50 protein-coding genes and 1 pseudogene are annotated in these 53,928 nt (G+C 59.7%); 25 read left to right on the forward strand and 26 right to left on the reverse strand.

Features of this window, described 5'->3' with window-relative positions; genetic code table 11:
* Positions 1-640: 640 nt before the first annotated feature.
* The gene (locus AC1DRJ_RS05310) at positions 641-1,387 is read right to left on the reverse strand and encodes a dihydrofolate reductase family protein (RefSeq protein WP_477801170.1); all 747 of its coding nucleotides are present in this window, start codon (positions 1,385-1,387) and stop codon (positions 641-643) included.
* Between AC1DRJ_RS05310 and AC1DRJ_RS05315 the strand changes: the two genes are divergently transcribed.
* The 3 genes from AC1DRJ_RS05315 (at position 1,340) to AC1DRJ_RS05325 (ending at position 3,139) form a co-directional block, all read left to right on the forward strand.
* Positions 1,340-2,584 carry a phage tail sheath subtilisin-like domain-containing protein gene (locus AC1DRJ_RS05315; RefSeq protein ID WP_477801171.1) on the forward strand — a complete coding sequence of 415 codons (1,245 nt, stop codon included), beginning with the start codon at positions 1,340-1,342 and terminating at the stop codon, positions 2,582-2,584. The genes AC1DRJ_RS05310 and AC1DRJ_RS05315 overlap by 48 nt on opposite strands.
* A gap of 104 nt (positions 2,585-2,688) precedes the next feature.
* The gene (gene relB / locus AC1DRJ_RS05320) at positions 2,689-2,880 is read left to right on the forward strand and encodes a type II toxin-antitoxin system RelB family antitoxin (protein WP_452625678.1); all 192 of its coding nucleotides are present in this window, start codon (positions 2,689-2,691) and stop codon (positions 2,878-2,880) included.
* Entirely contained in the window at positions 2,870-3,139 is a 270-nt protein-coding gene (locus tag AC1DRJ_RS05325) for a type II toxin-antitoxin system RelE/ParE family toxin (protein ID WP_083376335.1), read from the forward strand. Before relB ends, AC1DRJ_RS05325 begins: the two co-directional genes overlap by 11 nt.
* 439 nt (positions 3,140-3,578) lie before the next feature.
* Here AC1DRJ_RS05325 and AC1DRJ_RS05330 read toward each other — a convergent pair whose 3' ends face one another.
* The 5 genes from AC1DRJ_RS05330 to AC1DRJ_RS05350 all read right to left on the reverse strand — a co-directional run bounded on the left by AC1DRJ_RS05330 (position 3,579) and on the right by AC1DRJ_RS05350 (position 9,546).
* Positions 3,579-4,025 (reverse strand): NUDIX hydrolase, encoded by a 447-nt coding sequence (locus AC1DRJ_RS05330; protein WP_477801172.1) that lies wholly within the window; start codon positions 4,023-4,025, stop codon positions 3,579-3,581.
* Between the two features lie 114 nt (positions 4,026-4,139).
* A complete protein-coding gene (locus AC1DRJ_RS05335) occupies positions 4,140-4,688 on the reverse strand; it encodes a cupin domain-containing protein (RefSeq protein ID WP_046027697.1) in 549 nt (182 codons plus the stop codon).
* 436 nt (positions 4,689-5,124) lie between these two features.
* Entirely contained in the window at positions 5,125-6,408 is a 1,284-nt protein-coding gene (locus AC1DRJ_RS05340; protein ID WP_477801214.1) for an NAD(P)/FAD-dependent oxidoreductase, read from the reverse strand.
* Positions 6,409-6,477: 69 nt separating this feature from the next.
* Positions 6,478-7,968, reverse strand: coding sequence for an aldehyde dehydrogenase (locus AC1DRJ_RS05345; RefSeq protein WP_477801173.1), 1,491 nt, complete (start codon positions 7,966-7,968; stop codon positions 6,478-6,480).
* A gap of 201 nt (positions 7,969-8,169) precedes the next feature.
* Positions 8,170-9,546: a glutamine synthetase family protein gene (locus AC1DRJ_RS05350; protein ID WP_477801174.1), complete on the reverse strand. Its 1,377-nt coding sequence runs from the start codon at positions 9,544-9,546 to the stop codon at positions 8,170-8,172.
* Between the two features lie 284 nt (positions 9,547-9,830).
* On the opposite strand from AC1DRJ_RS05350, the gene AC1DRJ_RS05355 reads away from it, so the two are divergent.
* From AC1DRJ_RS05355 to AC1DRJ_RS05375, 5 genes are all read left to right on the forward strand, one after another.
* Positions 9,831-10,592 (forward strand): gamma-glutamyl-gamma-aminobutyrate hydrolase family protein, encoded by a 762-nt coding sequence (locus AC1DRJ_RS05355; protein ID WP_477801175.1) that lies wholly within the window; start codon positions 9,831-9,833, stop codon positions 10,590-10,592.
* 338 nt (positions 10,593-10,930) lie between these two features.
* Entirely contained in the window at positions 10,931-12,073 is a 1,143-nt protein-coding gene (gene potA / locus AC1DRJ_RS05360) for a polyamine ABC transporter ATP-binding protein (RefSeq protein ID WP_477801176.1), read from the forward strand.
* 29 nt (positions 12,074-12,102) lie between these two features.
* On the forward strand, positions 12,103-12,984 hold the full coding sequence (locus AC1DRJ_RS05365) for an ABC transporter permease subunit (RefSeq protein WP_477801215.1): 882 nt from the start codon (positions 12,103-12,105) through the stop codon (positions 12,982-12,984).
* Entirely contained in the window at positions 12,981-13,865 is an 885-nt protein-coding gene (locus AC1DRJ_RS05370) for an ABC transporter permease subunit (protein WP_477801177.1), read from the forward strand. The genes AC1DRJ_RS05365 and AC1DRJ_RS05370 overlap by 4 nt, the downstream gene beginning before the upstream one ends.
* A gap of 241 nt (positions 13,866-14,106) precedes the next feature.
* Entirely contained in the window at positions 14,107-15,204 is a 1,098-nt protein-coding gene (locus AC1DRJ_RS05375; RefSeq protein WP_477801178.1) for a polyamine ABC transporter substrate-binding protein, read from the forward strand.
* 98 nt (positions 15,205-15,302) lie between these two features.
* On the opposite strand, the pseudogene thpR reads toward AC1DRJ_RS05375, so the two are convergent.
* Positions 15,303-15,794: pseudogene (gene thpR / locus AC1DRJ_RS05380) on the reverse strand (RNA 2',3'-cyclic phosphodiesterase); the annotation flags it as partial.
* 61 nt (positions 15,795-15,855) lie between these two features.
* On the opposite strand from thpR, the gene AC1DRJ_RS05385 reads away from it, so the two are divergent.
* Complete coding sequence (locus AC1DRJ_RS05385; protein WP_477801179.1) at positions 15,856-16,050, forward strand: hypothetical protein; 195 nt, start codon at positions 15,856-15,858, stop codon at positions 16,048-16,050.
* Between the two features lie 14 nt (positions 16,051-16,064).
* On the opposite strand, the gene AC1DRJ_RS05390 is transcribed toward AC1DRJ_RS05385, so the two are convergent.
* Positions 16,065-16,418 (reverse strand): DUF1428 domain-containing protein, encoded by a 354-nt coding sequence (locus AC1DRJ_RS05390; protein WP_477801180.1) that lies wholly within the window; start codon positions 16,416-16,418, stop codon positions 16,065-16,067.
* Positions 16,419-16,420: 2 nt separating this feature from the next.
* The gene (locus AC1DRJ_RS05395; RefSeq protein WP_477801181.1) at positions 16,421-17,509 is read right to left on the reverse strand and encodes a hypothetical protein; all 1,089 of its coding nucleotides are present in this window, start codon (positions 17,507-17,509) and stop codon (positions 16,421-16,423) included.
* 382 nt (positions 17,510-17,891) lie between these two features.
* Here AC1DRJ_RS05395 and AC1DRJ_RS05400 point away from each other — a divergent pair, with 382 nt between their 5' ends.
* A complete protein-coding gene (locus AC1DRJ_RS05400; RefSeq protein WP_477801182.1) occupies positions 17,892-18,161 on the forward strand; it encodes a hypothetical protein in 270 nt (89 codons plus the stop codon).
* On the opposite strand, the gene AC1DRJ_RS05405 is transcribed toward AC1DRJ_RS05400, so the two are convergent.
* Positions 18,158-18,796 (reverse strand): Vgb family protein, encoded by a 639-nt coding sequence (locus AC1DRJ_RS05405; RefSeq protein ID WP_477801183.1) that lies wholly within the window; start codon positions 18,794-18,796, stop codon positions 18,158-18,160. The two genes, AC1DRJ_RS05400 and AC1DRJ_RS05405, sit on opposite strands and share 4 nt — an antisense overlap.
* A 36-nt stretch (positions 18,797-18,832) precedes the next feature.
* Entirely contained in the window at positions 18,833-20,044 is a 1,212-nt protein-coding gene (locus AC1DRJ_RS05410) for a helix-turn-helix domain-containing protein (protein WP_477801184.1), read from the reverse strand.
* Between the two features lie 171 nt (positions 20,045-20,215).
* On the opposite strand from AC1DRJ_RS05410, the gene AC1DRJ_RS05415 reads away from it, so the two are divergent.
* Entirely contained in the window at positions 20,216-20,647 is a 432-nt protein-coding gene (locus AC1DRJ_RS05415) for a nuclear transport factor 2 family protein (protein WP_477801185.1), read from the forward strand.
* An 82-nt stretch (positions 20,648-20,729) separates the two neighbouring features.
* Here the strand turns inward: AC1DRJ_RS05415 and AC1DRJ_RS05420 are convergent, their stop codons facing one another.
* The gene (locus AC1DRJ_RS05420) at positions 20,730-21,932 is read right to left on the reverse strand and encodes an NAD(P)/FAD-dependent oxidoreductase (protein ID WP_477801186.1); all 1,203 of its coding nucleotides are present in this window, start codon (positions 21,930-21,932) and stop codon (positions 20,730-20,732) included.
* A 246-nt stretch (positions 21,933-22,178) separates the two neighbouring features.
* On the opposite strand from AC1DRJ_RS05420, the gene AC1DRJ_RS05425 reads away from it, so the two are divergent.
* From AC1DRJ_RS05425 to AC1DRJ_RS05435, 3 genes are all read left to right on the forward strand, one after another.
* Positions 22,179-22,748 carry an RrF2 family transcriptional regulator gene (locus AC1DRJ_RS05425; protein ID WP_477801187.1) on the forward strand — a complete coding sequence of 190 codons (570 nt, stop codon included), beginning with the start codon at positions 22,179-22,181 and terminating at the stop codon, positions 22,746-22,748.
* Positions 22,749-22,797: 49 nt separating this feature from the next.
* Complete coding sequence (locus tag AC1DRJ_RS05430) at positions 22,798-23,199, forward strand: hypothetical protein (RefSeq protein WP_477801188.1); 402 nt, start codon at positions 22,798-22,800, stop codon at positions 23,197-23,199.
* A gap of 235 nt (positions 23,200-23,434) precedes the next feature.
* Positions 23,435-23,710 (forward strand): DUF3303 domain-containing protein, encoded by a 276-nt coding sequence (locus AC1DRJ_RS05435; RefSeq protein WP_477801189.1) that lies wholly within the window; start codon positions 23,435-23,437, stop codon positions 23,708-23,710.
* A 47-nt stretch (positions 23,711-23,757) separates the two neighbouring features.
* Here the strand turns inward: AC1DRJ_RS05435 and AC1DRJ_RS05440 are convergent, their stop codons facing one another.
* From AC1DRJ_RS05440 to AC1DRJ_RS05460, 5 genes are all read right to left on the reverse strand, one after another.
* Entirely contained in the window at positions 23,758-26,187 is a 2,430-nt protein-coding gene (locus tag AC1DRJ_RS05440; RefSeq protein WP_477801190.1) for an efflux RND transporter permease subunit, read from the reverse strand.
* Positions 26,188-26,214: 27 nt separating this feature from the next.
* Positions 26,215-27,288, reverse strand: a complete 1,074-nt coding sequence (locus tag AC1DRJ_RS05445; RefSeq protein ID WP_477801191.1) for a WD40/YVTN/BNR-like repeat-containing protein — start codon at positions 27,286-27,288, stop codon at positions 26,215-26,217.
* Between the two features lie 103 nt (positions 27,289-27,391).
* Entirely contained in the window at positions 27,392-28,756 is a 1,365-nt protein-coding gene (locus AC1DRJ_RS05450) for a DUF1329 domain-containing protein (protein ID WP_477801192.1), read from the reverse strand.
* A 32-nt stretch (positions 28,757-28,788) separates the two neighbouring features.
* Positions 28,789-30,618 (reverse strand): DUF1302 domain-containing protein, encoded by a 1,830-nt coding sequence (locus tag AC1DRJ_RS05455; RefSeq protein ID WP_477801193.1) that lies wholly within the window; start codon positions 30,616-30,618, stop codon positions 28,789-28,791.
* A 370-nt stretch (positions 30,619-30,988) separates the two neighbouring features.
* A complete protein-coding gene (locus AC1DRJ_RS05460) occupies positions 30,989-32,038 on the reverse strand; it encodes an AraC family transcriptional regulator (RefSeq protein ID WP_477801194.1) in 1,050 nt (349 codons plus the stop codon).
* Positions 32,039-32,250: 212 nt separating this feature from the next.
* Here AC1DRJ_RS05460 and AC1DRJ_RS05465 point away from each other — a divergent pair, with 212 nt between their 5' ends.
* Genes AC1DRJ_RS05465 through AC1DRJ_RS05475 form a run of 3 tightly spaced genes read left to right on the forward strand, consistent with a single transcriptional unit; the run spans position 32,251 to position 35,398 of the window.
* Positions 32,251-33,912, forward strand: a complete 1,662-nt coding sequence (locus AC1DRJ_RS05465) for a GMC family oxidoreductase (RefSeq protein ID WP_477801195.1) — start codon at positions 32,251-32,253, stop codon at positions 33,910-33,912.
* Positions 33,881-34,237, forward strand: coding sequence for a hypothetical protein (locus AC1DRJ_RS05470; RefSeq protein WP_477801196.1), 357 nt, complete (start codon positions 33,881-33,883; stop codon positions 34,235-34,237). Before AC1DRJ_RS05465 ends, AC1DRJ_RS05470 begins: the two co-directional genes overlap by 32 nt.
* Before the next feature lie 39 nt (positions 34,238-34,276).
* Positions 34,277-35,398 carry a CaiB/BaiF CoA transferase family protein gene (locus AC1DRJ_RS05475; RefSeq protein WP_477801197.1) on the forward strand — a complete coding sequence of 374 codons (1,122 nt, stop codon included), beginning with the start codon at positions 34,277-34,279 and terminating at the stop codon, positions 35,396-35,398.
* Between the two features lie 318 nt (positions 35,399-35,716).
* On the opposite strand, the gene AC1DRJ_RS05480 is transcribed toward AC1DRJ_RS05475, so the two are convergent.
* The 5 genes from AC1DRJ_RS05480 to AC1DRJ_RS05500 all read right to left on the reverse strand — a co-directional run bounded on the left by AC1DRJ_RS05480 (position 35,717) and on the right by AC1DRJ_RS05500 (position 42,461).
* On the reverse strand, positions 35,717-36,076 hold the full coding sequence (locus tag AC1DRJ_RS05480; protein ID WP_477801198.1) for a DUF6124 family protein: 360 nt from the start codon (positions 36,074-36,076) through the stop codon (positions 35,717-35,719).
* 406 nt (positions 36,077-36,482) lie between these two features.
* Positions 36,483-37,037, reverse strand: coding sequence for a DUF2889 domain-containing protein (locus tag AC1DRJ_RS05485; RefSeq protein ID WP_477801199.1), 555 nt, complete (start codon positions 37,035-37,037; stop codon positions 36,483-36,485).
* On the reverse strand, positions 37,038-38,810 hold the full coding sequence (locus AC1DRJ_RS05490) for an arylsulfatase (RefSeq protein ID WP_477801200.1): 1,773 nt from the start codon (positions 38,808-38,810) through the stop codon (positions 37,038-37,040). It abuts the gene before it with no gap.
* Positions 38,811-38,944: 134 nt separating this feature from the next.
* Positions 38,945-40,399: a coniferyl aldehyde dehydrogenase gene (locus AC1DRJ_RS05495; RefSeq protein ID WP_477801201.1), complete on the reverse strand. Its 1,455-nt coding sequence runs from the start codon at positions 40,397-40,399 to the stop codon at positions 38,945-38,947.
* A 10-nt stretch (positions 40,400-40,409) separates the two neighbouring features.
* On the reverse strand, positions 40,410-42,461 hold the full coding sequence (locus AC1DRJ_RS05500) for an alkyl/aryl-sulfatase (RefSeq protein WP_477801202.1): 2,052 nt from the start codon (positions 42,459-42,461) through the stop codon (positions 40,410-40,412).
* Positions 42,462-42,841: 380 nt separating this feature from the next.
* On the opposite strand from AC1DRJ_RS05500, the gene AC1DRJ_RS05505 reads away from it, so the two are divergent.
* The 5 genes from AC1DRJ_RS05505 to AC1DRJ_RS05525 all read left to right on the forward strand — a co-directional run bounded on the left by AC1DRJ_RS05505 (position 42,842) and on the right by AC1DRJ_RS05525 (position 48,551).
* Positions 42,842-43,627, forward strand: coding sequence for an enoyl-CoA hydratase/isomerase family protein (locus tag AC1DRJ_RS05505; RefSeq protein ID WP_477801203.1), 786 nt, complete (start codon positions 42,842-42,844; stop codon positions 43,625-43,627).
* Between the two features lie 33 nt (positions 43,628-43,660).
* Complete coding sequence (locus tag AC1DRJ_RS05510) at positions 43,661-44,908, forward strand: thiolase family protein (protein WP_477801204.1); 1,248 nt, start codon at positions 43,661-43,663, stop codon at positions 44,906-44,908.
* Between the two features lie 11 nt (positions 44,909-44,919).
* The gene (locus AC1DRJ_RS05515) at positions 44,920-46,077 is read left to right on the forward strand and encodes an acyl-CoA dehydrogenase family protein (protein WP_477801205.1); all 1,158 of its coding nucleotides are present in this window, start codon (positions 44,920-44,922) and stop codon (positions 46,075-46,077) included.
* Positions 46,078-46,149: 72 nt separating this feature from the next.
* Positions 46,150-46,926, forward strand: a complete 777-nt coding sequence (locus tag AC1DRJ_RS05520; RefSeq protein ID WP_477801206.1) for an SDR family NAD(P)-dependent oxidoreductase — start codon at positions 46,150-46,152, stop codon at positions 46,924-46,926.
* Between the two features lie 38 nt (positions 46,927-46,964).
* On the forward strand, positions 46,965-48,551 hold the full coding sequence (locus AC1DRJ_RS05525) for a class I adenylate-forming enzyme family protein (protein WP_477801207.1): 1,587 nt from the start codon (positions 46,965-46,967) through the stop codon (positions 48,549-48,551).
* Positions 48,552-48,614: 63 nt separating this feature from the next.
* Here the strand turns inward: AC1DRJ_RS05525 and AC1DRJ_RS05530 are convergent, their stop codons facing one another.
* From AC1DRJ_RS05530 to AC1DRJ_RS05540, 3 genes are all read right to left on the reverse strand, one after another.
* A complete protein-coding gene (locus tag AC1DRJ_RS05530) occupies positions 48,615-48,974 on the reverse strand; it encodes a DUF6124 family protein (RefSeq protein WP_477801208.1) in 360 nt (119 codons plus the stop codon).
* A gap of 448 nt (positions 48,975-49,422) precedes the next feature.
* On the reverse strand, positions 49,423-50,205 hold the full coding sequence (locus AC1DRJ_RS05535; protein WP_477801209.1) for a hypothetical protein: 783 nt from the start codon (positions 50,203-50,205) through the stop codon (positions 49,423-49,425).
* 16 nt (positions 50,206-50,221) lie between these two features.
* Complete coding sequence (locus tag AC1DRJ_RS05540; RefSeq protein WP_477801210.1) at positions 50,222-51,040, reverse strand: DUF2092 domain-containing protein; 819 nt, start codon at positions 51,038-51,040, stop codon at positions 50,222-50,224.
* 355 nt (positions 51,041-51,395) lie between these two features.
* Between AC1DRJ_RS05540 and AC1DRJ_RS05545 the strand changes: the two genes are divergently transcribed.
* The 3 genes from AC1DRJ_RS05545 (at position 51,396) to AC1DRJ_RS05555 (ending at position 53,036) form a co-directional block, all read left to right on the forward strand.
* Positions 51,396-52,073 carry a DUF3313 domain-containing protein gene (locus tag AC1DRJ_RS05545; protein WP_477801211.1) on the forward strand — a complete coding sequence of 226 codons (678 nt, stop codon included), beginning with the start codon at positions 51,396-51,398 and terminating at the stop codon, positions 52,071-52,073.
* Positions 52,074-52,136: 63 nt separating this feature from the next.
* Complete coding sequence (locus AC1DRJ_RS05550; RefSeq protein ID WP_477801212.1) at positions 52,137-52,550, forward strand: hypothetical protein; 414 nt, start codon at positions 52,137-52,139, stop codon at positions 52,548-52,550.
* Between the two features lie 27 nt (positions 52,551-52,577).
* On the forward strand, positions 52,578-53,036 hold the full coding sequence (locus AC1DRJ_RS05555; protein WP_477801213.1) for a glycine zipper 2TM domain-containing protein: 459 nt from the start codon (positions 52,578-52,580) through the stop codon (positions 53,034-53,036).
* 31 nt (positions 53,037-53,067) lie between these two features.
* Here the strand turns inward: AC1DRJ_RS05555 and AC1DRJ_RS05560 are convergent, their stop codons facing one another.
* Positions 53,068-53,871 carry a transporter gene (locus tag AC1DRJ_RS05560; protein WP_477801216.1) on the reverse strand — a complete coding sequence of 268 codons (804 nt, stop codon included), beginning with the start codon at positions 53,869-53,871 and terminating at the stop codon, positions 53,068-53,070.
* Positions 53,872-53,928: the final 57 nt, after the last annotated feature.

Here is a 53,928-nt window from a genome sequence, read left to right on the forward strand (position 1 = left end):
CTTTTATAAGGAGTCTACGACCCCCACCACCCCAACACTTGCGGAACTAAAATTTGGACAATAATAAAACCACAGATCGAAAGAAAACGATTTGAATAAACCAAATAGGCTAACTGAATTTAATAACATCTCAGTGATAAAAAGATAAATAAAGGTGACCGATCTTATTATTTAAATAAATTTATCATTTTTTTTCTTCTCAAAAAATGCCCATATCTCACGACACAGGCATCTTTTTCAACCGACCCACTAATAGCCGCACTGGCTCAACCAAAAAACTAACTTCCGCCACTACTACTGCTACTACCCTGCGGCCCACTCGCCTTGGTGCCAGCCGCTGCCGGGCCGTTATCGGTCGTCCCGCCGTCTGCGCCTTTGGGAAGCGAAGCCGCATCAGGATCAGCATTAGTGGGTTTTGGTGCGGGATCTCGAGTCTCGGTCTTACTATCGGTAGAGGTCCCAGCCGGTGTTGTGTCCGCTGCGACGGCGTACAGCGAACTGCCCGACAGAATCGCTGCGAGCGTCAGGACCACAATTTTTGGATTCATCATTTTGATTCTTCCTGAGTGTTGGGATAACACAACATTGGAAGAATGGCGGATGAAATCGTGCAACGAGGCGGACGAGCGGTGATGGCGTTTCAGCTGTCAGGGTGCCCTTGGCGTCGGAGTACAACATGGGTGGCTTTCTGCGACGCAACGAACTGAACGCATTCGTATCCCAGAGCGCGCACGTCAACCCCCTCGAACAGTCGCTCTCCCCTGCCTAGCAGGATCGGCGAGATAGCGATGTGCAGCTCATCGATGAGGCCTGCACGAAGATATTGCCGGATAGTGTCAGGTCCGCCGCCAATGCGCACATCCATGCCGTTGGCTGCGTCGCGCGCCCGGTCAAGCGCCTCGTGAATACCGCCCGTGACGAAGTAGAACGTCGTTGCGCCTTCCATCTGGATGGGCGGGCGCGCGTGATGAGTCAAGATGAACGTTGGAACGTGATAGGGCGGGCTGTCGCCCCACCAGCCTTTCCAGTTCATGTCAGGCCAGGAACCGCGAATCGGTCCGAACATGTTTCTTCCGAGAATCCAGGCGCCAACATTTTTGAAGCCCCGCGCAGCGAAGTCGTCATCGACCCCCGTTGTGCCACCGTCGGCGCCAAACAGGGTCCGTTGAAACGTGCGTGTCGGGATTAACCACTGGTGCAAATCTGTCCCGCCCACGCCGAGCGGATTATTCAGGTCCTGGTCCGGACCCGCTCCGTATCCGTCAAGAGAAATGGTCCACACAAAGCCGGCCAACAAATCCGCTGTCGCCTCACAAAAACCAGACAAGGAATAAACCCCATGCCCGCCAACTACCTGCACGGCATCGAAACCACCGAAGTTGAACACGGCCCGCGCCCCATTCGGGTCGTCAAATCGGCCGTCATCGCCCTGGTCGGCACCGCACCCATTGGCCCCGTCAATGAGCTAACCCTGTGCCTGAACGACACCCACGCCGCCCAATTCGGCACGCACCAACACGGCTTCAGCATCCCCGAAGCATTGCAGGGCATCTACGATTTCGGCGCCGGCACCGTGCTGGTCGTCAACGTACTCGACCCGGCCGTTCACAGCGCCACCGTCACCGACCAACCCCAGCAATTCGCCGACAACGGCCTGTTGCAGCTGGCACACGGCGCGCTGCAAACACTGCTCATCAAGTCCGACGACGGCAAGACCACCCACCGGCAAGGCACCGACTACGACGCCAATTTACTCACCGGCCACGTCCGGCGCCTGACCACCGGCAGCATCGCCGCCAACGCCCAAATCAAGGTCGACTACACCTACGCCGACCCCAGCCAAGTCACCCAGGCCGACATCATCGGCGGCATCACCCTCGCGGGAAGGCGTACAGGGTTAAAGGCCTTTCAAGACAGCTACAACCAGTTGGGCTTCTTCCCCAAAATATTCATCGCCCCAGGCTTCAGCACCCTGAAGGCCGTCACCGCCGACCTGACCATCGCCGCCGGCCAAGTCGGCGGCGTCGCCTACGTCGATGCCCCCATCGGCGCCACCGTGCAACAAGTGCTGGCCGGGCGCGGCCCGGCCGGCGCCATTAACTTCAACACCAGCAGCGACCGGGTCCGCCTGTGCTACCCGCACGTCAAAGTCTACGACGCCGCCATGGGCGAGCGCCTGCAACCGCTCTCAATCCGCGCCGCCGGCCTGCGCGCCAAAGTCGACAACGACCACGGCTACTGGTGGAGCAGTTCCAACCAACCACTAGTGGGCGTCCTCGGCCTGGAACGGCCACTCACTGCACGCATCGACGACACCAACAGCGAGGTCAACCTGCTCAACGAAAACGGCATCACCACCGTCTTCAGTTCATACGGCACCGGCCTGCGCCTATGGGGCAACCGCACCGCGGCCTGGCCCAGCGTCACCCACATGCGCAACTTCGAAAACGTGCGCCGCACCAAAGACGTCGTCGACGAATCCATCCGCTACAGCGCCCTGCAATTCGTCGACCAAACGTCCGACATTCTTTTAGGGTTGGCTGTCGGAAGCGAGCGGTTTAGTGTGGTGGCTGTCGTCTGGTAGAGAGATTGAGCGCTTGGGGCTTGCAGAGGTGCACTTCATCCCTACAGCCACGACAGCAAGCCACAGACCGATTAGACTGCTAGCTATTGATCACGGAGGTCACTATGAGCGCCGAACTTTCCCCCATCGTTTCCGAGTTCGAAACCGAAGAACAGGCCGCCAGCTACGACCGTTGGTTCCGTGCCAAAGTGCAGGCGTCGCTCGATGATCCACGCCCAAATGTCCCTCACGATCAGGTGATGGCTGATATGCGAGCCCTGATCGAATCCAAGCGCAATAAGCGCGATGCTGGTTGAGTGGCGGCCCGAAGCGCGGGCTGAACTCTGGCAAATCCTTGATTATATTGGCGATCGTCACGTTGTAGCGGCCAGCGAGCTGTACCAGGCCATTGAGGCTGCTACTACGGCCTTGCCGCAACATCCCTACCTTTATCGATTTGGTCGTGTGCCCGGCACGCGGGAAATTGTTGTGCACCCCAATTACCTGGTGGTCTACCGGGTGACAGATCGAATCGAGATCGTGACCGTTTTGCATGCCCGGCAGGAATACCCCTGACTCCCAATCAGGTCTGATTGCTGGGTCCCTGCGCAAGTTTTCCAACCATCTAGGACGCGTCCGACATGTTCCGGGCGTGTTGCAGCGCGCCCGCACCCGCCTTGAAATCTTGCCGGGCGTGCAGTGACCTGGTGTTTTTGGGGGTGAGGTTTTGGTAGGCGATACCGGGTGGGTCACCGGCGAAGAGGTATGACGCTGAACGTCGCATGGCTCCCTTTGAATGGAACCGTGCAGGGATGGAAAAGTGATGGCAACTGCACGCAGGGAAAGGAGTCGTGGGAGTAGCTTTGCAATCCGACTTGCCCGAGGACACCCTGCGTACAGACTGTCACCTTTTCAGACCAAAAACAAAGACCCTAAATACGATGACCACAATGGTGACAGAGCTATCAGAAAACAGCCCGACGCTGATTTATCCAGAGTTCGTGGGTGGCAAGCGTTAGTCCAGCAGCGCTGATGTCCTCAGCAACTCATACAATCCATCAGGAACCAACGGCGCTTCGTCAGTAAAGCCTTTCCACGCAAGCCACTTCGCAGTGAAGGTTGCGCCATCGCTTTCCTTACCGTCCAAACGCGATAACTCATAGATGCTCGCATCCACAAACTTCGCATCGTAAACCTGCACAATTTCGTGTCCTGGCCTGCCGGCATACGTAAAGATGTTTTCAAGCGTACCGAGCAAGCGAACATCGGTGATGGCCAAACCGAGTTCTTCCTGAACTTCACGCGCAATGGCGTCGGCACTGGTTTCGCCAAACTCTATACCGCCACCGACCGGACGGAAGAATGGGCGGTTTTTTATCGGGTCTTGGGCTTCGCTGAGCAGAATCTTGCCATCGTGATGGAAGATGCAGAGTGCGAGCGGGCGGATGCGGTGTATGGTCATGAGGAGAAGTCCATTTTCTGTTAAAAACGCTGAGACAGCTGCTTCCATTCAGCATGGGTGTTGGATGCGGACGCAGCCTTCGGCAGCTGCTACAGGATTGCGTCCGTTTTGAGATTAGAAGTTTGCTGGAGTGTTGGCACTGATGATTTCCGCTTCATCCTGGCCAATGTTGCGAAACTTGTGCGGCAGTGTTGTCGGGAAGTAATAGCCGTCGCCAGCATTCAGCACACTGATCTGCCCATCCACCGTCAACTCAACCGTCCCCCGAGTTACGAGCCCACACTCCTCACCTTCCGAATGCACAATCGGCTCTTCCCCGGAACTCGCCCCAGGCGCGTATTGCTCGCGCAACAAGCGCATCTGCCGGCTCGGCACCGAAGCGCCAATCAGCAGCAACCGCAGGCCATGACGGCCGAGATCCGGCTGTTCGTTGGCGCGGAACACGTATTGATGCTCACGCGGCGGTTGGTCGAAAGTGAAGAAGTCCGCCAGAGACATGGGGATGCCTTCGAGCAGTTTTTTCAGGGAGCTGACGGAGGGACTGACGCGATTCTGTTCGATCAGGGAGATGGTGGCATTGGTGACGCCGCTACGCCGGGCCAGCTCGCGCTGGGACATTTTGTAGCTTTCGCGTACTAATTTGAGTCGTGAGCCCGTGTCCATGACAGCCTTATGCGAGAAATACTTAAGGGTTATGGGGGTGGATGGCGGGCGACTTGTGGCCGCGAGAGTACCGCTTCCCTGTCCCGGAAATATGAAAGGCGGGTATTAAATCACGTTTGGGGGTGATGCTCAGCAGGTTCGATAAGTGGTTAGTGAAAAAGCTGAAGGTGCTCATGGCAGACCTTTTAGCGATGTGAGTTTTGGGGTGTCAGGTGGCATTGAGGGCGGCTGATTTGGCGTCGTCGCGAGCAGGCTCACTCCCACATTTGTTCCGTGGTGTGGCTGAGCTTGTGTACACCGCCAATCCCCTGTGGGAGTGAGCCTGCTCGCGATGGCGGAGTGTCAGGCGACATTGCTGGCGGCTGACATGGCCCCTTCGCGAGCAAGCCCACTCCCACATTTTGATCGGTGGTGTGAGCCGAGACTATATCGGCGCTTAGATCCCGAACCGATCCCGCAGCGCGTAATACGCGGCGCCCATAGCGGTGAGCGGGGCCTGGAAGGTGCGGCCGCCGATCATCGGCATGTGCGGGAGCGAAGCGAACGCATCGAAGCGTTCGGCGTCGCCGCGGATCATTTCCGAGATCAGTTTGCCGGCCAGGTGCGAGCAGGTGACGCCGTGGCCGCTGTAGCCTTGCATGTAATAGGCGTTCTTCTCTATGCGGCCGAATTGCGGCATGCGCGACATGGTCAGCAGGAAATTGCCGGTCCAGCGGTAGTCGATCTTCACGTCCTTGAGTTGCGGGAAGGTCTTGAGGATTTTCGGCTTGATCAGTTGTTCGATGTCGTCCGGTTCCCGCGCGCCATAAACCACGCCGCCGCCGTACAGCAGGCGGTTGTCGGCGGTAAGGCGGTAGTAGTCGAGCAGGTAGTTGCAGTCTTCAACGCAGTAGTTGTTTTTGATCAGGCTGCGCGCAACCTTTTCCGACAACGGTTCGGTGACGACGATTTGCGAGCCGCACGGCATGCTCTTGCTGGTCACCCGATTGTCGAGGCCCTGTGGCAGGTAGGCGTTACCGGCGATCAGCAGGTATTTGGCGCGGACCACGCCTTTGGCGGTGCGCACAGTGATCGGTTCGCCGTAGGTGATTTCCACCGCCGCCGATTGTTCGTAGATTTTGCCGCCCAGGCCGATGATGGCCGAGGCTTCGCCGAGGGCCAGGTTCAGTGGATGGATGTGGCCGCCCTGCATATCGAGCAGGCCGCCGACGTAGTTGTCGCAACCGACTTCGCGCTGGATGTCCGCCGCGTCGAGCATTTTCAGGTTCTTGTTGCCGTAGCGTTCCCAGCTGCTTTTCTGCTCGGCCAGGCCTTTGAGCTGCTTCTTGTTCAGCGCCGCAAAGATGCCGCCCGGACGGTAATCGCACTGGATGTCGTAGTGTTGTATGCGCTGACGGATGATGTCGGCGCCTTCGAAGATCATGCTGCCGAGAACTTCGGCGGTTTTGTCGCCGTAGCGTTCTTCGATGACATCGACGTCGCGGCTGTAGGAGTTGACCAGTTGGCCGCCGTTGCGACCGCTGGCGCCGAATCCGACTTTGGCGGCTTCGAGGACTGTCACGCTGTAGCCCGCTTCAGCAAGGAACAGGGCCGAGGACAAGCCGGTGTAGCCGGCGCCGATGATGCAGACGTCGCAGTCCACCGCTTGTTCGAGCACCGGGAAATCACCGGTGAAGTTGCGGGTCGCGGCGTAGTAGCTGTTTACGTGGGTTTGTTTCACAGAATCTTGTTTCATAGCTTTCTCCGATGGCCACCGGCAGTGCCGGCGACCGTCGCTTTTTTTTAGGTATTAGAGCTTGATCCAGGTCGCTTTGAGCTCGGTGTATTTGTCGAACGCGTGCAGCGATTTGTCCCGACCGTTACCCGACTGCTTGTACCCGCCGAATGGCGCGGTCATGTCGCCGCCATCGTACTGGTTGACCCAGACGCTGCCGGCGCGCAAGCCGCGAGCGAAGGTGTGGGCCTTGCTCAGGTTGCTGGTCCAGACGCCGGCGGCCAGGCCGAAGATGCTGTCGTTGGCGATGGCCAAGGCTTCTTCAGCGGTATCGAAGGTGATCAGCGACAGCACCGGGCCGAAGATTTCTTCACGGGCGATGGTCATGGCGTTGGTCACACCGTCGAAAATCGCTGGCTCCACGTACAGGCCGCCGGTGCTTTCGAGGGTGCGGCTGCCACCGGCGATCAGTTGTGCGCCCTGGTCTTTGCCGATCTGGATGTAGCGCAACACGTTGTCCAGTTGACGCTGATCGACGACCGCCCCGACGGTGGTTGCCGGGTCCAGTGCGTGTCCCGGTTTCCATGCTTGCAGCGCTTCCACCAGCAGCGGAATGAACTGTTCGCGAATCGAACGTTCCACCAGCAACCGTGACCCGGCAGTGCAGACTTCGCCTTGGTTGAAGGCAATCGCACCGGCCGCCGCTTGGGCTGCCGCGCGCAAATCCGGCGCGTCGGCGAACACCACGTTCGGGCTCTTGCCGCCGGCTTCGAGCCAGACGCGTTTCATGTTGCTTTGCCCGGCGTAAATCATCAGTTGCTTGGCAATCGCGGTCGAGCCGGTGAAGGCCAGCACATCGACGTCCATGTGCAACGCCAGCGCCTTGCCGACGGTGTGGCCGTAGCCCGGAAGGACGTTGAACACGCCTTTCGGGATGCCTGYGTCCAGGGCCAACTGCGCAATGCGAATGGCTGTGAGTGGCGACTTTTCCGATGGCTTGAGGATGAACGAGTTGCCGGCGGCCAGTGCCGGGGCGAACTTCCAGCTGGCCATGATCAACGGGAAGTTCCACGGCACGATGGCGGCAACCACGCCCGCAGGTTCGCGGGTGATGAGGCCGAGTTGGTCATGCGGCGTGGCGGCGACTTCGTCATAGATCTTGTCGATGGCTTCGGCGCTCCAGCGGATCGCGTTGGCGGTCGCTGGAATGTCGATGTTCATCGAGTCGTTGATCGGCTTGCCCATGTCGAGGGTTTCGAGCAGGGCCAGTTCTTCCTGGTTGGCCAGGATCAGGTCGGCGAAACGAATCAGGATGCGCTTGCGCTGCGCCGGGGCGAGGTTGGCCCAGATCCCGGATTCGAACGTGCGGCGTGCGACGGCGACGGCTGCATTGGCGTCGGCTTCGTCGGTGCTGGCGACGTTGGCCAGGAAACGGCCGTCGACCGGGCTCATGCATTCAAAGGTGTCACCGCTGAGTGCCGGGCAGTACTGGCCGTCGATGAATGCACGGGCTTCGATGGTGAGGGACTGGAAGCGTTGTTCCCAGTCGCTGCGAGTGTTTGTCATGGTTGTGACTCGACGCAGAGGAATAAGTAGTCGTCAGATAAAACTTGAAATGCAATCCCCTGTGGAAGCGAGACCGGCTTGCCGGCGAAAGCGGTGTGTCAGACAACATCAATGTTGACTGTGCCGCCGTCTTCGCGAGCAAGCCCGCTCCCACATTTGATTGGTGGTGTATGCGGAGAAATGCGTACACCATCAGGTCCATCAGACGGTGTGCAAGTACCAGTTGTACTCAAGGTCGGAGATGGAGTTCTCGAACTCGGCCAGCTCGCTTTCCTTGCACGCCACGAACACGTCGATGTACAGCGGGTCGATGTATTTGGCCATGACTTCGCTGTCGTCCAGCTCGCGCAGGGCGTCGCGCAGGTTGTTCGGCAGGCTCTGCTCGTTCTGCTCGTAGCTGTTGCCTTCCACCGGGGCACCCGGTTCGATCTGATTCGTCAGGCCGTGGTGAATACCCGCCAAAACCGAAGCCATCAACAGGTACGGGTTGGCGTCGGCACCGGCTACACGGTGCTCGATGCGCACCGCGTCCGGCGAACCGGTCGGCACTCGCACGGCGACGGTGCGGTTGTCGATGCCCCAGCTTGGCGAGTTCGGCACGTAGAACTGCGCGCCGAAACGACGGTACGAGTTGACGTTCGGGCAGAGGAACGCCATCTGCGCCGGCAGGGTCTCGAGCACACCGCCGATCGCGTGTCGCAGCGCGGCGTTCTGCTCGGGATCCTCGCTGGCAAAGATGTTGTTGCCTTCTTTGTCGAGAATCGAAATGTGCACGTGCAAACCGTTGCCCGCCTGACCCGGATACGGCTTGGCCATAAACGTGGTGTCCATCTCGTGGTCGTAGGCGATGTTCTTCACCAGACGCTTGAGCAACACCGCGTAGTCGCAGGCCTTGATCGGGTCATTGACGTGATGCAGGTTGACTTCGAACTGCGCCGGGGCGCTTTCCTTGACGATGGCGTCGGCAGGAATGCCCTGCTCTTTCGCGCCTTCGAGGATGTCTTGCAGGCAATCGACGTATTCGTCGAGGTCGTCGATCAGGTACACCTGGGTCGACATCGGACGCTTGCCCGATACCGGCGAACGGGGTGATTGCGGACGACCGTTCACGTTGTCCTGGTCGATCAGGTAGAACTCGAGTTCGAACGCGGCGCAGATGGTCAGGCCCATTGCATCGAACTTGCTCACCACCTGACGCAGCACTTCGCGAGGGTCAGCAAAGAACGGTTGGCCTTCTAGTTCGTGCATGGTCATTAACAGTTGCGCGGTCGGGCGCTTCTGCCATGGCTCGATGCTGAGCGTATTAGGGATCGGAAAGCAGATCCGGTCAGAGTCGCCGATGTCCAGGCCCAGGCCGGTGCTTTCCACCGTGGAACCGTTGATGTCCAGAGCAAACAGAGACGCCGGCAGGTTAATGCCTTTTTCGTAGACCTTATGAAGACTGGTGCGTTCGATGCGCTTGCCGCGCACCACGCCGTTCATATCCGCAATCAGAAGGTCGACGTACAAAACCTCAGGATATTTCTTAAGGAATGCGTTTGCTTCGTTGAGTTGAACGGCACGCAGAGGGACCGACATGATGCACCTATTTTTTAGCTGTTAATTATTATGTTCACTACCTTGTTGCGAACCCAGTCAACCCGAACGGCAAAGTGAAGTCAATAGCGAACACCCGGGCCTTCAACCTTTATTTTTGGGCCTTTAAGGGGGACGAGAGTGCCAATTTTGTCTTGAGCGCCACATAAACACGGAAGATCAGCTGTGCGGCGTTTAGAATTTTTTACATGAGAGTTGTTAATTAAAATCAACAAGGCTAAGCTCCGGAAAAGCTCGTTCAAGTGTGAAACTTCGAGGTGATAAAAATGGCATTCAAGCCATTGATCGGCGTTACGGCATGCGTCAAACAGATTGGCCTGCACCCCTACCACGTCAGCGGCGACAAGTACTTGCGTGCTGTCAGCGTCGCGGCCTTGGGGCTGCCTGTGGTCATACCTTCCTTAGGCGAATTGACTGAAATCGACGATGTGCTCGCGCATCTCGACGGTCTGCTGCTGACCGGCTCCCCCTCGAATGTGGAACCTTTCCACTATCAAGGCCCGGACAGCGCTCCCGGCACGGATCACGATCCGGCACGGGACGCCACGACCCTTCCTTTATTACGTGCGGCCATTGCGGCCGGCGTGCCGGTACTCGGCATCTGCCGGGGCTTTCAGGAAATGAACGTGGCGTTTGGTGGCAGCCTGCACCAGAAGGTCCACGAATTACCCGGCATGCTGGACCACCGCGAAGCGGACAGTCCGGAGCTGGCGGTGCAATACGCACCGGCACATGCGGTGACTGTGCAACCGGGCGGCGTGTTCGAAGCCCTGGAGTTGCCGGCGGAGTTCATGGTCAATTCGATTCACAGTCAGGGCATCGAAAGACTCGCTCCTGGCCTGCGTGCCGAAGCCATCGCACCTGATGGTTTGATCGAAGCGATTTCCGTCGAGCACAGCCCAACGTTTGCCGTCGGCGTGCAATGGCACCCGGAATGGCAGGTGCTATCGAATCCTCCTTACTTGAGTATTTTCCAGGCGTTCGGTGATGCGTGCCGGCGACGGGCCGCGCTGCGTAAAACCCGCTGACTTAATACACAAACAACCGATTACTGCCCCCGCGAGCCAGACGGGCGTGCCTTTGCGCGCCCGCCCCTCGCGACAGCAACACACTGCAATAACAACAAGTACGACCAGGCAGCCAGGACGGCGGCGCCGAATAAACCCAAGTCGGGCGATGCCGGTGAGCTAAACGCAATACCCCTGTGGGAGGGGGCTTGTGTGGCGAGGGGGCAAGCCCCCTCGCCACATGGGTTCGCTCCCACAAGGGATTGCAAACGAGTTCACTGGCACCCGGCTCGGGTTTGCAAACAACTATTAAGTCAGGCCGCGTTGGCCCGACGACTGAAACCTGTTGGGAGTTTCACATGGCAAACGCCTCCAGCACTTACAGGAAGGCTCTTGAAGGTCACCAGACATCGAAGAAGGTGTTGTTGAAGGTCGACCGCGTCACCAAGAAGTTCGACGAAACCTGCGCAGTAGACGATGTCTCGCTTGAGATTCATCAAGGCGAGATCTTCGCCCTGCTCGGCGGTTCCGGTTCTGGTAAATCGACCCTGCTGCGCATGCTCGCAGGGTTCGAACGCCCGACCGAGGGCCGGATTTTCCTCGACGGCGTGGACATCACCGACATGCCGCCGTACGAGCGGCCGATCAACATGATGTTCCAGTCGTACGCCTTGTTCCCGCACATGACCGTGGCGCAGAACATTGCCTTTGGCCTCAAGCAGGACCGTTTTCCTGCCAGCGAAATCGACGCCCGCGTTGAAGAAATGCTGCGCCTGGTGCACATGACCCAATACGCCAGGCGCAAGCCGCATCAACTGTCCGGCGGTCAGCGTCAGCGCGTGGCCCTCGCCCGCTCCCTGGCCAAGCGTCCGAAGCTGTTGCTGCTCGACGAACCGATGGGCGCGCTGGATAAAAAGCTGCGCTCGCAGATGCAGCTTGAGTTGGTCGAGATCATCGAGCGCGTCGGCGTGACGTGCGTGATGGTGACCCACGACCAGGAAGAGGCCATGACCATGGCCCAGCGCATCGCGATCATGCACCTGGGCTGGATCGCGCAAATCGGCAGCCCGGTCGACATCTACGAAGCACCGGTCAGCCGCATGGTCTGCGAGTTCATCGGCAACGTGAACGCCTTCGACGGCACGGTAGTGGAAGACCTTGAAGGTCACGCGATCATCCACAGCCCGGACCTGGAACAGAAGATTTACGTCGGTCACGGCGTCAGCACCTCAGTGCAGGACAAGTCGATCACCTACGCGATTCGCCCGGAAAAAATGCTGGTCAGCACGGTCAAGCCCGAGAACCGCTACAACTGGTCCCAAGGCAAAGTGCATGACATCGCCTACCTCGGTGGTCACTCGGTGTTCTACGTCGAACTGCCAAGCGGCAAAGTCGTGCAATCGTTCATGGCCAACGCCGAACGCCGTGGCGCGCGCCCGACCTGGGACGACACCGTCTACGTGTGGTGGGAAGACGACAGCGGCGTGGTACTGCGCTCATGARAACMYTCAATCAGCAGTTCATGCGGCTGATGCCGAGTGGTCGAAAGCTCGTCATCGGGGTTCCCTTCCTGTGGCTGTGCCTGTTTTTCCTGTTGCCGTTCTTCCTGGTGATGAAGATCAGCTTCTCGGAAGCGGCGCTGGCCATTCCTCCTTATTCGGAGATTTACACCTACGCCGAACAGAAGTTTCAGCTGTTTTTGAACGTCGGCAACTACCTGTTGTTGACCGACGATGAACTGTACCTCTCGGCCTACCTCGGCTCGTTGAAGGTCGCGTTGTTCAGCACGCTGATGTGCCTGGTAGTCGGTTTCCCGATGGCCTACGCCATTACCAAGGCCAACAAGGAAACGCAAAACGTCCTGATGCTGTTGATCATGATGCCGACCTGGACCGCGATCCTGATCCGCGTGTATGCGTGGATGGGCATCCTCAGCAACAACGGATTGCTCAACGGATTTTTGATGTGGACCGGGCTCACCGACCACCCCATCGAGATCCTCAACACCAACACGGCCGTGTACATAGGGGTTGTTTACGCGTATCTGCCGTTTATGGTGTTGCCGCTGTACGCCAACCTGGTCAAGCACGATCAAAGCCTGCTGGAAGCGGCTTCGGATCTGGGTTCGAGCAACTTCAACAACTTCTGGAAAATCACCGTGCCGCTGGCCAAGAACGGCATCATTGCAGGCTGCATGCTGGTGTTTATTCCAGTGGTCGGTGAGTTCGTGATTCCGGAGCTGCTGGGTGGTCCAGAGACTCTGATGATCGGTCGGGTGCTGTGGCAAGAGTTCTTCAACAACCGCGACTGGCCGGTGGCGTCTGCCCTGGCGGTGGTGATGCTGTTGATCCTGATTGTGCCGATTCTGCTGTTTAACCGCAGCCAGGCCAAAGAAATGGAGGCACGGGGATGAAACGCTTCGGATTTTCAAAGTTCATGCTGATTTTCGGCTTGTCGTTTATCTACTTGCCGATGCTGATCCTGGTGATCTACTCGTTCAACGCCTCGAAACTGGTGACCGTGTGGGGCGGTTGGTCGTTCAAGTGGTACGCCGGCTTGCACGACAACACGCAACTGATGGGCTCGGTGGTGCGCTCACTGGAAATCGCCTGCTACACGGCGGTGGCAGCGGTTGCGCTGGGGACGTTGGCGGCGTTTGTGCTGACTCGCGTTACTCGCTTCAAGGGTCGCACACTGTTTGGCGGCTTGGTGACGGCGCCGTTGGTGATGCCGGAAGTGATCACCGGTCTGTCGTTATTGCTGTTGTTCGTGGCCATGGCGCAGATGATCGGCTGGCCGATGGAACGCGGGATCATCACCATCTGGATCGCCCACACGACGTTCTGTGCCGCGTATGTGGCAGTGGTGGTTTCCGCTCGCTTGCGTGAGCTGGACCTGTCCATCGAAGAAGCGGCCATGGATCTTGGGGCGAAGCCATTCAAGGTGTTTTTCCTGATCACCATTCCGATGATCGCGCCATCGTTGGCGGCCGGCGGCATGATGTCGTTTGCCCTGTCGCTGGATGACCTAGTGTTGGCGAGCTTCGTGTCTGGGCCGGGGTCGACGACCTTGCCGATGGAAGTGTTCTCGGCTGTGCGTCTGGGGGTTAAACCCGAGATCAACGCCGTGGCCAGCCTGATCTTGTTGGCGGTATCGATCGTGACTTTCATGGTCTGGTATTTCAGCCGCCGCGCCGAAGCCACCCGCAAGCGTGCGATCCAGGAAGCGATGGACCAGACCGCCAGTGAATCGTGGCAACAACCGAACAAGCAGATGGCTGGAGCAACGGCTTAAGGCTTGGCTTGCTCCTTGTGGCGAGGGGGCTTGTCGGAACGCCGCACCGCTCCGTTCGGCTGCGAAGCAGTCGTAAAACCAGAAAATGCGGTGTAACTGATACACCGCTGTAATAGGTTTTGGGGTCGCTCCGCGACCCAACGGGGGCAAGCCCCCTCGCCACAGCAAGCCCCCTCGCCACAGGTTTTGTGTTTACTGTTTTGTTTTGCGTATTTGAATAAAAAAGAATGGAGTTGTACCGATGAAAATGTTTGGCAGGACTCTGCTGACACTGTCCTTATTGGGCGCGATGGCTACCGGCGCCCAGGCCAATGACAAGGTACTGCGCGTCTACAACTGGTCGGATTACATCGCCCCGGACACCGTCAAGAAGTTCGAAGACGAGACCGGCATACGCGTGACCTACGATGTGTTCGACAGCAATGAAACCCTTGAGGCACGCCTGCTCGCGGGCAAATCCGGATACGACATCGTCGTGCCGTCCAACAGTTTTCTGGCCAAGCAGATCAAGGCTGGCGTTTATCAGACGCTGGACAAATCGAAGCTGCCGAACTGGAAAAACCTCAACCCGGTGCTGCTGAAAAACGCCTCGGCCAGCGATCCGGATAACGCTCACGCCTTCCCCTACATGTGGGGCTCGATCGGCATCGGTTTCAATCCGGCCAAGGTCAAGGAAGTGCTCGGCGCGAACGCACGAACCAATTCCTGGGACTTGCTGTTCAAACCGGAAAACGCCGAAAAACTCAAAGCCTGTGGCATCAGTTTCCTCGACTCGCCCACCGAAATGCTCCCGGCCGCCCTGCACTACCTGGGTTACCCGGTGAACTCGCAGGACAAAGGCCAGATCGCCGAAGCTGAAGCACTGTTCATGAAGATTCGCCCATCTGTGGCGTACTTCCATTCGTCGAAGTACATCTCCGACCTGGCCAACGGCAACATCTGCGTGGCGGTCGGTTATTCAGGCGACGTGCTGCAAGCCAAAGCCCGCGCCCAGGAATCGGGTAACTCGGTGCAGATCGACTACAGCATCCCGAAAGAAGGCGCCGGCAGTTTCTACGACATGGTCGCCATTCCCCGGGACGCGGCGAACGTCGAGAACGCCTACCTGTTCATGAACTTCCTGATGCGCCCGGACATCATCGCCGAGATCACCAACAACATCGGCTACAGCAACGCCAACGCGGCGGCGACACCGTTGGTGGATGAAGCGATTCGCGATGACCCGGGATCGTATCCGCCGCAGGACGTGATGGCGACGTTGTATGCGATTCCGGATATGCCGATCGGGATTCAGCGAGTGATGACCCGGGGCTGGACGCGGGTCAAGCTCGGGAAATAAAAAATACATGAACACCACCGATCAAGTGTGGGAGCGGGCTTGCTTGCGAAAGCGGTAGGCCAGTCACCATCAATGCTGAATGTGACGGCCCCTTCGTTGTGCGATTCAAACAACACAAAGCAATCAGCCCGCAGGAAAAACTCCGGCGGCGTTGCGGACTCAGGCACCGGCAGCCGATAGTCACGCATCAAGGTCAAATGTGGCCGAAACTCCTTCGGCGCATCCTCAAACCCAAACGGCAACATCGCCTGTTCCAGTGCATACACCAGCCGCAATAACGCCGGCGGCGCCTGCTCCGGCGCAAGCACCAACACCCCTGCCCGGCGCCAGACATCCAGCCGATCAAGCGCCAACTTCAACGGTACCCCAGGCACCTGAACCTTTGCGGCAGCCGTACAAATATCGGCGATCTGCGCCACACCCACCGCGCCCAAAAATTTCAACGTCAGATGAAAGTTTTCCACCGGTACCGGGCGCCCGCTGCGCAGTTCAAGCGCGCTGCGCCATTGGGCAATCGCCTTGCGTTGCTCGGGCGGGCAGTTCAGGGCAAAAAACAGCCGTTTGAGCGGTTCATGGGATTCGTCGCTCACGCCTGGCACCTCCTGACATGCACGTTATAGTTGAACCAACCGAAAACAACGGGAGGGGGCCATGCGGCAGATCATCAGCAAAGAGCCATGGTGGGCGATGCCACCGAAACCTGGGCAGGATGAGTCCGAGCTGGAATGGGGCTGGCTGGTTCACTATAGCGAAGGTGAGCCACGTTTCGAGTTCGTCAGGGAGCGGCCGACTGACAACGAGATCCGTCATCGCAAGAGTTGCCGGACCACCCCGACAGCGGAGTGATCCAGCGGTTTGTATCAGGTCTGATAGATGATGTTGAAGCCGCCGAAGATCATCCGCTGACCATCGAACGGCATTGAATTGACGTCCGGTTGCATGCGCGGGTCGGCCATCATTTTCTGCATGCCGGCATTGCGGGTGGCCTTGTCCGGCCAGACGATCCAGGAAAACACCACGGTTTCGTCTTCCTTGAGTTTCACCGCCATCGGAAACGAGGTCACTTTGCCGTCCGGCACATCGTCGCCCCAGCATTCAACAATGCTCAAGGCGCCGTTCTCTTTGAAAATCGCGCTGGTGATTTCGGCGTGCTTCTTGAATTGCTCGCGGTTGGCGGTCGGTACGGCAATCACACAGCCATCGACATAAGACATGATCATTCTCCAGCTGGGGGTTGAGGGTCGAGCTGATGGTTAGTCGATTCCGTCGGGCTCCATTCGACAGACCCGCTGGCCGAATCGACCGGCGGCGGTTCGGCGCTCCCCGCCAGATTGCCCTCGATCTGCCCCGCCATGTACAGCGTCCCTGCCATCACGCCGGTCGTCGGATTTTGCACCAGCTTCAGCCAGGCCTTGTCGAACGTATTGCCCAGGCTGCTGCGAATCAGCGCCTCGCTGTCGGGTCGGTCGGCGGCTTGAATGAGTGCGCGGATCCCGGCCACTCCCACGGTGATCAAGCCCCCGGCCAGTTTCCCGGCGGCGGCGGCCACGGCGCTGGCGGCCCCGCGCGGGGCCATTTCAGCTTCCATGCGCTGACTGGCGCGCTTGGCCACGGGCGCCATCGCGGTGTCCGTCGAACCGATCCCCTTGTCGCCGCCCGCCTTGTGGATCTTGTCGATCAGCGCCACGTAAGCCGGCAGTGAGTTCAGCGGGTCCGTACGGACGACCTGGTAAAACGAGGCATTGCGCGCGGGCGGTGGCCCGAGGGCGATGGCGGGGATTTTCTGGATGCGGCCATTGAGCTGCGCCATCGGGATGCCGTGGCGCTTGGAGGTTTTCTGCAGCTCTTCCTGAAGTATGTCCACGTAGAACGCCGTGGAATTGCCGAGAATCGTGTCGGGATCAATTTCGACCGCGACCGGCGCCAACACCCGTTGCTGGTATTGTTCGAGCAAGTAGCCCGCCAGACGCTTGGTCGAGGCATCCTGCTCGCCCTTGGCGTTGAGGGTGTACCAGCTGACTTTCACTGACAGCCATTCCTGTGTCCAGTAACTGCTGAACCAGGGGATGAAGTTCTCTTCCGTGAGTTGGTAGACCCGAGTGCGCCAGTAATCCATGGCCCCGCGCGAGTAGATGCGCGTCTGCTCGGTGGCTGATTGCGACGCGGCGATGATTTCGCGATCCACCTGTCGCCAGGTGCTATCGGACACGACCACCACAACCGCCGCCACCTCAGGGGCACGCTCAGGCGTGGCGCATCCCGCCAACACCACCAACACGGCGACGATCAGCGAACGCAGGTTCAAGATCGCGGTTTCCTACAGTCGCCCTCGGGCAGAATGCCCGAAACTCAAAGGCCTATTGGTTTGAGTATAGGTGGCGGTTTTTGTTCGCTTGGGGCTCGTGGTGCATTTCAAGCCGCCTTCGCGAGCAAGCCCGCTCGGAGCGGGCTTGCTCGCGAAGAGGCCCTGAAGAACACCATCATTCATGTTGATATTCACCATCGCGACGAATGCCTTCCGCAATAAACCCCGCTGGCGCACGATCACCCCATCACAATGCAACGCCCGCCTCGGAGGGCCACATCATGTTGATCCATCTCCTGACCTGCCTGGCCCTGACCGCCGTGACGTTGACGCTTTTCTCCCGTTTCATCCTTGATATCGGCCAGACCGAGGAGCAACCGTCATGATCCACTCCGTCAGCCTGGCCGTGAGGTTCCCGGTATTCGGCAGCAACTACTACGCGCAGGAATCCGTCTCGCGCAAAGAATTGTCACTGGTGTTCGACGAAAATTTCGAGGCATTGCTGATGCCGGCAGCAGCCAACCACTTCAGCAACGAAGTGGTCGGTCTAAACGATCAGTTCCGCTTTCTCAATGACGTGCTGGCTGAACACCTGCTGGAGATCGAACTGGCCCAGAGCGCACCCCGCTCTTCGCGCCAGTTTACGTTCTAGGACGATACGGGCCGACGAACAGCCCGCACCTTGCCGCTATTGCCACCGCCACAGTAAAACCGCTCGGCGCCGTCCGACTCAAGACCTGAAACCCCTACCCCTGGCGGCATTTCGACGGCCTCCAGGACTTTGCCGGTGATCGGGTCAATTCGCCGCAACTCACTCTGATCTTCCTCCCACGTGCCATGCCAAAGATCGCCGTCCACCCAGGTCACCCCGGTGACAAAACGGTTGGACTCGATGGTGCGCAGAATGGCCCCGGTGCCGGGGTCGATCTGATGGATTTTGCGCGCCCGGTACTGACCGACCCACAGCGTACCTTCCGCCCAGGTCAGCCCCGAATCAGTGCCCCCGCCGGGCGCCGGGATGCTGGAGACCACACGACCGGTTTGCGGGTCGATTTTATGGATGTGTTCGCCGGCAATCTGGAACAAATGCTGGCCGTCAAAGGCTGTTCCCGCGTCTGCGGCGACGTTGATTGAACCCGTTGGCTGTCCACTTTCCGGATCGAGGGCGTTGAGTTTTTCTCCGGAGGCGAACCAGACGTGCCGGCCGTCAAACGAGACGCCATGCACGCTGTCGACGCCGGGAAACGGGCCGTATTCACGGATGATTTCAGCAGTTGAACGTTTCATGGTTGCATCCTCTTCACTGGGTGTGTGGAGTGGATCCTAATCACCTGGCAACAACGCCGTGAGTAACAAAGTCGTCGCGAATCCCGGCAACGGTGGCGTCATCCAGCGACGGGCGCGGCCACGGCCAAACGCCTGCACTTTACCGGCGACCGCCAGCGCATCAAGGGCCCGTTGGACGCTGCGCTGACTGGTGCCCAGCGCCATCGCCAGCGCTGAGCTCGACCACGATTCACCGTCCGCCAAAAACGCCAGCAGCGCTGCGTGTTGCTCCTCGACCGGTCGCGCCAGCACCACGACGTCCGGTGACACCAGGGCAAAGCCGCGCTTCGTTGCGGTGACCCCCGCCAGCGGTCGAAGCGCCGCCCGCAGCCGTCCGACCTCGACGCGCAACCGCGCGCGATGAGATTCGTCACTGAGCTTCAAACGAAAAGCATAGGCGATCAGTGTTTCCCGGGGGACATCGCCCGGCCAGGCTTCGGCCAATGCCCGCGCGAGGGTAAACAACACTGGGCGCTTGGCCAGGGACACCGACATGCCAGCGCCGCGAACCACGTAACGACAGGCGTCGACCACCAGCGAGGTTGATGTGAGCAGTGTTTCCACCTCATCCAGCCTCAGCGGCCGCGATTCGCCATGGCAGATGAGGCGGGCTGCGGGGGCGTTCATGATGTGAGCGACGTTTTCGACTTCAGCGCTCAGCGCCGGGATACCCGCCTCGCCTGCAAAGCGTTCGGCCCGCTCCAGTGCAGCGCGGGCCTTTTTGATTTCCAGCCGGCGCATAGCGATGCCGGCCACCACCAGTTCATGCGCCGCGCGCAGGGCCGGCGGCAAAGGCGCCGGATCGAGCCGGACGAGCTTTTCTTCGACCTGTTCGAGATGGCCGATCAGCAACAGCCTCCGGATCTCCAGATACCCCGCGTGCGCCGCATTCACCCAATCCCCGTGCGCTTCGAGCGTTGCCCGCGCCGTATCGAGGGTTTTTTCCGGCCAGTTCAAATCACGAGCCGCCAGGGCAATTTCCGCTTCGGCCACCACACAGCGCGCCCGGGCCATGGGCTCTTTCGGACCAAATGCCCGCCCCGCCCGTTTGACCAGCGCCTTCGCGCGCTCCAGATCACCGAGCTGCGCCATGGCGATGCCGCGCAGTGCCAGCGCCGGCGCATCGTCGCGCAACGCAACCCGGTCCAACGCCCCGAGGGGGTCCCCCGCTGCCAGCGCTCGGGCGGCGGCGGTGATCAGCGAATCCATTTGCGTCGCGCCACAATAGTCACTCCCAACGTTTGATGTCCGCTGGTTAGTCTATCTCACGCCAAAGGCTTGGCCTGGTTCGGTGGGTGATGCCGGGTATTCTCTAAACTCTTTTTAGGTTGTACGATGACCGACGAGTCACCCAGTCCCCATAACAACAAGGAAACACCTATGAAGAACGTCAAACTGCTGGTCGGTTTTCTATGCCTTTTCAGTGGCTACGTCGCGGCCGCCCCGGCGCCGGGCGAGAAAGAAGTCGCCAGCGCCGTCGACCATCTGACCCAAGCCATGCTGCACAAAAACATTCCCGAGCTTAAAGCACTGACCGCCGAGAACCTGACCTACGGGCATTCCAGCGGCAAGGTTCAGGACAAGACCGACTTCATTGCTGATATCGAAACCGGCAAAAGCGCTTTCAAAACCCTGGAAATGCAGAACCAGACCATCAACATCTCTGGTGACACAGCGCTGGTCCGCAACCATTTTTCGGCACTAGCGCTCAAGGGCACCGAAGTGGTCCCGACCGAAATCGAGAACTTCCAGATTTGGCAAAAGAAGGGTGACAAATGGCTGCTGGTTGGCCGCCAGGCTTTCCGCATCTAGCTTTCCATATACAAAAAAGATCCCGCCCAAGGTCACTTGAGCGGGATTTTTTTATCCACGCAACTGCATCAAGACAGCCGTGTTATGCCACCGGGATCATCGGATCTGCTGCGGCCAACGCGCTGGCACGGTCGGCTGCCGGCGGGTAGATCCAGACGGTATTGATCTGGGTTTTCAGCTCTTTGCCTTCCTGCTTGACCAGTTTGACCTGACGATCCCAACCTTCGGTATAAACCGCGCCCCAAGCGCCCAGATCCAGACATGTCACGTACTTGGGTTGGCTGTAAGGCGTCGGGTCCACGCCCAGAATATGCGCCGCCACGTTGTTACCGGCGTGACGCCCAAGCGAGATGGCGTGTTGGCAGGTCATCATTGCGTAGTTGCCAATGTCATCGCAGGCCGCGTAAGCCACATCGCCCGTGGCATAGATGTCGTCCTGGCCAATGACTTTCAGATGACTGTCCACGTGCAGACGGCCCTGACCATCACGCTCGGCAGGGATCTGCTCCGTCAGCGAACTGGCCCGTACACCGGTGGTCCAGATCACGGTTTTGGCATCGATGCGCTGACCGTCAGCCAAGGTCACGCCGTTTTCGTCGACGGCCACCACTGACGACTTCAATTGCCATTTCACCCCAAGCTCCGTGCTCGCTTCGGCAATCGACTGGCTGATCTCGGCGCCCATCGAAGCCCCGACCTTCTCACCACGGTCGACGATGATCACGTCAATGTCGGCATCCTCACCGAGGATAGCCCGCAGACGCGCCGGCATTTCAGTCGCCGTTTCAATCCCGGTGAAACCACCGCCCGCCACCACCACGGTGTTGCGGGTTTTGCTGACTGGCAGGCTGGCCAGGGATTTGAGGTGGTTTTCCAGACGCACGGCTTGTTCGATCTGGTCCACATCAAAGGCATGTTCGACCACGCCCGGGGTGTTCGGCAGGGCCAGGCGACTGCCGGTCGCCAGAACGAGTTTGTCGTAGCTGCACGTCTGCCGGGTGCCTGAAGCATCGATGTAGCCGACACTTTTTTGCTCCACGTCGATGGTGTCTGCGGCGCCCTTGATGAACATCACACCCACGGCATCGAACAGCTCGCCGATCGGTGCCGCCAGTTGATGCGCGTTCGGCTCATAGAAGCGCGGACGCACGCGCAGCTCGGCCTGAGGCGCCAATACCGTGACCTCTACGCCGTTGTGATCATGCAGATCGAACAGGCGCGTTGCACTCAACGCCGTCCACATACCGCCGAAACCTGCGCCGATGACCAGAATGTGCTGTTTCATGGTTTTAACTCCGAGGATGACCCAAGACAGAACTCGTTGCCGAGCAGACATCGGCGACTATAGTGATCCGAGTTACAAGGTGCAACATCCATTTGGCAATGGTTACTATCGTCAACATTGATACCTCGAGAATCCCGTAACAGCTTTAATCAATAGGGAACACCGGGCAGCTAGCCTCGCCAGCGGATCATTGCCCCCCAACCCATCGACTGTTAATATTGGCGACTCATTCAGTCGGAGATCCAGATGTCTCTTTACAGCGCAGGCGTTGAATACGGCATTCATTGCCTGATTTTTTTGGTGGGCGATTCCGGCGATAGCCGTGAGGCGAGCGTGCGCGACCTGGCCGAGTTGCAAGGCGTGCCGCTGGATTACCTGGCCAAAATCTTCACCCGGCTGGCCAAGGCAAAACTGGTGATCGCCACCGAAGGCGTACGCGGCGGGTTCAAACTGGCGCGGCCGGCGGACGAAATCAGCGTACTGGACATCGTCAAGGCCATTGATGGCCAGAAGCTGATCTTTGATTGCCGCGAAATTCGCGGGCGCTGCGCCGTGTTCGACGGCGCCCCACCGGCGTGGGCCCTCGACGGTCCTTGCTCGGTGCACGCCGTCATGATGACTGCGCAAAAACGCATGGAAGACGCGCTCGCCCAGCAAACCATTCTCGATTTGGCCAGACGAGTCGGGCGCAAAGCCCCGGCCGAATTCGGTGTCCAGTTGAACACCTGGATGAATGACCGGCGGGAAAAGAAAACCGCCAGTAGTGCGCCGATTGAGGACGAGCAGATCATCCCGACGAAGGAAATCTCAGACTGACGATTCAGTTATGGGCAAACCGGATTAGAGCGCTCTATGATTGAACCCCATGACCACCTCCGCTCCGATCCGCTCACCCTGCCCGCCCGGCGCCTGCACCTGCGGGCGTGACCCGCTGCTGGAAACACCGGGGGCGGACGTGCGTATCCTGTTTCTGACCCGCCAAGAAGAAAAGCGCCTGCTCGACCGACTGGAAAGCCTTCAGAGCCTGGCCGACCTCGAACGCCTGCAACAGCGGATGTATGAGCAATTGGGCATCCGCGTCGAGATCGTCCCCAGCTTCAACGAAGTGCGGACCATGCGCGGCATCGGCATCACCCTCGGCGAGCAACCGGGGCTGTGCCGCAAAACCCGCCAATCGATCCCGGCCGCCATTCGCCGCAGCCTGGAAAATCGCCCGGAAATTGCCTACGACATCCTTAACGCCAATGACCTGTTGCGGGATGCGTAAGGTCAGCATCAATGAAAACTACAAGTTCACCCATGTTTCGCGAGTGAAACAGGTGCCGGGCGTGACGTTGTTCAATCCTTGAAAAGACCATTAAAGAGGATCAGCGGTCGTACACGCACGGCCGGGCGCTGCTATGCCTTCACTGGGGACAAAGGGGGTTCAGCGTAACCGTGGTTCCGGCGCCAGCCAGGTGCGCGAAGACAAACAGGTGCCAATCCGTATCAGGAGGTGGCCTATGTTATTCGTTGTCAGTTGGTCGATTAACCCGGAAAACCGTAACAAGGCGATCGAGCGTTTYCTTAGGACCGGAGGTGTTCCACCCAACGGCGTCAAGATGCTCGGACGCTGGCATGCCGTAGGCAGTTCGAGCGGTATGGGTGTGCTAGAGGCGAGTGATCTGGTGCCCATCCAGCAATGGGTGCTGGAGTGGAGCGACATCATGAAAATGGACGTCCATGCGGCATTGACCGATGAGCAGGTGGCGCCGCTGTTGGCAGCCACTACCGGTTAGTAGCAGGCATCGGGGCGGTGGTTCACTGCCCCTTTCCTGGTGTTGGCCTATTTCACTTTGCGCAACAAAAAATGCGACAGCGCCGGGATCAGTACCAACGCCCCGACCATGTTCCAGATGAACATGAACGTCAGCAAAATGCCCATGTCCGCTTGGAACTTGATCGGCGACCAGGCCCAGGTGATCACACCGGCAGCCAGGGTAATCCCGACCAACGCCACCACTTTCCCGGTGAACGCCACGGCATTGCGATAGGCCTCTGTCAGCGACAACCCGGCACGTTGCTGCGCCAGTTGCACGCTCAGCAGGTACAACGCGTAATCCACGCCGATCCCCACGCCCAGCGCAATCACCGGCAGCGTGGCGACTTTGACGCCCATGCCGAGCCAGACCATCAAGGCTTCACAGAGGATTGAAGTCAGCATCAACGGCACCACCGCCACCACCACCGCACGCCAGCTGCGGAAGGTGATGAAGCACAGCACAATCACCGCGCCATACACGTACAGCAGCATGGTGCGGTTGGCGTCACGCACGACGATGTTGGTCGCCGCTTCAATCCCGGCGCTGCCGGCGGCGAGCATGAACTGGCGTTCGTCGTTGCTGTGTTCGCGGGCGAAGGCTTCGGCCACTTGCACCACACGGTCGAGGGTTTCGGCCTTGTGGTCCGACAGGTAGGCCACGATGGGCATCATCGAGCAATCGTTGTTGAACAGGTCCGGGCTGCTGACCGAGGCCTGCTGGGCTCCGTAGTTCAACACGTCCTGATTGCGCGCGATGGTCAGCATTTTCGGGTTGCCTTCATAGGAACCCGCCGTGATTTGCCGCACGGCATTGGTCAGCGACACCGTGGTTTGCACACCTGGCACTTGCTGCAACAGCCAGGCAAGGCGATCGGCCTCCACCAGCGATTGGTATTTCAGGCAGCCTTCGGCCGGCGTCTTGAGCATGATTGCGAACTGGTCGCTGGACAGCGAATAGTTGGCGGTGATGTAGGCGTTGTCGCGGTTGTAACGCGAGTCCGAACGCAGCTCCGGGGCACCGGGGTCGAGGTCACCGATCTTCAGGTGATGGCTGACGGCAATCCCGCCCACCGCCAACACACCCGCCACGCTCACTGCGATGGTGGCCCAGCGGCGTTCGGTGAACTTGTCGAGGAAACTCCACAGCGCACCGATGCCTTTGCCGCGAAGCTCCTTGTTCTCGGCGCGCAAACTGCGCTCGGCGGCCTTGCGGCTCACGCCCCAGTACGACAGCAGTACCGGCAGCAGCACCAGGTTGGTGAAAATCAACACCGCGACACCGATGCTGGCAGTGATCGCCAGGTCTTGAATCACCGGAATATCGATCAGCATCAACACCGCAAAGCCGACCGCGTCAGCCAGCAACGCGGTCAGGCCGGCGAGGAACAAACGGCGGAAGGTATAGCGCGCAGCGACCAGTTGATGGGTGCCGCGCCCGACGTCCTGCATGATCCCGTTCATCTTCTGTGCGCCGTGGGACACGCCAATGGCAAACACCAGGAACGGCACCAGAATCGAGAACGGATCCAGCGAGAAACCCAACAGTGCGACCAACCCAAGCTGCCAGACCACCGCGATGACTGAACAGAGAATCACCAGCGCCGTGCTGCGTACGCAACGGGTGAAGTAGAAAATGATCGCCGTGGCAATCACCGCGGCGGCGCCGAAATACAGCATCACTTGCATCAGGCCGTCGATCAGGTCGCCGACCAGTTTGGCAAAGCCAATCACCCGGATCTTGATCGGGCCTTTGCCCTCTTCGCCCGTCACGCGGGCGCTGCCTTCGAATTCGTATTTGTCGCGCAGTTTCTCTTCGAGGGTTTTCGAGAACTGGTGGTAGTCGATGGCTTGCCCGGTGACCGGGTCTTTCTCCAGCAGCGGCACGAAGATCATGCTCGACTTGAAGTTGTTACCGATCAGGCTGCCGACAATGCCCGAGCGGGCAATGTTCTGCCGCAGTTGCTGAACCGTTTGCTCCGAGCCGTCGTAGGAGTCGGGCATCACCGGGCCACCCTGGAAACCTTGCTCGGTAACTTCGGTCCAGCGCACGGCCGGGGTCCACAGCGATTTCATCCAGGCCCGGTCAACGCCCGGCGTAACGAACAGTTCGTCGTTGATCTCTTTCAAGGCGTCGAGGTAGTGCGGATCGAAAATGTCGCCGTTACTGCTCTCCACCACCACCCGCACAGCGTTGCCCAGGCCGCGCAGGGCCTGACGGTTTTCCAGGTAGTTCTGGATGAAGGGTTGGCTCTGCGGCAGCATTTTTTCGAAGCTGGCATTGAGCGTCAGCCGGGTGGTGGCGAAGAAGCTCAGTGCAATCGTCACCAGCAGGCAGGCCACTACCACCCACACGCGGTTGTTGAAAATCAATCGTTCCAGGGCGTTACCGGAGCGTGCGTCGAAGCCCTTGAGCTCGCGAATGACCGGCATTGTTTCGAGTTCGTGATGACCCATCTTGGTGTTCTCTGTGTGATGCCGGGCTTATTCGAGGGGCAACTGGCGCAGGCCACGGGTGCCCGCAAGTACCAGCGAGCTGCCGGAAACCTGCGCGGCGGCCACGGGGGCCGGTGTAGTGTTCGGCTGAAGGTGGAAACTCGCGCCGTCGTCGCTGCTGACCAGCACATGACCGGCCTGACTGACCAGCACGATGCGGCCATCGGCCGTGACGGAACTGGCGGTGATGCTCAGGGGTAAGCCGACTTCGATTTTGTTCCAGCTCACGCCGCTGTCCGTGCTGCGGAATACGTTGCCGCGCAGACCGTACACCAGGGTCGCGCCCGGTTTGCCGGTGATGCCGAAAAAGCTGCCGTTATACGGTGTCGGCGTCGCGTTGAACCGACCACTGGCACGGTCGAGTTTCAGCACCAGGCCCTGCTCGCCGACGATAAACAAATCGTCACCGACCGGGCGCAGTGCGTAGAGGTTCAGGGCGCTCGGGTTGTCGGTGCGGTCCAGTAACGGCGTCCAGTGGCGACCGCCATCGTCGGTGCGCAAAATCAGGTTGAAGGCGCCGATGATGTAGCCGACCTGATCGCTTTCAAACCAGACATCGAGGAAAGGTTTATCAGCGCCCTCCTCGACCATGCGTTGGGCGTCGCTGACCCGGGCTTGCAGATCGGCGTCATCCGGTTGGCTGGCGAGTTGATGCTGATAGTAATCGAGCAGGATCGGACCCACTTGACGCCCATCCAGCTGCCGGGTCCAGGTCTGGCCCGCATCGCTGCTGTGCAGGACCACGCCGTCGTGACCGACCGCCCAGCCCTGTTGTGGTGTTGGAAAATGCACGGCGACCAGGTCGGAACTGACCGGGACTTGCGCCTGTTGCCAGTGCTGGCCGTCATCATCGGAATACAGAATGTGCCCGCGCTGGCCCACGGCAACCAGACGTTCACCGGCGTGAGTCAGCCCGGTCAACGTCGAGCGTGCGGCCAAAGGGCTGGGCAACGCCTGGGTGTCGAGCACATCGGCAAAGTCGCTGGCGAACACCGGGCGGGTGAACGGCACGGCCATGGCAGCCGACAACGCGGCCAGCAGAAACCATTTGATCATTGTCATTATTATTATCTCGGGTGCACACCACAGATCCCTTGTGGGAGCGGGCTTGCTCGCGAAGGCGGTGTATCAGTCAACATCACCGCTCCCACATTTGATCGTGGGTTTAGCGGATACCGGCGCCGGCCAGCGATTCAGCAGACCACTGCGCCTTCGACAGTGGGTCGATGTACTTCAAGCCACCGTAAGGCCCGTAGTAACCGTTCACGTTGTAGGCACCGGAAACCAGGTCGTAGATCATGTGGTTGATCGTGTCCGGTGCTTTCACGTCGTAGCTGTAGGTCAGGTGCGCGAAACCGCCACGATAGAGCTGGCCACGGGCGTCATACTCGTCGGAGGCCAGAGCGATCCAGCTGTCCTCGTCGAGGTAGAAGGTACGCTTGCTGTAGATGTGACGTTTGCCTGGCTTGACCGTGGCTTCCACCACCCACACCCGGTGCAGTTCCCAGCGCAGCAAGTCCGGGTTGACGTGATTGGCCTTCATTACGTCGGTCGCGTCTTTGTGGTAGCTCAGCTTGTAGGTGTTGTACGGCACATACATTTCTTTCTTGCCGACCAGTTTGAAGTCGTAACGGTCCATCGCGCCGTTGAACACGAAGGCATCGTCATAGGTGGCGGTGCCGACAGTACCCGGGTTCGGCGTGTCATAAGCAAGGTCCGGAGCCAGTTTCACGCGGCGTTGCCCTGGCAGGTATTGCCAGGCGCGACGCGGTTGTTGCAACGGGTTCACCGAGTCCATCAGCAGCAGCGCTTCACCGGCACGACGCGCAGGGCCGGTGTAGGCGAGCTTGATCTTGTAGTACGTTTCGTCGGATGTCACCGGACCCGCTGGGCGCGACGGAGCAAAGAGCGGGTATTCGATGTTGAACACACCCGTGGAGCTCAACGAAGCGGTACCGGAGGAGTCGACGTTCCACGAGTCGTACTTGTTGGTCATTGCCACGCCTTGATAGCGCTGCAAGTGGTTCCACATGGCTTCGTTGCCGTCAGCGGGGATCGGGAACGGTACACCCGGCAGGGAGTTTTCCAGACCGAGCCCGCCGTCGGTGGTCTTGGCCGTCACGGCGTTTTTCGCAGTGTTGTCCAAGACGCCCTGAGGCATGGCGACGGTCCGGTGGGTCGGGTAGACATCGAGGCGATAGGTCGGATAACGAGTGAGCAACGCCTGGGTGGTCGCGGTGAGTTTGTCTTTCTGTGCCGCGAGTTCTTTGGCAGTGATGACCAAGCGCGGTTTTTCGGCGCCGAACGGGTCCGGGCGGAACGAGTCGCCGGTCTTGAACTCGGCCGGGATCGTGGTCAGGCCGCCGGTGTACGCCGGAATGCTGCCGTCGGCGTTGGCCGCTTTATCAGCGCCGATCGCCGTCAGGCTGGTACCGAGTTTTGCCGCTTGATCGGCACTGACCGCCGCTTGGGCGGAGCCGACTACGGCCAGCGCCAGGGCGGTGGCTAATATTGATTGGGTAAACTTCATGGGGTGTCTCCTGTTAACACACAGCACTCGGATCAGAGGGTGGTTTTGAAAGTGAAAGTGACCATGCCGCGATCCTTGAGCTGGGCCACGGTACCGGCAAACGCAGTGGTCTGGCCGGGCACGCAGTTGTATTGACCGTTGGCACCGGGCGCAGCGCCATCGCCACGAGCCGAGGCGTTGCCGGCAGAACCGCAAGTGTCGAAGTCGCCAAAGTTGTCGACGTATTTGAGGTCGAAACGGTATTGGCTGTGCACGTCCATACCGACGCCGACCGCGTAGCTGCCGGTACCCTTGTTGCCGCCCAGTTGCACGGACGAATGGCCCGCGAGGCCAACGTTGTAGTTGACCGGCATGAACATATCGATGCCGGGGAACACCTGGTACCAGGTCGGGTTGAAGTTCATGCCGACGATGTAGTTGTCCTTGGAGACCTTGTCGACGCCGTTGTACCAGTCCTCACCCTTGAACAATTGCTTGTTGTCGGTGACGTCCAGCCAGCGGCTATAGGCGAGCTCCACCAGCAACGAGGAGGAATCCCAGATCGGTGTTTCGCCGAAAGTGGTCAGGCCGTTCAGCACCGCGTGTACGGTGTTGCCGCGCGCCACGCCGTTCGCGCCATCGAAACTGCCGATGAAACCCGGAGCCCCGGCCGCGCCCAAGGTCGGGTTGACGGTGGCGGGAACGCTGGACAATGCCATGTTGTGGCGATAGTTGAGGTCGAAACCGACACTCACGCCGGCAATGTTTTTGGCCAGGCTTACCCCGTAGATATCGATGTCATCCACGTAGAACTGGTTGTAGCTGCCAACGGTGCCCGAGGCGATTGCAGCCGGCGTGACAGCACCTGGTTGCAGTGCCAGATTGGGCAGGATGTCCGAGGTTTTGCGGTAGTAGACACCCAGGGTGCCGTCCAGCCATGCCGGGCTCCACTTGGCCATCAGGCCGAAGTCGCCGCTGTTGTCAGGCGTGTAGGTATGGCCGTTGGACAGGCGCAGGAACTCATTGGCGCCCAACGGACCCTGAAGACCGAAGAACGGATTCCTCGCGGCAATCAACGACAGGTTGTGGCCGCCGCTCTGGATACCGTCGTTGAAACCCAGGTACGTGCCGGATTCCGGCAAGCGTGCGGCGTTCCAATCAAGGAAATACTGTGCCGCCAAGGTCAACTCAGGGTTGACGGTGAAGCTGGTGGACAGCTGGTTGCGCGGGATGAAAAGCTCTTTGGCTTCAGTGCCCGGCACCGCGAGGGCTTTAGATAAATCCAAGCCCGACTGGCCATAGTTGTTGCCATGGGCAAAGGCCAGGACGCTTTCACCCCAATAGACCGTGTGTTTGCCGGCCTTGCCACTGAGCATCGATTCATCGCCGATTTCGGTGCTGCCGAAGACGAATGCGTCGAGGATCTCGGAGGACGGGCCGTTGTAGTAACGGTCGGCATAGCCGCTCTGGTGCTTCGAATCAGCCTTGCCGTCATTCATCTGGTTGGTCGACGGGTTGAAGCTGCCGATGTCGTCATAGGCATGGTCGTACCAGCTGTTGGCGCTGACCCGAAAGCCCATCTGTTTTTTGTACACCACGTCCAGCTCCGACATGACGTCGAGGCGCTGGGCGACTGGGCTACCGGAAGAAAAATTGCGGTCACCGTCGTTGTTGTTCCACGAGTTGGCCAGCTTGCTGTTCGCCGCCTCGACGCGCTGGGCGTAGTTGAACTTCAAGGTGTTGTCGAAACGAACCGTCAGGTCCTCGTTACCCGTGTCGAATTCGAACGCCTGCACAGGCGTCATACCCAACCCGGCAAGAATCGCCGAAGCCAGCAGCCCGCGCCGCAGATTTGGATGGCAGATCTTATTGTTGTTATTCATCTAGCGTGCTCGCCTTCTCTGTGGTTTCACGAAAAGTCATTCAAGAAAATGCCGACTTCGGTGTGGTGCCCTGCTCTAAGGAGCACTGACCAGTTCGGTCGAGACTGTTGTATCGCGAGGGGTGGGGGGGTCGCCGGTCAATTGGGCCAAATCACCGGTCAGCTAAACAATTTCTGCGGCAACACAATCCCTGTAGCAGCTGGCGAAGCCTGCGTCCGACTGCGMAGCAGTCGTAAAACCTGAGGTTGCGGCCTCCCTGAAACACCGCATTGTCTGACTTCACGACTGCTGCGCAGCCGGACGCAGGCTTCGCCAGCTGCTACCGGTCGCGTTATCCGTGAGTGGGGAGTTTTTTGTGGGGAAGGATGTTTCAGAGTTGCTGGCGATAATCCGTAGGCGAGAGCCCGGTCCAGCGCTTGAACGCGCGGGTGAAATTGCTGGTATCGCTGAAACCCAGGAGAAAGGTGATTTCAGTCACCGGCCGCGCCGCCTGGCTCAGGTAGCTGTAAGCGAGTTCCTTGCGGGTGTCATCGAGCAGTTGCTGGAAATGCGTGCCACGCTGGGACAGCTTGAGCTGCAGCTTGGTCGGGCTCATGTGCAAGGCGCTGGCGACCTTGTCGCGGCTGCAATCGCCGTCCGGCAGGAACTCGATGATCTTCTGGGTCACCCCGGTGATTACATCGTTTTTGTCCAGACGCGCCAGGTAACTGATGATGATATTGTCGTTGACCTGGGCCAACTCCGGGCAGGAACCGCTGAGCGGCTGCATCAGTTCCGCCTTGTCGAACACCAGCAAGCTGCTGGCCTGCCCGAACAACACCGGCGACCTGAACAACGCCTCAAAGGGCCCCCCGCCTTCGTGAGGCATCGGGCGGCAGAACTCCATCCGTACAGGCTTGAACTCCTGCTTATAGAGCAGGCGCATGGTGCGGATCAGAAAGCCGAAAAACGCATCCTCCGTCTCGAAGCACAGCTGGAGCTGGTGGTCGAAGCGGAACATCACCTGGTCGTCAGTCACGGTGACGTGGGCCTTGGCAACCTGGGACACCAAGCGAAAATAACGCTCCAGGCGCCGGCAGAAATCCAGCAACGTGCCACTGGCCGCCAGTGAATAGCCCAAGGCATGCAGGTGGGTCAGATGAATATGCTTGGCCACGGTCAACCCGAAATACGGGTTGTTGGTCACATCAACGCAGGTGCGATACAGCTTGGTCATCGTCACGACCGGCAGGCGGGCCATCGGATCGGTCGCGACGCCCAGCGGAATGCCCAGCGCGAGGAAAATCCGCTTGCTGTCGACCCCACTGGCGTCCAGCGCGCGGGCGATGGCCACGGTGTAGCTGCTGATAGTGGTGGGCTGCAACGCTTCTTCACGCAACGATGTGTCGGTGCCGGGCGTATCCATTTTCGAACCTGACATGGGCCTGCCTGTTGGGGATGCGAAAGTCGATAGTCGCCCCCGCCCGTCCATCGGTCAATGACCCGTCGCGGGCATTTTCACGATGTTCCGGTGCTTGGCGCGATAGTCACCTGCCCCACTGACCAGCGAATTCATTCGATTGACCGGTGCCGAACCGGCCTTGTACCCACAATGCGTTCATGTGGTGCACCCAATAAAAAGAGAAGAACAGCATGAGCCAGAACGCAGAGTTCGATTACATCGTAGTGGGCGCGGGCGCTGCCGGTTGCGTGGTTGCCAGTCGTCTGTCGGAAGATCCGACGATCTCCGTCTGCCTGCTGGAAGCCGGCGGCCCCGACAGTCATCCGCTGGTGCACATGCCGGCGGGCGTTGCGGCGATGGTACCGACCTCGATCAATAACTGGCAGTACCAGACCGTGCCGCAGCCGGGCTTGAACGGCCGCATCGGCTATCAGCCACGGGGCAAGACCCTGGGCGGCAGTTCTTCGATCAACGCCATGGCCTATCACCGCGGCCACCCGCAGGACTTCGACCGCTGGGCCGCACTGGGTAACCCCGGCTGGAGCTATCAGGACGTGCTGCCGTTCTTCAAGCGCGCCGAGCACAACGAACACTTCAAGGACGAACTGCACGGCCAGAACGGCCCGCTGAATGTGCGTTTCCATTCTTCGCCCAATCCCTTCGGCGAAACCTTTGTCGAGGCCGGCCTACAGGCAGGGTATCCGCCCTGCCCCGATCAGAACGGCGCGATCATGGAAGGTTTCGGTCGCGTTCAGGTGATGCAAAAGGACGGTCAACGGTGCAGCGCGGCCAAGGCTTACCTGACCCCTAACCGGCATCGGCAGAACCTGCACATTGAAACCCATGCCCACGCCACGCGTATCCTGTTCGACGGCAAGCGCGCGGTGGGCATCGAGTTTGTGCAGAACGGCGTGAAACGCACCCTGCGCGCACGGCATGAGCTGATCCTGAGTTCCGGCGCTTTCAACTCCCCTCAGCTGTTGCTGCTGTCCGGCGTCGGGCCAACCGATCAACTGTTGAAGTTCGACATTCCGGTGGTCCACGACCTGCCGGGGGTCGGCCAGAACCTGGTGGATCACATCGATTACGTGCATTCATACCGCGTGAAGTCGCGCAACTTGATCGGCCTGTCGCTGGCAGGCGCCTGGGACATCGCCAAAGCGGCGATACGTTACTGGCGCCGCCGCAGCGGTCCGCTGACCACCAACTTCGCCGAGGCCTGCGCCTTCGTCAAAACCTCGCCTGAACTGGCCCAGGCCGACATCGAACTGGCGCTGACCATCGCCATGTTCGCCGACCATGGCCGCACGCTGTATCGCGGCCACGGGCTGAGCCTGCATGCCTGCCTGCTGCACCCGAAAAGCGTCGGGCAACTGACCCTGGCCAGCGCCGACCCGATGGTCGCGCCGCTGATCGACCCCGCGTTCCTGACCCACCCCGATGACATCAAAACCCTGATCGACGGCTACCGGATCATCCAGAAAGTCATGGCGACTCCGGCCTTCAAGGCGTTCTGCCCACGGGATGTGATTGACGCGCCGATGAACACCGACGCCGAGGTCGAGCAGGTGCTACGCAACCGCTCCGACACTCTCTATCACCCGGTCGGTACCTGCAAAATGGGCAACGATGGGATGGCTGTGGTGGATGCTCGATTGAAGGTGCATGGCCTGGGAGGTTTGCGCGTGGTCGATGCCTSGATCATGCCGACTATCATTGGCTGCAGCACCACCGCCGCGACCGTGATGATCGGCGAAAAAGCCGCCGAGTTTATTCGTCAGGACCGCGCTGCAAGCGCCACTCATTCTTCGAAGGACGATCATGAATCCAGTACGCGCCCTTACCCCGCATAAGCTGCTAGTGGTTGCAGCGGCTATTGAACTGGCGACTGGCGTGGCGTTGCTGCTCACGCCGGGTCTGGTCAGCAATCTGTTGCTGGGCATAGCGACGGACGCAACCCATTTGATCGCCCGGTGTTTTGGCATCGCGCTGATTGCCCTCGGCATCGCGTGTTGGCCCCGACCGGTCACCCCTGCCGCGCTGCGTTCGATGCTGTTCTACAACGGCGCAATTGCGCTGTACCTCACGTACAGCGGCGTGTGGGTTGGCGGCGGATTATTGCTGTGGCCGGCGGTGCTGTTGCATGCCGTGATGACTGTTTTGTTTTTGCGTCGTTAACCTCCTCCCTCATTTACATTCAACAAAAGGAGTACGCACATGGGCGTATTGGACGGCGTTCGTATCGTCGAAATTGCCGGTATCGGGCCGGGGCCGTTTTGCGGCATGTTGCTGGCGGACATGGGCGCCGAGGTGATTCTGGTGGAGCGCAGCGGCAGCAAGGCCGGTGACATGCTCGACCTGGGCAAGCACGCCATCGTCAATCGCGGCAAACAATCGATTGCCCTGAACCTCAAGGACCCCGAAGCCATCGAAGCGGTGCTGCGCCTGATCGAGGGTGCCGATGCGCTGATCGAAGGCATGCGCCCCGGCGTCATGGAACGTCTGGGGCTGGGTCCCGAGGTGTGCCTGGCGCGCAATCCGCGACTGGTCTACGGGCGTATGACCGGTTGGGGTCAGCAAGGTCCGCTGGCCCAGGCCGCCGGCCATGACCTCAACTACATCGCCCTGTCCGGCGCCCTGTGGTTCAGCGGTGAAGCCGGGCAGGCGCCGATGGCACCGCCGACGTTGGTGGGTGATCTGGGCGGCGGCGCGCTTTATCTGGCGATGGGCATTCTCGCCGGGATTATCAACGCCAGCACCAATGGCGTCGGTCAGGTGGTGGACGCGGCGATTGTCGATGGCAGCGCCAACCTGATGAACCTGTTGCTGTCCGCGCACTCCGCCGGCCAGCAGCCTTTGGAGCGCGGCTGCGGCTTGCTCGACGGCGCCCATTGGGCCCGCACGTATGCCTGCGCCGACGGCTTGTTCGTTAGCGTGCAAGCCCTTGAACCACAATTCAACGCCCTGCTGTTCAGAAAACTGGGACTGGGTGACGACCCGGACTTCAAGAACCCGTACGACCCACGTTCGTGGGGGCCGCTGCGCAAGCGCATGGAAGCCGTGTTTGCCAGCCGGCCGCGTCAGCACTGGATCGACCTGCTGGAAGGCACCGATGCCTGCTTCGCCCCGGTACTGACACCGGCCGAAGCTATGGACCATCCGCACATGGCCAAACGTGGCGTGTATTCGCGACAGAACGGCGTGCTGCAAGCCGCCCCCGCGCCACGATTTTCAGCGACGCCTTCGGCGGTTGGCAAAGTGCCGACCCGAGGGGAACACAGCACAAACATTCTGCGCAAAGCAGGATTGAGTGAAGAGCAGATCCAGCGACTGCTCTGATCCCCTGTAGCAGCTGGCGMAGCCTGCGTCCGGCTGCGCAGCAGTCGTAAATCAGGCGACGCGGTATCTCAGAAGGACCGCGCACTCGGATTTTACGACTGCTTCGCAGCCGGACGCAGGCTTCGCCAGCTGCTACAGATCGCGTTCAGGCTTTCGGCCACGGGGTTCTCCTCACGCAATACCTGTGACAAGTGAACCCCTGTGGGAGCGAGCCTGCTCGCGATGGCGTAGTGTCAGTCGGCATAAATGCCCCTGACCCGACGCTATCGCGAGCAGGCTCACTCCTACAGGTTCCACGTTTTACCTGACAGCTATCTACTAAGCCGGCAGATCAATCTGATCCAGCACCCGGTTCGCCGTGAGCTCCGCCACCATGATACTGTTTGAAATCCCCAGCAATGCATAACGCGCTTCCCCCTCCAGGTGATCCACCAACTGATGGACCATCACATCGACCGAGGCCAGCGTCTCGACCAAAAACACCACAAGGGTTTCGTTACTCGCTGCTTGGTCCACGGAAAACAATTTGCTGGGTGTCCGTGCGGTCGCTTTGATATCGGCATTCGACGGGAAGTGGAAATCGAGGGCACGCTCGGCTGCCTCGTTGAGTTTGTTTGAATCGGGTTCGTACGGGGAGACTGGATCGGTGTCGGGTGGGTTGGGCGTTACTTTGAACATATGCTTGCTTCTCTGATTGAGCGCCAACCCTCCTGCTGCTAAACGTGAGGGAGGCAGCTGTGCGCAGGTTAGCAGACCGGGGAAGCTAGCAAAGCCGGCGCGCCCGAAGGCGCCCTGCGCACAACCACCATCAAGTGCAGGCGTGGGAATGCCTGACTGACAAGCGCTTGTGCAGCTTGCTTATAACCCCGGGCTGCTAAACCCGACCACTGATGGGCAGTGGCAGGGAAACGATAGAGGCAAGGCCCAAGACGCACAAGCCGGCGGATTCTGGCGTAACGGTAGGCAACGGCGCAAGATCTTGTAGCTTTCAGGACGTAACCTTGAGGGCGTTTAAACAAGCAGCTTCAAAACCTGTTTAATGAGCCAGACGCACCTCTGTGGCAAGTGAACTCTTGGGCTGGCTTCAACTTTTCAGAAACACCACCACCGGACTGTCCTCGCGCAACGCATGGCAGGTGTTAATCAACGCACCCTTGGCATTGCGGTAAACCTCGACATCCTCCGGCGTGCGCGGCGCCACCAGTGATCGTGCCATGGGGATGGTCTGGAACGCCGTCGTCGCGATCGGCAGCAACAATTCGGTCAGGTGCACGCAGCCGCCGATCCCCCCGAACAGCTCCTTGATGCGCCGCGTGAACCCTGAACCTATCCGCTCGCCAACCAACTTCTGATAGGCCGGCATTGCCCCGCGACACTGGCTGGTGGGTACATCCGGCATCGACATCTGCACCTCGCGCACGATGAAGTCATCGTCCAGGGTCAGGCGTATCCACATCCCGTGGTACGTTTGGCCCGGCGCGACGGTACGGCCTTCTGCGAGCGTCACCGGATGGGTCTTGCTGTCGCTGAGTCGCCCTTCGATATCCCACAAGCCATCGGCGCGCAGAAATCCCAGGCACTCAACCATGCGCCGGTGAATCAACCGGCGGCCTGTCTCATCGAGTTCTTCAATCATCATTCAACCCCGCTGCTGGCGGCGACGACGCCACAGCAGCACGCCCACCAGTACCAGCAATACCGCGACCACCGGCGGTGCGGCAGCCTTGAGTTTGGGAATGACCACGTGTTTCAAGGCATACATCTGCCCTTGGCGCATGTAGTCGTAACCGACCGGCATTGGCAGCACGCCATTGACCCGGGCGTATTCAGCGTAGTCGGCTTGCATCGCCACGAAGCGCTCGGGCATCTGCTGTTGCAGGTCGTTGACCTCGCCGGGGTCAGTGACGATGTTGTAGAGGTGCCATTGCTCGTTGCCCACGGGTTTGAGGCTTTTCACCAGTTTGTAATCGCCCTTGAACAACGCGGCGCTGCCCGACAGTTCATAGCCGATGGCCTGGTCTTCAGGGTGTACACGGTCCGTTGCGCCGGTGAGCACCGGCACCAGGCTGTTGCCGATCATCGGCTCCACGGCGCGTCCCTGAAATTCACCGTTATGCGCCGGCACACCGGCCACTTCCAGCAAGGTCGGGACAATGTCGGTGACGTGGGTGAAGGCTTTGGCGATGTGATTGGCCTGCATGCCAGGCACACCTGAAACGATCAAGGGAGTGCGAAGCCCGCCTTCGCCGGCGAAGAACTTATAACCGTGCAACGGCGACGCGGCGGCACTGGCCCAACTTGGGCCGATGCTGGTGAAAGCGCCCTTGCTGCCCAGGCGATCGAGCTGGCGGGTGTAGTTCATTTCCAGCCACAACCGCAGGGCGGGGATGGTGTAAGGGTCGGTGGGTTCGCTGCCGTTATCGGACAGAAACACGAACACGGTGTTGTCGTATTCGCCAGTGTCTTTCAGGTGCTGGATGAAGCGGCCGATTTCCTGGTCCATGGTTTCCGCCATGCCGGCATAGACTTCCATGCGCCGGGCTTCGTAGCGTTTTTCAGATTCATCCAGCGCGTCCCAGTCGGCGGTACTGGCCATGGTCTGCAGGCCGACACCGGCCGGAATCAACCCCAGTTCCACCGCCCGGTCGCGACGTTCATTGCGTAACGCGGTCCAGCCGGCGTCATAACGCCCCTGATACTTGTCGATGATCGCCTTGGGCGCCTGGATCGGTACGTGATTGGCCTGAAAGCCCAGATAGGCGAAAAACGGTTTGCCGTCTTGCCGGTCCTTCTCGATGTACTCCAGCGCCTTGTCGACGATGAAGGTCGAGGAGTAATAGTCCTTGGGCAGATGCGCCGGCTGGCCGTTCTCGAACCAGGCGGCCTTGTCGTACAGCGGCGCGTAGGGCCGCTCTTCCCAGTTGTCCGAACCGCTGTCGGCCTGGATGAACGAACGGTCGAAGCCACGGTTGTTCGGCAAGGTTTCCGGGGTTTTGCCCAAGTGCCATTTGCCGGTGATATAGGTGCGATAACCGCCTTCCTTGAGCTGGCTGGCGACGGTGATTGCATTGTCGTTAAGCGCACCGCTGTAGCCAGGTTTGCCCAAGTGTTCCTCGGGCATGGTTTCCGGCATGTTGCCGACACCGTTGCGGTGGTTGTCGACGCCAGTCAACAGCATCGAACGCGTCGGCGAGCAGGAGGCCGTGACATGGAAATCGGAAAAGCGCACGCCTTCACGGGCCAGGGTGTCGATGTTAGGCGTGGCGATTTCGCTGCCGAAGGCACCGACGTCGCTGTAGCCCCAATCGTCGGCGACCAGTACTACGATGTTCGGGGGTTTGGGGGCGGCGAAACTTTGGCTGGTGGACGCCAGGCAACACAAAGCCAGGGCGAGCGGTTTCAGCGGGAGCATTGGCGGGTACCATTATTTTTATTGTGGGAGCGGGCTTGCTCGCGAAGAGGGCGTCACATTCAATAGAGATGTTGGCTGACACGCCGCCTTCGCGAGCAAGCCCGCTCCCACATTTGATCTGTGTTGGGCTCAAGTCAGGGTTTCAATAGAAGACCCAGCACGCGGCGAAACAATGGGCCGTAGGGCGGGCGCAAGATACCCATTACGTCCCATCGCGGCGGTGTGAACACCGAGCGTTCCAGGCTGAATGCCTTGAACCCGTAACCGCCCCGGTAACGACCAAACCCCGAGTGACCACAGCCACCAAAGGGCAAGTCGTTCTGGAACAGGTGCTGCATCACTTCGTTGATGCACGCGCCACCCGAATGGGTGCGTTCCAGCACGTGCCTGGCTTCGGCGCGGTTGTCACCAAAGTAATAGAGCGCCAAAGGCCGCGGATGTGCATTGATGTACTCAAGCACTTCATTGATATCGCGATACCCGCGAATCGGCAGCAATGGGCCGAACACTTCTTCCTGCATCGCCAGTGTCGAGTCCGGCGGATCCACCAGCAGCGTCGGTGCGATCTTGCGTGAAGCGCTCAAGTCCTCGTGACCCGGATTGACCTCGATCACCCTGACGCAATGTTCTCGGGCGTCTTGCAGGCAAGCTTGCATTCGCTGGTATTGTCCCGGCGTCGCCATCGCCGTGTAGTCCGGATTGTTCAGCAGCGTCGGGAACAGACGCCGCATTTCAATCTGCATGAAGCTCAACAAGGGTTCGAGGTCGTCCTCGTGCACAAACACATAATCCGGGGCGATGCAGGCCTGACCAGCGCTCACGCCCTTCCCGCCCCAGATGCGTTTGGCGGCGTTTTGCAGGTCGGCACCGCGACCGATGATGGTCGGCGACTTGCCGCCCAGCTCCAGGGTCAATGGCGTCAGATGTTCCGCAGCGGCCCGCATCACCAGGCGCCCGACCCGTGGGCTGCCGGTGAACACCAGGTGATCGAGCGGCATGGCGGAAAACGCCGCGCCCAACTCGGCATCGCCGATAAAGCCTGCCACTTCGGTGTCGTCGAACTGTTGAGCCAGCAACTCGATCAGCAGGCTGGCCGTGGCCGGCGACTGGTCGGAAAACAGCAGAATCGCGCGGTTACCCGCCGCCAGTGCTTCGGCCAGTGGCCCCAGTGCGATGGCAATCGGGAAATTCCACGGCGAAATGATGCCGATCGTTCCCAATGGCTGAAAGCGGATTTCAGCCCTGGCACCCAGCCAGCCGCTGCCCAGTTCGGCTTTGCGGCGCTGCGGACGCATCCATTGGCGCACGTGATCACGCGCATATTTCAGGCCTTGTACCGGCAACAGCACATCCGCCAACAGCGACTGATCATGACTGCGCCAGGTAAAGTCCTTGGCCAAGGCTTCGCAAAGTGCCTGCTGGTTGTCCAGCAACTGTTTGATGACCCGGTTGATCCGCTCGATGCGCAATTCGGCGGACGGCGGCCCTTCGGACAAGGAAGCGGCCTGTTGGCGCGCGAGCACCGCCGCGACGCGCGCGGCGGTTGGTACGAAACGCGCTTGCGAGTCACCTGCGAGGGGTGCGTTCATGGTCGTGATCCTATCGTGCAGGCGCATTGGGGCCGATCAGTTCAAAGTCGGGCGAGAATTTGTCCAGAGATCCCAGGACGTCGTAGACCGCGAGCTTGCTGCCATCGATCTTCAGATCGCCCTTGACCACCGCCTCAATCGGCGACATTTTTTCCGCCAGAATGGCATTCAGCGTTTCGCGGGTCAGGGTCAGCGTGGCGTCGGCTTTCTCGGCGTTGTAATCAGGGACATAGGTCAGCGCCGAGTTCTCCAGATTGAGCATGTAGCGCTTGCCATCAGGACCGATATCGGTGAAGTGCCAGTTAAGAACAACGTGTTTGCCCTCGACATCCGGCGCCTTCAGACGCACTCCCAGGTAGTCGAAAATATTGTCGATGGTCAGCGCGCGCAGCATGTCAGGGCTGGCGGTGCGCAACGGCGAGGCGAGTTTCTTGCCGCCGCTGCGTTGTTCCATGGCGGCGGCGAGGTAGCTGTTGCGCTCAACCGCGGACTCGGCCTGATAACCCAACTGTTCCAGGGCATCGGCGGACAATTCCCGAGCGGCCTTGTTGTCCGGTTCGGCGTAGATCAAATGGCTCATGGCTTGCGCCACCCAGCGGTACTGACCGTTGGCAAAGTCGGTGCGAGCGTGGGCCAGAATGGTATCGGCACCGCCGCCATATTCGACAAACTTCTTGCCGTAATCACCGTCGGACAACGCATCCATGTTGGCCGGATTGGCGTCATACCAACCCATGTATTGCTGATACACCGCCTTGGAGTTGCGCTGCACCGAACCATAAAAACCGTGGGTGAAGGTCTCGCTGGCCAGGCTCGCCGGCACGTGGCTGCGCATGTATTCGGCAATTTCTACTGGCTTGTAACCCTTGTTGATCAGGCGCAACGACTGGTCGTGCAACCACTTGTACATGTCCCGCTGCTTGGACAAATAGTTGACCACGCGCTCCTGACCAAACACCGGCCAACCATGTTGACCCACCAGAATGTCGGCACCCGGAGCGAACTGATGCAGGGCCTGGTTGAGGTATTTGGACCAGGCGAGGCCATCGCGAATGGCAGCCCCGCGCAACGTCAGCAGTTGATGTTGGGTCGGCAGTGCCAGTTCACCGGTATCGAGCACTTTGAATTGCGGGAAATAGTGGATGAACTCGGCAGGCGCTTCGGTGCCGGGTGCGAGCATGTTGACGATCTCGACGCCATCGATGGTCAGGGTTTGCACCGGTTGGTCGAGTTCGAGGGTCGGCGCGATCATGGTGATCGTGCCGTTGGACAAGGCCTTGGCGCCCCCGAGGTCAATCTGGCCCTGAGGGCTGCGTGGCAATGTTGTACCGAACTGATACTCGGCGCGACGGCTCATGGCGTTGCCGGCCATCACGTTCTCGGCGACCGAGTGTTCCATGAAGCCTGCCGGGGCAATGATCTGTACCTTGCCTGACTTAACGTCCGCTTCATCGACGATGCCGCGAATACCCGCAAAGTGATCGACGTGGCTGTGGTTGTAGAACACCGCAACCACTGGCTTACGCGGCCGGTGCTGGTAATACAGCTCCAGCGAGGCATGCGCCACCTCGGTGGCCAGGTTGCAGTCAATGATGATCAGGCCGGTCTTGCCTTCGATGATAGTCATGTTGGTCAGGTCAAGACCGCGCACCTGATAAAAACCGTCCGTGACCTTGAACAGCCCGTTGGACATGCTCTTGCGCGCCTGCTGCCACAGGCTCGGGTTGACCGTGGCCGGCGCATTGGCGTTGTCAAGAAATTCGTAGCCCTTGAGGCTGTACACCACATGACCGTCGGCGGCGGTGGTTTGGGCGTCCGGCAGGCTGGCGATAAAGCCCCGCTGGATGTCGGCCTCAACCAGCGGATCTATGGCCGGCATGGTCTGTGCGGTGTTTGCGTTGGCGGCGATGGTCGCCTCGGTCGCGGCTTTCTGGCCGCCCTGCCCTGCGCTGTTGTCGACCGCTTGCAACTGAATTCCGCTTTGACCTCGCGACCATTGCAGCCCACCGACAATGCTGGCGGCCAACACTGACACCGTCAGCACTACACGGATTTTCTTCATCGCACGGTCTCTCTCTAATTGTTGTTCGAATACCGTTTCGATGGTGCAAGCAAGGCGCCCGGGTTGCCGGTCTTCTCAATCATTTCATCTGTCTTCACAGACCTGACAACCCCCAATATCACTGACTCATGAGAACCAACTGTGGGAGCCAGCCTGCTGGCGATAGCGGTCTGTCAGCCAACATCAATGTTGGATGTAAGACAGCCATCACCAGCAGGCTGGCTCCTACAGTGGATTGCGATGTCTTGGGTTTCTGCCGCATTCCTGCTCCCCCTGCGGACAACCGCTTTCGTTGCAATGACCTGCGACAGCCCCCCTTGCATTCCTACTATCAGCCCATCAACCACGCCAATAGAGCGCTAACAATAAGGGGAGTTGTCATGAGTGATGATGTGCTGCTGTATGAAATCGTCGGCCCGGTGGCGCGCTTGACGCTCAATCGCCCACGGGCCATGAATGCGTTGAACCTGGCGACCCTCGCCGAGCTGGAACGCTGCCTTAACGAGATCGCGCTCAACGATGAGCTGCGGGCGGTGATCCTCACGGGTACCGGTCCAGCTTTCTGTGCCGGTGCCGATCTGAAAGAAGTGTTGGCTGGCAGCAGCCTGCCCGCCGGCGAAGCCGACTTCCTTGACCGCGCCAATCAGGTCTTTGGTCAACTGCGTAATTTCCCCAAACCGGTGATTGCGGCCCTTAACGGCGTGACCATGGCCGGCGGCCTGGAATTGGCCATGTGCGCCGACATCGTGGTCGCCGCGCAAAGCGCGACCCTGGCCGATGCCCATGCCAATTTCGGTGTGTTTCCTGGCGCTGGCGGCGCTGCCGTGCTGCCTCGCCTGATTCCGCTGAACATCGCGATGTACTTGCTGATGACCGGCAAATCCCTCTCGGCTACTGAAATGCAAGGCTACGGGCTGGTTTGCGAAGTCCACGCCGACGAGGAACTCGCCGACGCCGCCATGAAACTGGCCACGCAAATCTCGAAAAAGAGCCCGATTGCCCTGCGCCGCATGAAAGAAGTGGCCCGCGCCTCGGCCGACAAGTCCCGCGACGACGCCTTGCAGCACGAGCAAGTGATGCTGCGCCAGCACCTGCGCACCGCCGATTTCCAGGAAGGCCTGCAAGCCTTCGGCGAAAAACGCGCGCCGAACTTCAAGGGCCGCTAGGCCACCACGCCCCCACACCTGCAGGAACAGACAATGAACGATATTTATGTAGTGGGCGTTGGCATGACGCCGTTTGGCCGATTGCTGGACCGCAGCGTCTACGACATGGTCGACGAAGCCGTGGGCCTGGCCTTGAAAGATGCCGGCGCCACCACCGCTGACGTCGGCTCGGTGTATTACAGCACCATGACCAATGGCATGCTCCAAGGCCAGACCGGCATTCCCGGCCCGATCGCCATGCGCCGCATTGGCATCGAAGGCGTACCGGTGTTCTCCGTCGAGAACGCCTGCGCTTCCGGCTCTTCGGCCTTCAACCTTGCCACCCTGGCCTTGCGTGCCGGCCAGTGCGACATCGCCCTCGCCGTCGGTGCCGAGAAGATGAACATTCCGGACAAAGCCAAGATGTTCGCCGTGTTCGATGGCGGCTGGGATGTGTCCACCGTCGAGCAGAACAAGCAGACCTTGCTGGCCATGGGCGAAGGCATCGTGCCGCCGCCGGGCACCGTTTCCGAGCGCCCGTACAGCGTGTTCATGGACGTCTATGCCTCCATCGCCCGTAACCACATGCTGCGTTACGGCACCACTCAGCGTCAGATCGCAGCCGTCGCGGCGAAGAACCACCAGCACTCGGTACACAACCCGCTGTCGCAGTTCCAGCAGGCTTTCAGCATCGAAGAAGTGTTGGCCTCGCCAGCGATCTGCTACCCGCTGACCACCCTGATGTGCTCGCCGATCAGTGACGGCGCGGCAGCTGTGCTGCTGTGCAACGCCGATGGCCTCAAGCGTTTGAAAAACTCCGGCGACCGTGCCGTTCGGGTACTGGCCAGCATCGTGCAGACCGGTACCAACCGTGGTCTGGATGAGCCGGAAAAAATTATCGCCCACCTCGCGGCGAAAAAAGCCTACGCCCTGGCCGGTGTGAATCCCTCCGACGTCGACGTCGCGGAAGTCCACGACGCCTCGGCCATCGGCGAAATCCTCAACGCCGAGTCGCTGATGCTGGTGCCGTTCGGCGAAGGTGGCCCGGCTGCCGAGCGCGGTGATTTCACCGTCGGCGGACGCATGCCGATCAACCCGTCGGGCGGTCTGGAATCCAAAGGCCACCCGATTGGTGCCACCGGCCTTGGGCAGATCCATGAGCTGGTCACGCAACTGCGCGGTGAAGCCGGCAAGCGCCAGGTTGAAGGTGCGCGCATTGCCATTCAGGAAAACGGTGGTGGCCTGTTCGGCATCGAAGAAGCCGTGGTCGCCGTCAACATCCTCGCCAACAAGAATATTTAAGGAGCCCACCCATGGGACACGTCATGCGCACCCCGGAACAACTCGAAGCCGTCGAGAGTTTCCGTCGTTTCCTGGCCGACAAGATCGACCCGGTGTTCAACAAGGAATACCGCGACAAGTTCATGCCCAAAGAGAAAATGGCCGAGATGATGCGCCAACTCTCCGAGTTCGGCATGGTCAGCGGCGCCGTCAGCGAGGCCCATGGCGGCCTCGGTCTGGACTGGCCGACCATGACCATGTTGTTCGAAGAAGTCGCCGCCTGCTCGGTAGACCTGTCGACGCCAGTGGTCATCAACTCCTTCGGCGCACAAATGCTGGAAAAACTCGCCCCGGATCACTTGCGCGAGCGCTACCTGCCGGGCCTGATCAGCGGTGAATCGTTTGTCAGCGTCGGCATTTCGGAACCGGATGTCGGCTCCAACGTGCTGGAAATCAAGACCCGCGCCCGTCGCGACGGTGATGACTACATCATCACCGGCGAGAAAACCTGGATCAGCAACGGCTCGTACTCAGACTTCCTGATCTGCACCTGCCGCACCGGCGAAGATCCGCGCAAGGGTCTGACCCACTTCCTGCTGGACCGCAAAGAACACCCGTATGAAGTGCAGAACATCCACAAGATGGCCTGGAACAGCCAGTCCACCGCGCAGATTTTCCTCAACGACGTGCGCGTYCCGGCCAGCAACATCATCGGCGGCGAAGGCCAGGCACTGAAAAACACTCTGTCGTTCTTCGAACGTTCCCGCGTGTTTGTCGCCGCTCAAGGCCTGGGCATCGGCCGTCGCGCACTGGAAGAAGCCGTGCGTTACGCCAAGGAACGCAAACAACACGGCAAAGTGATCGCCGGTCACCAGTTAATCAGCGGCATGCTCGCGGAAATGGCCACCAACGTCGACGCCGCCCGCCTGCTGACCTACCGCGCCGCCGAGATGATCGGTGCCGGCATTCCGGCAGAAATGGAAGCGGCGATGGCCAAGTATTTCGCTTGCGAAATGGCGGTGACTGTCGCCCGTCAAGCCGTGCAGATCCACGGCGGTGCCGGTGTGACCACCGACTTCCTGGTCGAGAAACTGGCCCGCGAAGCGATCATCGTGCCGATTCCGGAAGGCACCACGCAGATCCAGCAACTGATCATTGGCCGCGCCCTGACCGGGGTCAACGCGTTCTGATCAACCGCCCGTTCCATCCCTAACAATAACAACCCGGTCCGTTTGGACCGGGCAGCGAACAAGGACACTTTCATGCGTATTCAAGACAAAGTCATCGTTATCACCGGCGGCGCTTCGGGCCTGGGCCTGGCCACTGCGCATTACATGGCAAGCGAAAAAGGCGCCCGCGTGGCTATTTTCGACCTGAACGTTGAAGCCGGCGAACACGCCGTAGCAGCCATTGGCGCCGATCGCGCGATGTTCGTGCAAACCGATGTCAGCGACGAAGCCTCGGTGCAGAACGCAGTCAACGCAGTGGTCGATAAATTCGGCGCCATCCACGTGTGCATCAACGGTGCCGCCGTGCCGACCGGTTTCAAAGTGTTGGGCCGCGAAGGCAAGGCAGCACCGCTGGCGCGTTTCGCCCAAGCCACCGCGATCAACCTCAACGGCGTGTTCAACGTTATGTCCAAGTGCGCCGAGCACATGGCCCACAACGAAGCCGAAGCCGGTGAAGAGCGCGGCGTGGTGATTAACGTGTCGTCCGGTGCGGCCTATGAAGGTCAGGTCGGTCAGTGCGCCTACGCGGCCACCAAGGCGGGCGTGATTGGCATGAACATGCCGGCAGCTCGCGAACTGGGCGAGATTGGCGTACGCGTCAACGCTATCGCACCGGGCCTGTTCCTGACCACCATGGTCGCCGGTCTCGACGAGAAGATTCTCAACTCGCTGAAAGAGCAGATGGAATCGCCGAAACGCCTGGGTGACATGCGTGAGTTCGCTCATTGCTGCGCGTTCCTGATCGAAAACGCCTACGTCAACGGCGAGACCATCCGGCTGGATGCCGCATCGCGTATGCGTGCCCGATAACTCGCGCTGCAGTCTTCTGAGCTATTGGAGCGTTCACCATGAAAATGAATTTTAGCCGGGTCATGCGCTTGCTCGCGCTGCGTCATCGCGACCAGGAAGCCATCGTCAACATCGAGCGCAACCGGCGCTACAGCTACGAGCAGTATCACCTGCTGACCAACCGTATCGCCGATGTCCTGCGCTCGACGCTGCAAGTGCGCACGGGCGAACGCTTCATGCTGATCCTGGAAAACGACAACCTCAGCCTGATGATGTTTCCCAGCACCTTCAAGCAGAAGGGCACGGTGGTCATGACCAACCTGCGCGACCCGCTCGAAGAGCATTCGCGGCAGATCGATCTGGTCAATCCTCGAGTGGTTTTCCTTGAAACCCGCTTGCTGGACAGCTACTACGGCATGTTGCGCGACCATGGCTGCGAGATCGTGGTGATGGACCCGCCCACAGCCGAGCAGGCCAGTCTTCCCGGGGTGCACAGCTTCTGGTCGTTGGTGGATGCTGCGTCCGATCTCGACAACGATGTGACCCTCGATACCGATCAGCACATCTGCATGTTGCGCTTCACCGGTGGTACTACCGGCAAGGGCAAATGCGCGATGTACTCCATCGACAACTGGATGGCCTGCCGTGATGCGGCATTCATCAACACCGACCTTGGCTTGAGCAGCGCGACGCGGCTGTTGCATGTGTCGCCGCTGTCCCACGGCACGATCATGCTGTTTTTCCCGACGTTTTATGGCGGCGGCACCAACCTGACCATGAACCAGCTGGACATGGAAGCCTGGCGCCAGCAGGTCGAAAAGGAGCGTGTGACCCACTCGTTCCTGGTACCGACCGTGCTGTATCGCTTGCTGGAAATGCAACGTGCCGCGCCCAAGGATTTTTCCTCGCTGACCACCTTGATCTACGGTGCCGCGCCGATGAGCCCGGACAAGCTGGGCGAACTGGTGGAATGCTTCGGGCAGATTTTTGTCCAGGGTTACGCCGCCACCGAAACGCCGATGATCATCGCCTCGCTCGACAAGGCCTCGCATCAGCCCGGTAATGCTATCGCCCTGCAACGTTTGTCGTCAGCCGGTCGCCCGACCCCTGGTGTCGAACTGTTTATCGCCGATACGGACGGCACGCCGCTGCCGATAGGCGAAACCGGCGAGATCCGCATTCGCTGCAAAGCCGTGATTAAAGGCTATTACGAAAACCCGGAAGCGACGGCAGCCGAGTTCGAAGACGGGGCGTGGAAATCCGGTGACCTGGGTTACATCGACCGCGACGGTTTCCTGTACATCGTCGACCGGCTCAAGGACATGATCATCAGCGGTGGCTTCAACGTCTACGCAGTGGAAGTCGAAGCGGCACTGGCGGCGCACCCGTCGGTACTGATGGCGGCCGTGGTCGGCATTCCGCACGCCGAATGGGGTGAAGCCGTACACGCCGAAGTCATTCTGCGTCAGGGCGAATCGGTCACGTCAGAGGAGCTGATTGCACAGACCCGAACGCGACTGGGCGGCTACAAGGCGCCGAAATCGCTGGTGTTCGTGGATGAGCTACCGCTATCGGTGGTCGGCAAGGTGCTGCGCCGGCAAGTGCGGGAAAAGTACTGGAAAGGATCGTTGCGCAACGTCAGCTGAAGACTCAGCCAGCGTCTGTTCCGGGTCCCGCAGGCTTGGAGCAGACGCTGGTGAAATCACGCTCTAAGTGGGCATATCAATTTGATCCAGCACCCGGTTCGCGGCGATCTCCGCCACCATGATGCTGTTTGAAATCCCCAGCAACGCGTAGCGCGCCTCCCCTTCCAGATGATCCACCAACTGATGGACCATCACATCGACCGAGGCCAATGTCTCGACCAAAAAAACCACCAGGGTTTCGTTACTCGCTGCCTGGTCTACGGAAAACAATTTGCCGGGTGTACGCGCGGTGGCCTTGATGTCGGCATTCGACGGGAAGTGGAAGTCGAGGACACGTTCGGCGGCCTCGTTGAGTTTGTTTGAATCGGGTTCGTACGGGGACACTGGATCGGTGTCCGGTGGGTTGGGCGTTACTTTGAACATATGCTGAGTTACCTAATTGTGTGCCACCCCTCTTGCGACTAAACGAGATGGGAGGCAGCTGTACGCAGGTTAGCCGACCGGCAAACTCAGCAATCCGGCGCGCCCGAGAGCGCCCTGCGTACAGCCACCATCAAGTACAGGAATTGAAAGACCTGCATGACAGATGCACGCACAACTGAGTTAACGCGGGCGACTAAACACGACCACTGATGGGCAGTGGCAGGTAAACGATAGAGGCTAGACCCAGGGCGCACAGGCCGGCGGATTCTGGCGTAACGGTAGGCAAAGGCGCAAGGTCTTGTAGCTTTCAGGACGTAACCTGGAGAGCGTTTAAACAAGCACCTTCAAATCGCGTTTAACGAGCCAGCAAGCTGGTGTGGTGAGGGGGCAAGCCCCCTCACCACAATGCTACCTCGTCCATGCCAATCAAATGACCGAACGACGCTAATCACGGCGGTGTCACCACGGTGTAATACACCCCGTTGGCACCATAGGCAGGTTGCAACCAGGAATTGCCGCATTGGTAGTACGTCTGGGAAAAGGTCTGCAAAACACATCCGGGAGGCAGGCTGGCGTAGGTCTGGCCCAAGGGCATCGTCGGCGGTCCCGAAGCGACCATGCCGGCGTTATAGCCAGCGCTGAAATCGTCGGCGTCGGCATTCTCATCGACCATCGACCCTACCGCCGAGCCTACCGCCACGCCCGTCGCAGCGGCAGCGACCGGATTGACCCCGCCACAGTAATAACAGCCGCTGCTGGCTATCACAGCGGCGGGCGGATGGTAGTAGGCGGTCCCATAAGGCACTGACTGGTAAGCGTCCCCGCCATAAGCGGGCCCCCGGTAGGCTGTCGTGCCATACCCGTCCGCGTGGTAGCCATAAGCGTTGGCGCCATTTTCACCTTGTGCTTGCCAGGCACCGCCCCCGCCAGACGCCGTTCCGCCCTCTGCACCTGTACCTGCCCAAGACCCATTGCCACCGGACGCCGAACCGCCGCGATAGCTGGAACCGCTCCAGCTGCCGTCACCGCCGGAGGCCGAGCCGCCGCGATTGGTTTCGCCACTCCAACTGCCATCGCCGCCCGAAGCCGAGCCGAATTCGCCGGAGCGACTCCATGAGCCCCCACCGCCAAATCCACCCCCAAAACCGCCGGCATGCGACCAGGCAACCGCCTSGTTACACATCAGCGCGGCGATTASCARGSCMGCGAACTTMAAGGTAGATCTGTTCATGATTCAACCTCCTCGCTCAGGGTTTTGTGACCGGCGCTTTAACGCCTTGCGGGGCACTCAGCACGGGGGGTGGGGCAAACTTGATCCGGTGTGCCGACTCGATCTGGTCGGGTTTGAAGAACGCCGCAGGCATCGTAGAACTGAGCTTCCAGTCACTGAAATCGACTTGATGCCGGGATCGGGTCGGGTCATCGAGAAACACTGCGCGCAACCGGCGCGGGAGCTTGTCCTCGGCACCGATCCAGGCTTGGACGAACACGGTGTCGCTGGTGTACGCAATCACATCGGTGGTGGTATCACCGACCACTGTGGACTGGCCGATATAGAACGCTACACGCATGTCCCGGGACAAATCCTTATAAGGATCAGCGACGATAACGTCGGTAAACGGAAAGTAGATGGCCGCACGCAGGTACGCGGCCTCCAGCATTGCGTCGATGGTGGGCGGGCCATCGACTTGGGCGAGCAGGTTGTCTTTACGCTGGAAGGCATAGGCTTGCTTGCCGTCGTAATAAAACTCGGTGGCCGGCCCATCGCCTGAGGTCATGACACGCAGCTTATCCGGGCGCTGCTCAGTGACCAGCGCCACCGAGCTATAGGCCAGGGGCGGTCCCAGCCGACTGGGCTTTTCGTAGGTGGTAACGGCTTTGAAACTCAGGCCCTGGGTGCCGGTCAAGCGAGCGCTCATGGCCTTCAGGACATCCAGCGCCTTGGGCTCCAATTGCGCCGCCGGCGCAGCGGCCGCCGGTGTCTGGGCGGCGTGCAACGGGGTGACTGAGACAGCCATCACCATGCTGACCGTTAACAGGCGGACGTACTGCTGGAGGGTAGGCATCTTTTGTTCTCCGCACAGAGAAGTCGGGCGTTCAATGACGGGTGACGAAAATGACGTCGTAAACGGACTCGTATGCCGATGAAAACGTTTTGATGATTCATGCCTTGCATCGGTTTGCAGTCATCGACCTTCCGGAAACATCAGCAAAGCTCAATTTGCCGTCATTCGCCATTCAATCGAAAAAATAACCCCTCAAATCCGGGTAAAAAAAGTCAGCGCGTAGCGCTTTGGCTGGATATTTCAGCATTGCTACCTACGCTCTCTTCCAGAGGCATTCAGATTTCGAAAGCGGGGGGCGATGACCGACTGTGTCACCACCGAAACATTCGACTTTACCCTTGGAGTACACATCACCATGAATCTGACCCGAAACCTGCTAATCGGCACCGCATTAGCCGCAATCCTGCTCGGCGGTTGTACCTCGAAAGTCACCGAGACGACGCAGTACTCCGGTTTCCTGTCGAGCTACAGCGACCTGAAGGAAGTCGAAACGCCCAGCGGTGGCACGGCGATGCGCTGGGTGAGCCCCTCGTTTGACCGGAATGCGTATACCACCATTGCGTTCAATACGCTGGAGTTCTACCCCGCGCCAAAACCCAACGAGCGGGTCAATTTGCAGACGTTGCACAACTTGCAGAACTACATGACCACCACGGCCAAAAGCGTGCTGGGCCAGAAATACCGGATAGTGCCTAGCGTGGCCGCTGCACCGCCCGGAGCAAACACCCTGATTCTGCGTGCGGCAATCACTGGGGTCACCGCCTCGAACGAAGGTATGAAGTGGTATGAAGTGGTGCCGATTGCGGCCGTTGTCGGAGCGACACAGGCMGCCACCGGTCAYCGSGATCARRACACTAACCTGTTCATCGAAGCCGAACTYATCGACGCCAGGACCAATCAGRYYGTCGTCAAAGTGGTGCGCAAGATATTCGGCACCCMGCTGGAGAACGACAAGSAGGCAATCACCRCCMAGGACTTCAAAGCMGCRATCGACAAATTGAATGCTGATATATGGGCGTTTATCCGCAGTTGAACCCTGTTTCAACCGCCAGAAAAAGTTGGCGGTTGAATTAACCTGAAGCAGAGGTCATTTGCCATGCAACCGTTTTCAAGTGTGCACAGAACCTTGTTTTTCACAGCGCTCATCACCGGTCTACTGGCGTTAAGCGGCTGCGCAACAGTGGAAGCGCAGACAACCCAGTATGTCGGGGTCCCGCAGTACCCTGCGACGATTCCGGCCGAAGTCCAGATATTACGCACAGAACCGACGCGCCCCTTCGTGCGCCTGGGTGAAATTCTGATTGATGCCAGTATCGAACCGGCGCCCCCAATGGCCGAGATCGAACTGAAGTTGCAAGACGAAGGCGCCAAGATGGGCGCAGACGCAGTCGTCATTGTTTACGACCAGATTGCGACCGTCGGCGCCTACGTGTCCGGCCCGCTATGGGCCCGTGACGTCAATACGATTCAGGGGCGCAAGCTCAAAGCCATTGCCATCAAGTTCAAATAATCGACTATCGATAAAGAGGTACACCGCATGAAAGCAATACTGTCCTGGATGACTCTCACGTTGGCGGCTGTGTTAATCAGTGCCTGCTCTGCCGTCGGATCAACCGATGGCGGTGCCGGTGAGATCGAAGTTCGATCAGGGAAGATCGAGCAGATCTCGCTGACACAGATGCAGACCAATCACGACAGCGGCGTCGGTGCCGTACTGGGTGGGCTTGGTGGCCTGGGTATCGGCAGTCTGATCGGTCATGGCACCGGGCGCGATGTCGCGATGGTTGCCGGTGCGCTCGCCGGGGCTGTCGGCGGTAATTATGTAGAGAAGAAAAAGTACGACCAACCGGTAACCGCGCAACAGATCATCGTGCGGGTCACCAGTGGTGTCCTGGTATCGGTGACCCAGCCGATCAATCCGAATTTGAGCAAAGGCATGAAGGTGTACATCGAAGGCTCAGGCAATGATGCCCGAGTGGTGCCGCAAGGCAGTTAAGGAGACGAGATCAATGTGAGCGGGCTGGGGCTTATCGTGGAAACAAAAACGTAATTGCCGCACGAAATCCCCAGCCTTGCGCACCGTCCTCGGGACTGTCAGCCCAATAGCGTGGCCCGGCCTGAATGGTCAGCGGTTGGCCTCCCAGCTTGAGCAACTGAGTCACCGTGGCATTGATGGGGACCGACCATTCCTTGGATTGCCAGTTGTAGGTCGACTCGGTGTTTATACCAAACGTGGTGTAGGTGTGAGTGGTGTACGACCAAAAGGGCTGCAAGAACGTCTGATTGACCTTTTCCGCATTTGGCTGCTCGCCGCTGAGGCTCCAGATCTGATTGGCCAGAATACCTCGYGTCCATCCGTGAGATTGTTTTAGCGCCACGATGGTCGGCCCTGCCCCCCACTGCCGACTGCTCAGCAACCTGTCACTTCCCGTGGGAATCAGCAACACCGGCCCGCCCCCCAGAATCCAGCCGCTTTCCGTCGGTTCCTTGGGCGAGAAGAAAAAGCTTTGGGTCACATCCCCCACACCGGACTTGTCCGCCGCGCCGTCGGGTGCCAGGCCATGCTGGTCAATGATCGGCAGGATTGTGCGGGAGATCAGGTTCCAGTGGTCATTCAACTCGAAGGGCAGCACAGGCTGGACGTTAGTCACGCTTTGCATCCCCTCCCCCGTGGGGCCCATTTTCTGATTCCAGTTGTACTGGATCGGCAGGCTGTACAGGTTCGCGATCGGGTTCAGGGATTTTCTGGCCAGCTCGGCGGAATCATCCGCATGAGCACTCAACGCCACGAAGAAAAGGGTGCAAGGCAACAGGTAGTGCTCAGGTCGCATGCGATACATGTTTAAACACCCTCAAAGTTTGGATATCAGCAAAGCGCAGTTTCATGG

It is taken from the genome of Pseudomonas sp. P5_B2 (genome assembly GCF_056400445.1).

Bases quoted from the DNA above. Each gene is read 5' to 3' on its own strand.
- AC1DRJ_RS05315 (WP_477801171.1), top strand. From the start codon at position 1,340: ATGCCCGCCAACTACCTGCACGGCATCGAAACCACCGAAGTTGAACAC.
- relB (WP_452625678.1), top strand. From the start codon at position 2,689: ATGAGCGCCGAACTTTCCCCCATCGTTTCCGAGTTCGAAACCGAAGAA.
- AC1DRJ_RS05325 (WP_083376335.1), top strand. From the start codon at position 2,870: ATGCTGGTTGAGTGGCGGCCCGAAGCGCGGGCTGAACTCTGGCAAATC.
- AC1DRJ_RS05330 (WP_477801172.1), bottom strand. From the start codon at position 4,025: ATGACCATACACCGCATCCGCCCGCTCGCACTCTGCATCTTCCATCAC.
- AC1DRJ_RS05335 (WP_046027697.1), bottom strand. From the start codon at position 4,688: ATGGACACGGGCTCACGACTCAAATTAGTACGCGAAAGCTACAAAATG.
- AC1DRJ_RS05350 (WP_477801174.1), bottom strand. From the start codon at position 9,546: ATGTCGGTCCCTCTGCGTGCCGTTCAACTCAACGAAGCAAACGCATTC.
- AC1DRJ_RS05355 (WP_477801175.1), top strand. From the start codon at position 9,831: ATGGCATTCAAGCCATTGATCGGCGTTACGGCATGCGTCAAACAGATT.
- potA (WP_477801176.1), top strand. From the start codon at position 10,931: ATGGCAAACGCCTCCAGCACTTACAGGAAGGCTCTTGAAGGTCACCAG.
- AC1DRJ_RS05365 (WP_477801215.1), top strand. From the start codon at position 12,103: ATGCCGAGTGGTCGAAAGCTCGTCATCGGGGTTCCCTTCCTGTGGCTG.
- AC1DRJ_RS05370 (WP_477801177.1), top strand. From the start codon at position 12,981: ATGAAACGCTTCGGATTTTCAAAGTTCATGCTGATTTTCGGCTTGTCG.
- AC1DRJ_RS05375 (WP_477801178.1), top strand. From the start codon at position 14,107: ATGAAAATGTTTGGCAGGACTCTGCTGACACTGTCCTTATTGGGCGCG.
- AC1DRJ_RS05385 (WP_477801179.1), top strand. From the start codon at position 15,856: ATGCGGCAGATCATCAGCAAAGAGCCATGGTGGGCGATGCCACCGAAA.
- AC1DRJ_RS05390 (WP_477801180.1), bottom strand. From the start codon at position 16,418: ATGTCTTATGTCGATGGCTGTGTGATTGCCGTACCGACCGCCAACCGC.
- AC1DRJ_RS05400 (WP_477801182.1), top strand. From the start codon at position 17,892: ATGATCCACTCCGTCAGCCTGGCCGTGAGGTTCCCGGTATTCGGCAGC.
- AC1DRJ_RS05405 (WP_477801183.1), bottom strand. From the start codon at position 18,796: ATGAAACGTTCAACTGCTGAAATCATCCGTGAATACGGCCCGTTTCCC.
- AC1DRJ_RS05410 (WP_477801184.1), bottom strand. From the start codon at position 20,044: ATGGATTCGCTGATCACCGCCGCCGCCCGAGCGCTGGCAGCGGGGGAC.
- AC1DRJ_RS05415 (WP_477801185.1), top strand. From the start codon at position 20,216: ATGAAGAACGTCAAACTGCTGGTCGGTTTTCTATGCCTTTTCAGTGGC.
- AC1DRJ_RS05420 (WP_477801186.1), bottom strand. From the start codon at position 21,932: ATGAAACAGCACATTCTGGTCATCGGCGCAGGTTTCGGCGGTATGTGG.
- AC1DRJ_RS05425 (WP_477801187.1), top strand. From the start codon at position 22,179: ATGTCTCTTTACAGCGCAGGCGTTGAATACGGCATTCATTGCCTGATT.
- AC1DRJ_RS05430 (WP_477801188.1), top strand. From the start codon at position 22,798: ATGACCACCTCCGCTCCGATCCGCTCACCCTGCCCGCCCGGCGCCTGC.
- AC1DRJ_RS05440 (WP_477801190.1), bottom strand. From the start codon at position 26,187: ATGGGTCATCACGAACTCGAAACAATGCCGGTCATTCGCGAGCTCAAG.
- AC1DRJ_RS05445 (WP_477801191.1), bottom strand. From the start codon at position 27,288: ATGACAATGATCAAATGGTTTCTGCTGGCCGCGTTGTCGGCTGCCATG.
- AC1DRJ_RS05450 (WP_477801192.1), bottom strand. From the start codon at position 28,756: ATGAAGTTTACCCAATCAATATTAGCCACCGCCCTGGCGCTGGCCGTA.
- AC1DRJ_RS05455 (WP_477801193.1), bottom strand. From the start codon at position 30,618: ATGAATAACAACAATAAGATCTGCCATCCAAATCTGCGGCGCGGGCTG.
- AC1DRJ_RS05460 (WP_477801194.1), bottom strand. From the start codon at position 32,038: ATGTCAGGTTCGAAAATGGATACGCCCGGCACCGACACATCGTTGCGT.
- AC1DRJ_RS05470 (WP_477801196.1), top strand. From the start codon at position 33,881: ATGAATCCAGTACGCGCCCTTACCCCGCATAAGCTGCTAGTGGTTGCA.
- AC1DRJ_RS05475 (WP_477801197.1), top strand. From the start codon at position 34,277: ATGGGCGTATTGGACGGCGTTCGTATCGTCGAAATTGCCGGTATCGGG.
- AC1DRJ_RS05480 (WP_477801198.1), bottom strand. From the start codon at position 36,076: ATGTTCAAAGTAACGCCCAACCCACCCGACACCGATCCAGTCTCCCCG.
- AC1DRJ_RS05485 (WP_477801199.1), bottom strand. From the start codon at position 37,037: ATGATGATTGAAGAACTCGATGAGACAGGCCGCCGGTTGATTCACCGG.
- AC1DRJ_RS05490 (WP_477801200.1), bottom strand. From the start codon at position 38,810: ATGCTCCCGCTGAAACCGCTCGCCCTGGCTTTGTGTTGCCTGGCGTCC.
- AC1DRJ_RS05495 (WP_477801201.1), bottom strand. From the start codon at position 40,399: ATGAACGCACCCCTCGCAGGTGACTCGCAAGCGCGTTTCGTACCAACC.
- AC1DRJ_RS05500 (WP_477801202.1), bottom strand. From the start codon at position 42,461: ATGAAGAAAATCCGTGTAGTGCTGACGGTGTCAGTGTTGGCCGCCAGC.
- AC1DRJ_RS05505 (WP_477801203.1), top strand. From the start codon at position 42,842: ATGAGTGATGATGTGCTGCTGTATGAAATCGTCGGCCCGGTGGCGCGC.
- AC1DRJ_RS05510 (WP_477801204.1), top strand. From the start codon at position 43,661: ATGAACGATATTTATGTAGTGGGCGTTGGCATGACGCCGTTTGGCCGA.
- AC1DRJ_RS05520 (WP_477801206.1), top strand. From the start codon at position 46,150: ATGCGTATTCAAGACAAAGTCATCGTTATCACCGGCGGCGCTTCGGGC.
- AC1DRJ_RS05525 (WP_477801207.1), top strand. From the start codon at position 46,965: ATGAAAATGAATTTTAGCCGGGTCATGCGCTTGCTCGCGCTGCGTCAT.
- AC1DRJ_RS05530 (WP_477801208.1), bottom strand. From the start codon at position 48,974: ATGTTCAAAGTAACGCCCAACCCACCGGACACCGATCCAGTGTCCCCG.
- AC1DRJ_RS05540 (WP_477801210.1), bottom strand. From the start codon at position 51,040: ATGCCTACCCTCCAGCAGTACGTCCGCCTGTTAACGGTCAGCATGGTG.
- AC1DRJ_RS05550 (WP_477801212.1), top strand. From the start codon at position 52,137: ATGCAACCGTTTTCAAGTGTGCACAGAACCTTGTTTTTCACAGCGCTC.
- AC1DRJ_RS05555 (WP_477801213.1), top strand. From the start codon at position 52,578: ATGAAAGCAATACTGTCCTGGATGACTCTCACGTTGGCGGCTGTGTTA.